Genomic DNA, 57,671 nt, shown 5'->3' on the forward strand with positions numbered 1-57,671 from the left:
CACTTGCAGGTTGGTCATGCCGACATTGCCGCGCTGCCTCGGCAGACACTGTTCGATGAGAGAAAATTGTGCGGGTGTGATTTCCATGCGCAATAGTTTAACCGCTCAGATCATTAGTGTTAACAGGCTATAGATCATCCTCCGACGCCGTTGATCAGACCATCCCTAGCTCACGCGTGCGTGATACGTGGAGCGATCAGTCGCCCTGCTGCATGTGCAGCAGGGTTCTTCTTGCTGCCCTGTCACTGACCAGCCGCGTCCGCGTCGACCACACCGGGGATGGCTTTTGCGTCGGTAAAATGGCCGTGCAACGCATCCACCCCGTGCTGGGGCTTCGCTAGCGGTGTAAGGTCCTGACGGTTGGCGCGGCGTTCGGCCGTGGAGACCGACACTGCTTGATCGCGCTGATCCATCAACGGCTGCTGCAACTCGCCATCGCGATTGAACGACCATGCCAGCATCGGCTCGCCTAGCGGCAAGGCATCGCCAGGCGCGGTGCCCTTGCGCGAATGCCAGGTGTGCCAGGTCTTGCCGTAACTATTGATCTTGCTGCGCATCAATTCCTTCTCTGCGACCTGCGGCAGATTGGGAGCCGACAGCTGGCCGGAGAGAATCTCGCCGTTGTGCGGGTGCCAGAAGCTGCGCTCCTGTTCCGGCAACTGCGCAAACAACGTCGCCGAAATGATGTACTCGATACCGGTGAGGTTGGCGCGCTCGGTGTTGCCATCGTAGAGCGCGCATTGCGCGAGATCTTCATTGACCTGCTGGCAATAGTGATGCGCTTCCATCTGTTGGTCGGGCGCGTCCTTCATTGGATGGAAGCCCACCAGATAGATGTCGAGCTTGCCGACCGGGCCGCTGGGCTGCAGCACTTTTGCCCCGGCTTCCAGCACATTGGTCTTGGCGCTTTCCGGTGCGCCAGGTGGGGTTACCGAGGGCGGGCTGCGCGAACAGCTGGCACACAGGGCAAGGCCGATGAAGAATGCAGAATGTCGCATGGTAATCCAGGTCACTGTCGGTGTGCTCAAGCTAAGAGCGTCGGTGGTGGGCAGGGCGTGAGCGCTGGCTGGGCAAGACGGCGCAGCTTCACCTCGCTTGAGCATCGGGTTAATGATGTGGCCGCCATGCTGCGCGTTTGAGGACGCGAGCATCCGCCGGCACGCCATGGCAACCACTACACGCAAGATCGCTGCGTACAACGTCAACGGGATCGCCAGCCGCTTGCCGCATCTGCTCGAATGGCTCAAACGCGAGCAACCGGACATCGTGGGCTTGCAGGAATTGAAAGCAGCACAAGACGCATTTCCGGAGCAGGCCATTCGTGACGTGGGTTACGGTGTGATCTGGCAAGGCCAGCGCGCCTGGAATGGCGTTGCCTTGCTCGCACGTGGCGCCGAGCCGGTGGAGATCCGCCGTGGCCTGCCATGGGACCCCAGCGATACGCAGAGCCGCTATCTGGAAGCTGCGATTCATGGCGTGGTGGTGGCGTGCCTGTACCTGCCCAACGGCAACCCGCAGCCTGGCCCGAAGTTCGACTACAAGCTGTCGTGGTTCGAACGCCTCATCCGACATGCGAAAACCCTGGTGGACCTGCCACATCCGGTCGCGCTGATTGGCGACTTCAATGTGGTGCCTACCGATGCGGATATCTACGACCCCAAGGGCTGGCGCAAGGATGCTTTGCTGCAGCCGGAGAGCCGTGAAGCCTATCAGCGGCTGCTGGCGCAGGGCTGGACCGACAGTTTGTTGGCAGTGCACGGCGATGCGCCGATCTACACCTTCTGGGATTACTTCCGCCAGCACTTCGCGCGCGACCGTGGGTTGCGCATCGACCATCTGCTGCTCAATCGCACCCTGGCAGCCGGCTTGCAGGATGCCGGCGTGGACAAGTGGGTGCGTGCGCTTGAGAAGGCGAGCGATCATGCGCCGACGTGGATCAGCGTGCGCGTGCCGGATGCATCGGTTGATGCCGTGGTGGACGCCGAGCCTGTTGAAAAGGTGCGCCAGCCTGCAGCGGCGAAGAAGCCATCGGTACGTAAGCCATCGGGCGGGGCGACTCCCACGCCAAAGAAGGCCGCCAGGAAGGCTGTTGCCAAGACGGCGACAACTGCATCGGCAACGCCGCGCGTGCCGGCGAACAAGAAACACTGATGATCTCACGCGTACAGCTGGTGCCATCCACGCCGCCCATTTACGCCGCGCGCTTTAGATCGGCTGGCAGAACGGCTGCACGTAGCGCCATGCGGGCGCGGCCGCCGCTCGGATAATGCTAGCGAACCAGCCCGCGTAGTCGACGAATCGCATGCGTTGCAGTTGCCGAAAATGGCCTGCAACCTTGCGGCGCGTCCTGTCTACAGGCTGTTCGAGCAGCTTCAAGCGGTGTGTGCGGGCGCGAGGCGGGCTTGACTCATGCAACGCCGCATGTCGCCTTGGCAGCGCCTGTACCTGCTACGCCAGAGGCCGGTATCCTAGCCAGGTCATCCTTTGATCGGCACTTTCCTGCACATGATCAGCTATGCCGAAGCACTCGCGCTGATACACACGCACGTCGCAACGCTCACCAGCGAGTGGGTGGCGAGCGCCGATGCCGAAGGCCGGGTGCTGGCCGCCCCGTGGTCGAGCCCGGCCGAACTGCCGCCCTTCGACAACAGCGCGATGGATGGATTTGCGCTGGCAACCGCCGGTGCTGGCGCGCCGGCAGACAGCGAGCATGTGGTGAGCGGCACGGTTGCAGCGGGTCAGGATGCCGGTGCGGCCGCGACAGGTGCGGCCTGGGAGATCATGACTGGTGCCGGAGTGCCAGTGGGCGCCGATGCGGTGGTGCCGATCGAGCAGGTGCAGGTTCTCGAACACGACGGCGAGCGCCCTAGCCGCATCCGCCTGCGTCATGCGGTGCGTGCAGGCCAGCACATCCGGCGCCGCGGCGAAGACGTGCGCCTGCACGACAGCGTGATCGACGCCGGCACCGTGCTGCGCGGCGCGCATTTGATGCTGCTGGCGGGGCTGGGCTGCGCGCGCGTGCAGGTGGTGCGGCAGCCGCGCGTGGCCTTGATCGCGACCGGGCGCGAGTTGATCGGCGACGCATCACTTCCCCTGCAGCCTGGCCAGATTCGCGATGGCAGCAGCAGTTATCTGCTCAGTCAGTTGCGCGCTGCCGGTGCCGACGTGGTGTGGCGGGGGCGGGTGGGCGATGACGATGCTGCATTCGATGCGGCGCTGGCGCAGGCGCGCGACGCCGGTGCCGATCTCATCCTGAGCACCGGCGCGGTCTCGCGTGGTCGTTACGACTTCATCCCTGATGCGCTGGCACGCCACGCTGCCGAGGTGGTGTTTCACAAGGTCGCGGTGCGGCCGGGCAAGCCGGTGTTGCTGGCACGCTTTGCCGATGGCGTGTTGTATGTCGGGCTTCCGGGCAACCCGATGGCCAGTGCGGCCGGGCTGCGTTTTTTCGTGGAGCCGGCACTGCGTGGTCTGTTGGGTATGCCTGCCGAGCGCGGGCTGCATGTGGCATTGGAAACGCCGCTGCATGCGCGGCCGATCTGGCGCCAGCATCTGCGCGCACGCCTGCTGTGCAGTGCAGCCGGCATGCTGTCGGTGCAGATCCTGCCGCAGCAGGAATCCTTTCGGGTGGCGCCGTTGCTGCAGGCCAATGTCTGGGCGGTACTGGACCCGCAGGACGAAGGCGCCGCGCCGGGCACACACGCGGAAGTGTTCGGCTTGGGCCATCTGCAACCGGCCGCGCCGGCCATCGCGCCATGAACATGCCGGTGCGTGACCTGCAATTTCGAGTTGCCGCATGACGCCGGTGCAGCCGTGGACGGGGGTGGTGCTGGCCGGCGGCCGTTCGTCGCGCATGGGGCAGGACAAGGCGCTGCTGCCATGGCATGGGCGCCCGTTGCTGGAACAGATGCAGGCGCTGCTGCGTAAGGCGGGGGCGCAGCAGGTCCTGGTCAGCGGCAACCGGCCTGATTACGCCGGGATTGCCGATGCCCAGCCCGACCTGGGCCCGCTCGGCGGCCTTGCGAGCGTGCTCGCGCGCGTGCCCGATGCGATCACGCTGGTGGTGGTTCCGGTGGATATGCCGCTATTGTCGGCCGCGTTGCTGAGCAAGCTCGTAGCGCCCTCGCAGCACCGTTGTGTGGCCTTCGAGGACCAGATGCTGCCGATGTGCCTGCGCATCGACGCGGGCGTGCGTGAGGCGCTGAGCATGCTGATGGCCGGTGCTGCATCGTCACGCTCGCTGCGCGCCTTGCAGCGTTCACTGCAGTGCCATCGCGTGGCTGTCACCGCCAGCGAACGTGCCGCGTTCGTCAATTGCAATACGCCCGAACAGTGGAGTGCGCTGATTCATGAGAATCCAGATTGAAGGCCAGCAGTTGCGGTTCCGTATCGATGAAGCCGAACTGGCCGAACTACTGGCCGGGCGCACGGTCGACAATGCGAGCCGGTTGCCGAGCGGGCAGGGCGCGCGGCTGGTGCGGCATAGCGTGAGCCTCACCGGTGGCCACGCGGCATGCAATTGCGCCACCGACCACTGGCAGTTGCTGGTGCCGCGCGGCGCGCTCGAAGAGCATGCGCGGCAACTGCCCAGCCGCGACGGCTTGCGCTTCACTTTCGATGCGGGTGCCGGGCACGCCGAAACCATGGCGCTGCACGTAACCTTCGATATCGATGTGCGCGACAGTGCGCGCAAGCGATTTCCGAAAGAGTGATGTTGCATCCGGATAGCAGAGCACGGCTGCTGATGTTGCGGTGATCCAGCTGCGCAATGTTGCCAGCGTCACTAAATCTTGCGAATCGGCTGCGGGAGTTTGCGACGTGGTCATTGGCTCGGCGCCGATGAACACGCAGCGGTCAACCGCGCTCGTTGGCAGCGGAAATACCAGGCACCCGGTCGCAAGCCAGTCCGCGTGCGCGCAGCGCTGCGTCGATCGCATCTGCAGCTGCGCTGTCGTAACCTGCGCCGCTGTGCAGGGCGACCACGTGCAGGCCGTCGCTGGCCAGTTCCACGATTAGCTGTTGTTGCGCGTCGGCTGCCTGTGGCAATGCACGGCGCAAGGCGTCGCGGCGCGCAAGCTCGAGGACTGCATCGGGAATGCCTTCGTCGATCAGCAGCACGTCGGCCAGATTCATCGCGCGCAGGGCTTTCAAGGTCAGCAGGCCCGGATCGCCGGGGCCGGTGCCCACCAGTTGCACGCTGCCACGCGCCGGGATGGCGCCGGCATCGTCGAGCGCGGCACTGAACGCGGCCTCGGCCGCTTGGTCATTGCCGGCCTGCAGCAACAACGGCACGTTGCCATCGATGACGCGGTCGAACCAGCGGCGGCGCCGGTTCATGTCCGGAAACTGGCTGCGGATACGCTCACGGTAGCGTGCGAACAGCCCGGCAAAGCGGCCAACCGAGGCATCCAGTTCGCGCTCAAGCCGCTCGCGCAGACGGCGCGCCAGCATCGGCGCGGCACCGGCCGAGGAGATGGCGATGATCAGCGGGTCGCGGTCCACGATGGCGGGCACCTGGTACGTCGACAACTCGGCATCGTCCACCACATTGACCAGCCGTTGCCGCGCACCTGCGGCGGCGGCCACGCGCTGATTCAAGTCGGTGTCGTCGGTGGCGGCCACCACCAGCCACACATCGTCGATCCATGCCGGGTCGAACGCGCCACCCAGTTGCTCGAAGCGGCCGGCCTGCATCAGCACCGCAAGTTCGGGCGAAAGCGCATGGGCATACAGGCGGATATGCGCCTGGGCCTTGAGCAGGGCCAGCACCTTGCGCGTGGCGACTTCGCCGCCACCGATGACCAGGACGGCACGCCCCTGCAGATTGGCGAACAACGGGAACAACGGCATCAGACACACTCCGAAAAGATGGCTCGCACCGAATGCATGTTGCATGGCACCATCAGGCCACGTCCACGCCTCGCTGCCGCCAATGCGTGTTTTGCTGGTCAACGATACCGAAAAGCCGATCGGCCAACTGCGCCAGGCGCTGACGCGCGCCGGCTACACGGTGCTTGACGATGTGGCATCGGTCGGCGCGCTGCTGCATGCGGTGCAGAGCCAGCAGCCGGATGTGGTGGTGATCGATGTGGATTCGCCTTCGCGCGACACCCTGGAGCAGTTGTCGATGCTGCATGCGCATGCACCGCGGCCGGTGGTGATGTTTTCCGGCGATGGCGACGATGCGTTGATCCACGCCGCGGTCGGCGCAGGCGTCACCGCGTATGTGGTGGATGGCCTGGCACCGGCGCGGCTGGCGCCGATCGTGCAGGTGGCACTGGCCCGTTTTGCCCAGGAAAGCAGCATGCGCAAGCGCCTGGACGATGTGCAGCAGGCGCTGCAGGACCGTAAGCAGATCGACCGCGCCAAGGGCTTGCTGATGGAAAAACGCGGCCTGAGCGAGGCCGATGCCTATGCGGCGTTACGCCAGCAGGCGATGAAACAGGGCGTCAAGCTGGTCGAAGTGGCGCGCCGCATCGTGGCCATGGCCGATTTGTTGGGGTGAATCTATGAGCCAAGCCGAACTACCCGTGTTGCGCGTTGCCTACATGCCGTTGATCGACTGCGCGCCGTTGGTCGCAGCGCAGCGCCTGGGCCTGGACCGTGCGCACGGCCTGCAGCTGGACTTGCAGCGGCAGGCCTCCTGGGCCGGTGTGCGCGACCGTCTGCTCGCGGGCGAAGTAGAGGCAGCGCATGCCCTGGCCAGCCTGGTGTATGCGATCGATCTGGGCATTGCCGGGCCGCAGTGCCCAATGGCCTTGCTGATGACGCTCAATCACAACGGCCAGGCGATCACGCTGGCACCTGCGCTGGCGCAGGTGTTGGCAGCCGGCCGCACGCTGCCGCAGGCACTGGCCGGGCTCGGGCGTCGCGCGGTGTTCGCGCAGACCTTTCCCACTGGCACGCATGCGCTGTGGCTGTATTACTGGTTGGCCGCAGGCGGGGTGGACCCGATGCGCGATGTGGATGTGCTCAGTATTCCGCCGCCGCAGATGCCGGAGGCGCTGACTAGCGGATTGGTCGACGGCTATTGTTCCGGCGAGCCGTGGGCAGCTGTGGCCGAAGCGCACGGCAGCGGCCGGCGGGTGATCCGCAGCGGTGAGTTGTGGCCCGGCCATCCGGAAAAAGTGCTGGCATGCCGACGCGAATTCGCTGCACTGCAGCCGGAGTTGAGCGAGCGCTTGACGGCCTGCGTGCTGGAGGCCTGCCGCTGGCTGGACGCCGCGCCGGCCAACCGCGCGCAGTGTGCGCAGTGGCTGGCCGAGCCGCAGCATATCGGGGTGTCGGCGGCGCATCTGGCGGCGTGTCTTGCCGCTGTTGCTGAGGGCGAGGCTAATGCGGGTGCCAATACCATTGCGGACGACGCGACTGCGCTGGCGTTCCATCGCGGCGGTACCGTGAACATGCCCTGGCTCTCGGACGGGGAGTGGTTCCTGAGCCAGTTCCAGCGCTGGGGCTGGCATACCATTGAAGACAACGACATCGCGCGGCTCCACGACATCCATCGGCTCGACAACTATCGCCGCGCTGCCGCACGTGTAGGTGTTGCGGTGCCGGATAGCGATCATCGCAGCCATCGGTTGTTCGATGCGCCTGAGGGCGATTGACCAACGGGGTGCTCTCTGCTGTCGTGGTCAGAGATTGAGACAAGTCAGACTTGGAGCGGCGCGTCTGCGCGTTTTCTGCAGGGCCCTTGCCCGCCCACCATCGCAGGACACGCTGCAGGTACGTCCCTGTAGCTCCGGCGCGGCATCCATGCTGCTCAAGGTCCCGCGACGGTGAGCGGGCAAGGACCATTCACGATGGTCGTTGCGCATAGCTTTCAATAAGACAGCCGGCAAACTGTCTGACCCGATGATTTCGTTCTTCAATGAGGGCACCGCGCCCTCGACGCTGCACCTTTGCTGCAGGGCCCTTGCCCGCCCACCATCGCAGGACACGCCGTGAATCCGTCCCTGGAGGCTCTGGCGCGGCATCCATGCCGCTCAAGGTCCCGCGACGGTGAGCGGGCAAGGACCAGTCACGATGGTCGTTGCGTAGAGTTTTCAACAAGCACCTAGTAATGGTCTGGCGCGGCGCCCTATTTTCTTTAATAAATCACCAGCCAACTGTCTGGTGCGGTGTCCTTACCGCTCGCGGGACCGTTGGCGGCATGGATGCCGCCACCGAGCCCCCATGGATGGGTTAACGGCGTGTCCCGCGAGCGGTGAGGGCACCGCGCACTCGACGCTGCGAGACTGATTCGGTGTTTCGATCAAGCCTTTGATCCTCACAGATAAGCGTGCGATTGAGCCACAAGAGCAATAACGGATGGATAGCTTGTTTTTGGAAGTGCCAAATGCCGCGCCGTTGACTCATGCACGTTGTTGGTGCGTCGCTGCACGAAAGCCGGGAATGCTAAGCCGCGCCAGCTGCTATAGACGACATTGCAAAATCTCAGGAACCAACTAATAATCAAATACAGATCAAACACTTGCGCGCGGTGAGGCGCTGGTGAAAAACTTGGCACGCTGATTGCGTAGACCTCTCGTGCAGGTGCAACGGCGTACCTGCAACAACATGCAGACGATGCAGCGGATCAACGGCGACCCGCAGGCATCCAGGACAACGGCGTCCTTCCGGTTTACCGGAGGGGCGCCGTTTTTTTTGGCCATCGCACTCGAAGAGGTCTCTATGCAGCGCTCGTTCTGGCGATCAGGGCACACGCCCACGTTGTTCGCATCTTTCCTGTATTTCGACCTGAGCTTCATGGTGTGGTACCTGCTTGGTCCGCTGCAGGTGCCGATCGCGCAATCGCTGGGGCTGGATACGCAACAGCGTGCCTTGATGGTGGCCGTGCCGATCTTGTGCGGCGCGTTGTTGCGCTTGGTGCTGGGTATGCTGGCCGACCGCATCGGCGCCAAGCGGGCAGGCGTAGCGGCACAGCTGGCGGTGATTGCCTCGTTGTTCGGTGCATGGCAACTCGGTGTGCACAGCATGGGGCAGGTGTTGCTGCTGGGTGTGTTGCTCGGCATTGCCGGTGCTTCGTTTGCAGTGGCGCTGCCACTGGCCTCGCGCTGGTATCCACCCGAGCATCAGGGCACTGCGATGGGCATTGCAGGTGCGGGAAATTCCGGCACGGTGTTGGCTGCCTTGTTCGCACCGATGCTGGCGTTGGCATTTGGCTACCAGAACGTGTTCGGGTTGGCGTGCATCCCGTTGGTGCTCACCTTGGTCGTGTTCGTGCTGATCGCCAGGGAAGCGCCCGCCGCAGTCGCACGCAAGCAGTGGTCGGATTACGGCCGTGTGCTGGTGGGCAACCGCGATGCCTGGCGTTTCATGTTTTTCTATTCGGTGACCTTCGGTGGCTTTTCCGGGTTTGCCAGCGCATTGCCTGGGTATTTCCATGACCAGTTCGGCTTCGATGCGCGTACGGCCGGTTGGGCCACTGCCGCTTGCGTATTGGCGGGCTCGGTGATGCGGCCATTGGGCGGCGTCATCGCAGACCGTGTTGGCGGTACCCGCGCCTTGCTCACGGTGTATCTGTTGGTTGCTGCGCTGGTAGGCATCGCCGGCTTCGGCGCTGGCGGCGCGATGGTGACGCTGGCGTTGTTCGTGCTGACCTTGCTGTGCCTGGGTGCCGGCAATGGCGCTGTGTTTCAGCTGGTGCCGCAGCGATTTGCACAGGACATCGGGGTGATGACCGGCCTGATCGGCATGGCTGGCGGTATCGGTGGTTTTGCGCTTGCCGCAGGGCTGGGCGTGCTCAAACAACACACCGGCAGCTACGCGATCGGCATGTGGGTTTTCGCTGCTTTCGCACTCGGTGGCTGGGCGCTGCTGGCCGGCGTCAAAACGCAGTGGCGTAGCGAATGGTCCACCGCCGGCGCGGCCCGCGTCTGACATGTCGACAGGAATCCAGGCAATGAAGCAACCCAGACTCGTCGTCATCGGCAACGGCATGGCCGGCATCCGCACCGTGGAGGAACTGCTCAAGCTGATGCCGGGCATGTACCGCATCACCGTGTTCGGCGCCGAGCCGCATCCCAATTACAACCGCATCCTGCTCTCGCCGGTGTTGGCCGGCGAGCAGGAGTTCGACGACATCGTGCTCAACCCGTTGCAGTGGTATCAGGACAACGGCATCCACCTGCATTTGAACAAGCAAGTCACGCGCATCGATCGCGTGCGCCGCCGCGTGATTGCCGCCGATGGCACCGAAGCCGAATACGACCGCCTGTTGATCGCCACCGGCTCGCTGCCGTTCGTGCTGCCGATTCCGGGCAACGACCTGAAAGGTGTGATCGGATATCGCGATATTCAGGACACGCGCACCATGATCGACACCGCGCGGATCAAGCAGCATGCGGTGGTGATCGGTGGCGGCCTGCTGGGTCTGGAAGCAGCCAATGGGCTGAAACTGCGCGGGATGGAGGTGACGGTGGTGCACCTGGCCGGCTGGCTGCTGGAACGCCAGCTCGACCCGGTGGCCGGCAACCTGCTGCAGCAGGCACTGCGTGCGCGTGGGCTGCACTTCAAGCTGAGTACCGCCACCAGCGCGCTGCTGGGCAATGCGCAGGGCGAAGTGATCGGGGTGAAGTTTGCCGATGGCAGCGAGATTCCAGCCGACCTGGTGGTGATGGCCGCCGGCATCCGCCCCAATACACGCCTGGCCGAAGAAGCCGGCATCCATTGCTCGCGCGGCATCGTGGTCAACGACAGCCTGCAGAGTTTCGACCCGCGGGTGTACGCGGTGGGCGAGTGCGCAAATCATCGCGGCATTGCCTACGGCCTGGTGGCGCCGTTGTTCGAACAGGCCAAGGTGTGCGCGAACCATCTGGCGCAGTTCGGCATCGGCATTTATCGCGGCTCGGTCGCCTCGACCAAGCTCAAGGTCACCGGGATCGACCTGTTTTCTGCCGGCGACTTCATGGGCGGCGATGGCTGCGAAGAGATTGTGCTGTCCGACCCGGCCGGCGGCGTCTACAAGAAACTGGTGATCCGCGACGACGTGCTGGTCGGTGCGTGCCTGTATGGCGACACCAGTGATGGGGGCTGGTACTTCAAGTTGCTCAAGGACGGCACGCCGATCCAGGCGCAGCGCGATCAACTGATCTTCGGCGAAAGCGCGCTGGGCGACTCCGGCACCGGCGGCCAGGACCGCGCCAGTGCGATGTCCGAGAGCGACGAAGTGTGCGGTTGCAATGGCGTGTGCAAGGGCACCATCGTCAAAGCGATCAGCGAGCAAGGCCTGTTCACCGTCGACGAGGTGAAGAAGCACACCAAGGCGGCCAGTTCGTGCGGCTCGTGCACCGGCTTGGTCGAACAGATCCTGATGAATTGCCTGGGCTCCAACTTTCAGGAAACCTCCAAAACCAAGGCAGTGTGCGCATGCACCGACCTGAGCCATGGCGAGGTGCGGCGCGCCATCCGCGAACACAAGCTGCTCACCCATGCGCAGGCCTACGCCTTTATGGAATGGCGTACCCCCAACGGCTGCGCCACCTGCCGGCCGGCGATCAACTACTACATGTTGTCGACCTGGCCGCATGAAGCCATCGACGACCCGCAATCGCGCTTCATCAACGAGCGCGCCCACGCCAATATCCAAAAAGACGGCACGTTTTCGGTGATTCCGCAGATGAAGGGCGGGGTGACCAATGCCGGCGAGTTGCGCCGTATTGCCGATGTTGCCGACAAGTATGCGGTGCCGATGGTCAAGGTGACCGGCGGCCAGCGCATCGATCTGCTCGGGGTCAAGAAAGAAGACCTGGTGGATGTGTGGCGCGATCTGGGCATGCCGTCGGGCCACGCCTACGGCAAGTCGATCCGCACGGTGAAGACCTGTGTGGGCAGCGAATTCTGCCGCTTCGGCACGCAGAACAGCACGCAGATGGGCATCGATCTGGAAACCATGCTGGCCAATATGTGGAGCCCGCACAAGGTGAAGCTGGCGGTCTCCGGCTGCCCGCGCAATTGCGCCGAATCCGGCATCAAGGACGTAGGCATCATCGCGGTGGATTCGGGCTGGGAGCTGCATGTCGGCGGCAACGGCGGCATCAAGACCGAGGTGGCGCGTTTCCTGGTCAAGGTGGCCACCGCCGACGAAGTGCGCGAATACACCGGCGCGTTTTTGCAGTTGTATCGCGAGCAGGCCTATTACCTGGATCGCACGGTGCACTACATCGCACGCGTGGGTCTGGATTACATCCGTGCGCAGGTGGTGGACGACGCCGCAAACCGGCGTGCGCTGTACGAGCGGCTGCTGTACTCGCTGGAAGGTCTGGTCGACCCATGGAAGGCGCGCATTGCCGGCGAGCGCCGGCAGGAATACCAACCGCTGCGCATCGCCGCGCCGGCCGCCACGGTGGAGGAATGAGCATGCACAAGCCAAACGCCTGGGTGCGTGTATGCGCCCTGCAGGAACTGCCGACGCTGGGCGCGCGCGTGCTGGAGATCGAGGGCATTGCCCCGATTGCGCTGTTCCGTACCGCCAGCGACCAGGTATTCGCGCTGCGCGACCGGTGCCCGCACAAGGGCGGGCCGTTGTCGCAAGGGATAGTGGCTGGCGACACCGTGACCTGCCCGTTGCATGGCTGGGCAATTGCGCTGCAGAGCGGGCAGGCGTATGCGCCGGATGTAGGCTGCGCGCCGCGCTACCCGGTGAAGGTGGAAGCCGATGCGGTGTGGATCGTACTGCAGCCGGTAGAGCAGGACGATGCCGTGACCGAGCCGGCAACATGAGCGAAGGCCTTCAGCCACCGACGGCAGGGCCGATGCATCGCATCACGCGCTCGACCTGCTGTTATTGCGGTGTGGGTTGCGGCGTGCTGATTCACAGCACGCACGATGTCGATGGCGAACGCATCGTCGGCATCGAAGGCGACCCGCTGCATCCTGCAAATTACGGCCGTCTGTGCAGCAAGGGTCTGGCGTTGCCGCAGACCGTCGCAAGCACGCAGGGGCGCGTTCTTGCGCCGGAGCTGCGCCGGCATCGGCAGGCGCAGCGTGCGGCGGTGAGCTGGGATCAGGCGCTCAGCCACGTGAGCCGCAAGCTGGCGGCGATCATCGAAGAACACGGCCCCGATGCGGTGGCGTTCTATCTCTCCGGCCAGTTGTTGACCGAAGACTATTACGTGTTCAACAAGCTCGCCAAAGGCCTGATCGGCACCAACAACATCGACACCAACTCGCGCCTGTGCATGTCCAGCGCGGTCACCGGCTACAAGCTCGCCTTGGGCGCCGACGGCCCACCCACCTGTTACGAAGATCTGGAGTTGGCGCACACCGTGCTGTTTGCCGGCAGCAACATGGCGTATGCGCATCCGGTGCTGTTCCGCCGGCTGGAAGAGGCGCGTGCACGCAACCCCGACATCCGTTGGATCGTGATCGATCCGCGGCGCACCGACACCGCGGCCATGGCCGATCTGCACCTAGCCATCGAACCCGGTACCGACGTCGCATTGTTCAACGGCATGCTGCATCACCTGATCTGGGAGGGTCTGGTGGATGCGCATTTTGTTGCGGCGCATACCGAAGCGTTCGATGCCCTCAAGCAGATGCTGCGCGAGTACACCCCGCGCATGAGCGCCGAGATCTGCGGCATCTCGCATGAGGACCTGGTGCAGGCGGCCGAGTGGTTCGGGCGCAGCCCTGCAGCCTTGTCGCTGTACTGCATGGGCTTGAATCAGTCCGCGCATGGCACCGACAAGAACCTGGCGTTGATCAACCTGCATCTGGCCACCGGCCAGATCGGCAAGCCGGGCGCGGGCCCGTTTTCGCTGACCGGCCAGCCCAATGCGATGGGTGGGCGCGAGGTGGGCGGCATGGCGACGATGCTGGCGGCGCATCGCGAGATCGGCAATGCCGACGACCGCGCCGAACTGGAACGGTTGTGGGGCGTGCCGGCGGGACGCATTTCGCCCATTGCCGGGACACCGGCCGTGCAATTGTTCGAGCGCCTGCGTGCAGGCACGCTCAAGGCAGTGTGGATCGTGTGCACCAACCCCGTGCATTCGATGCCGGAGGTTGCCGGCATCCGCGCCGCGCTGGAACAGGCCGAACTGGTGATCGTGCAGGATGCGTTTTCCGGCACCGACACCGTGCCGTATGCCGATGTGCTGTTGCCGGCCGCCAGCTGGGGCGAGAAGGACGGCACGGTGACCAACTCCGAGCGGCGCATCACCCGCGTGCGCAAGGCTGTCGAGCCGCCCGGGCAGGCACGTGCGGATTGGTGGATTGCCAACGAAGTGGCGCGTCGTCTGGAAGCGCGCCTGGCCCCAGCGAGCGGGCAGGGCTTGTTCGCCTTCGACACCACAGCGCAGATTTTCGACGAGCATCGCGCCCTTACGGTTGGGCGCGATCTGGATATCGGCGGCCTGGATTACGCACTGCTGGATCACGGGCCGCAGCAATGGCCGTTTCCGGCGGGTGGCACGCAAGGGCAGGCGCGGCGTTACACCGATGGTGTGTTCGCACATGGCAACGGACGTGCGCGCTTCCACGTCACGCCGTATCGCAAGGTGGCCGAAGCCACTTCCGCGCGATTTCCGATGCGGTTGCTGACTGGTCGCCTGCGCGATCAATGGCACGGCATGTCGCGCAGCGGTCGAGTGGCGGCCGCATTCGCGCACAGCCCCGAGCCGGCGCTGCGCATGCACCCGGACGATGCTGCGCGGCGTGGGCTGGTGGCCGGTGAATTGATGCAGATTGCGAGCAAACGCGGCGCGTTGGTGCTGCCGCTGGAACTGTCGGACGAATTGCGCTCAGGCACCGTATTTGCGGCGATGCATTGGAGCGGGCAGAGTCTGTCCAGCGGCGGTATCAACGAGGTCAGCACGCCGGCAGTGGATGCCCGCTCGCACCAGCCCGAGCTCAAGCACGCCGCCGTGCGGGTGGAAAAGGCCGTGTTCGGCTGGCATCTGTTGGCGGCGCGGCGCGGCGATGCAATCGCCTTGCAGCAGGCGTTGCAGCCGTTGCTGCGCGACTGCGGTTACGCCTCGCTGCGCCTGCATGCAGAGCCGCCGGACGCTACCAACCGCGATGCGGGCGGGCAGTGGGCGGTGCTGCATGCAGCCTGCGAACATGCGCCCGAGGCCGCATGGATCGATCGGCTGATTGCCGCGTTGCAACTGCCCGCCGGTACGGACGTGCTGGAATATCGCGATCTGCGTCGCGGGCTGATGCGCCGTGTCGGCTGGCGCACGCAACACGGCCATGACTACATCGACGGCGTTCTGCTCAGCGCCGCGCAGCCCAGCGAAGCCAACCGATCGCTGCTCACCACCGCACTTGCCGGCAGGCCCTGGCGCGGTGCGCGGCTGTCGGTGTTCGCGCAAACCCGCAGCACGCCCAGCGACCCGATCGTGTGCACCTGCATGCATGTGTCGGCCACCGCGATTCACGCCGCCATCGACGACGGCGCCGATGTCGCGCAGCTCAAGCAACGCCTGGGCTGCGGCACCGTGTGCGGCTCCTGCGTGCCGCAACTCGCCCGGCTGTGCCGGCAAACACGGCTTGCATGAGCGCAGCCTTTCCCTGAGCGCACTTTCCCTCCACACACTGCGAGATCCCTCATGTCAGTCACACTTTCCTGCGCGCGTGATGTGGTGTTGTTGTCCGCCGGCCCCGGCGATCTGGAATTGCTCACCATCAAGGCGGTGAAGGCGCTGGCGTCGGCACAGGTGCTGCTGCTGGACGATCTGGCCAACTCGCAGATCGTCGAACTAGCACCGCAGGCACGCGTGATCCGGGTCGGCAAGCGCGGTGGATGCCGTTCCACGCCGCAAGAGTTCATCTGCCGGTTGATGCGGCGCTACGCATTGCAGGGCCTGCGCGTGGTGCGCGTCAAAGGGGGCGATGCGCTGCTGTTTGGCCGCGCTGGCGAAGAGATCGGCTTCCTGCGCCGTGCAGGTGTCGGCGTGCAGGTGATCAACGGCGTGAGCGCGGCATTCGCGGCGGCGGCGGCGCTGGAAGTGTCGCTGACCCATCGCAGCCACTGCCATGGCATCACCTTCGTCACTGCGCACACGCGCGACCATGGCGAGCCGAACTGGGGCGCGCTGGCGGCCAGCGGAACCACGCTGGGCATCTACATGGGGCTGCGCCGCGCAGATGCCCTGGCCCGCGCATTGCTCGCGCATTTGCCGGCCAGCACGCCGGCCGCCATCGTACAGGCGGCAACGCGACCGGAGCAGCAACGTCGCCTCACCACCCTGGGCGAACTCGGGATGACAGCCAGTGCACTGTTGCCGGGTCTGCCGACCTTGTTGTTGGTGGGAGACGCCTTGTCCGAGGCCGCTGCTGCATGCGACGACCGCCATGCTGCGGTGGTAGAGCAGGCGGTGGGTTGAAAGTGGCAGAGCAACCTGTGCAGCAGTAAAACAGCTGAGGTACGGACGGCCAGCGATCCGCGACGGCGCTGTTTGACCGCGTCCACGGCGAGAGGCCGAGCGGTTTGCCGGGGTCAACGCCGCGCGCGTGGCGATGGGCCTGGCACGGCAGGCGCCCGGCAACGGTCTGGCGCCCGATGCCGGTGATCAGGGGCATGCCCAACTCCTCGACGGACTTGCGGCAGCCTTCAAGGCGAGCCTGGGGGTGTTTTCCGTAGGGCTAACCGATCGCCGCGGTGGTCGGCAACGGTGCGGATGGTCGGGAAAGGTCAGGTGCTGTGGCGACGATTCACGGCCATTGCGTCTGCAGGCTCACCTCGCCGCGCTTCGGTTGCTTACACGACCCGCACCACCGACGACGCTTGGTAGCGCTACCCATTCAAGAGGTGGTGCCGCGCATCCGGTGCAGTGAAGGTGTGCAAGATTTGCACAGCGAGCGCAGCCGTTTTTTCCTGCATCCAGTTGCACTGCACCACGGCGCACGCCTTTCCGGGTTGGCACGAATGTTGCGGTAAGCCTATTACCCAGGCGTAACCGAAGCATCGAGAGGAGGCACAGTGGAAGACGCACAGAACAGTACTCGTAGCCGGCGCGGCTTTGCCGCATTGGATCCGGAAAAGCGTCGTGTGCTGGCAAGCAGCGGCGGCAAAGCTGCACATGCCAGCGGCAATGCGCACGAATTTACCAGCGACGAAGCACGCGAAGCGGGTCGCAAGGGCGGCCAGGCCGTGAGCCGCGACCGCGATCACATGTCGCGGATCGGCAGCAAGGGTGGGCGTTCCAAGCAGGCCAAGCCGCAGGAAGAATCCGCGTAATCCAGTCGTCGGTACGCCTCAGGCGTGCCGATCCTGGCGACCGTGGCCAAGGGGCGCAACGCGATTGCAGCGTGGCGCCCCTGTTTTTTAGGCGTAAACGCACCCGAGACTGACACGCTGCGCGACGCAATCGATTGCAGGTCATTGCGGTCGGTCCTCCCGAACGGAGCAGGGTGAGTACTTGGACGATGAATGTGTGCTTGCTGTGCAACGCATCAAGCGCAAGCAGGAAATTTTTGCAGCCTGCTTGAAGACCGACATCGATTGCAGGGAAAAATTTCACTGTTCTCGCAAGACCGCTTCGCACGGCTGCAGAATTGCCGGCTGCCCGGATCCGTTGCACCGGGCCGCCGTTGCGTGACGCGTCCGCAATCGCTGCGGCGCCTCGATGCACCCCGACCTCTGACGTGAAGGCGAAAGATGCGACGCGCGCCATGCGCGTTGCGGATCACGAAAGATCACAGTAGCCGCTGCATCTTCATGTGGCCTGTGGATGACCGATCCATCACGCGCTGTCCGAGACTCCGCTACGCCGCATTGGCACACGCTGCCGGTGCCTGTTCACTCGTTTGCAGAACGTGCCGCTCACGCATTTGCCACCGGGTCGGAAGGCCGGAAGTGTCAATGTCGTGTAGACGACGCACGCCTCATTCACCTAAAACAGCCGCGTCTTTCATGCATGGCCTTGCAGGCTGGATGCATTGCAGACACACAGGAGAACCGGCATGGCAGAACCCCAAGAAAATTTGATGGACTGGTTGCGCGACGCACACGCGATGGAGCAGCAGGCAGAGCAGATGCTCAAGGCCCAGGCCGCGCGCATCGAGCATTACCCGCAGCTCAAGGCACGCATCGAGCAGCATCTGGAGGAGACTCTAGGTCAACAGCGTCTGGTCGAATCGTGTATCGAACGGCTGGGTGGCTCGCCGTCGGTCATCAAGGACACCATGGGCAAGATGGCTGCGTTCGGCCAGGCCATGGGGGGCATGACCACCTCCGACGAAATCGTCAAGGGTGCGATGGCCAGCTATGTGTTCGAGAACCTGGAGATCGCGACTTACACCGCCTTGCTGGGTGCCGCCAGGACGGTGGGCGATGTCGAGACGCAGCGCGTGTGCGAGCAGATATTGCCGCAGGAGCAGGCCATGGCCGACTGGCTGCTGGCCCATCTGCCGGAGCTGACCGAAGAGTTCCTGGTGCGCGACGCCACCCCGGGTGTCACTGCGAAGAAGTGACCACCACCGCCTTGGAGCGGCCAACAGAACGACTGCGCAGTCACCAGACACGCGCGGGCGGTGCTTGAATCGGCATGTACCATTCGTGCAATGCACGCTCCTGCACGCTGCCGCAATTGCTTGCCACGTTCTGTCGGCCGCTCTCAGGCACGTTATACCGGCCCCGCTTTGCGGGGCTTTTTGTTTCTGCGCGCAGTGCGCTTACCCTTGAGGCTTTCCTGGCACTGGGTTCCGCAATGACGACCAACGCAACCTATCCGATCGGCACGCCCGGGCAACCCTGGGGCGAGCCGGAGCGCAGCGCCTGGCGCGCGCGCCAGTTGCAGCAGCGCAGCTATGCCGACGATGTCGTGCAGCAAATCGAGGCCTTGGATGCGCGCTATCAGCGTGTGCACTACGGAGCCATCGACCACACACCAACCGATTACCCGCTGCTCGCGCTGCGTAGCGCGCCTTGGAATGAAAGCCTGCCGTGCGTGCTGGTGACCGGCGGCGTGCACGGTTACGAAACCAGCGGCGTACAAGGCGCGCTGCAGTTCCTGCAACAGCGTGCCGCCGACGATGCCGGCAGATGCAACCTGCTGGTCGCACCGTGCATCAACCCATGGGGCTACGAGCGCATTCAGCGCTGGAATGCCGCGGCAGTGGATCCAAACCGTGCGTTCCGCACCAACAGCCCTGCCGAAGAGTCGGCCGCGCTGATGCGGCTGGTGGCTGCAACCACGGGCCGGATGCTGCTGCACATCGATCTGCACGAAACCACCGATAGCGATGAGAGCGAGTTTCGCCCCGCCCTGGCGGCACGCGACGGTGCGGCGTTTGTTTCGGGCCGCATTCCCGATGGATTTTATCTGGTCGGCGATAGCGAAGACCCGCAACCGGCCTTCCAGCAGGCGGTGATCGCGGCGGTGGCGCAGGTGACGCATATCGCGCCCGCCGACGCGGACGGGCAGCTCATCGGCGCACCGGTGGTGGGCCATGGCGTCATCAACTACCCGGTGCGGCGCTTGGGCTTGTGCGCCGGTGTCACCGATGCGCGGTACCGCACCACCACCGAGGTCTACCCGGACAGTCCAAGTGCCACTCCGGAACAATGCAATGCCGCGCAGGTAGCGGCAATTTGCGCGGCAATCGACTATGCCTTGGCGCACGGTTGAGGGCAGGGCGCGTGGAAGTAGTGAACCAGTGCTGCGCAGTGTCCAGTGCACGTGGCACCTCGCCACGCGCCCGGCCTGAGTCTCTTGGCGCGCGCTTGATCGCTAGCGGTGCGCATGCCATCAAGCTCGGCAGTGAGTCAGTGCGTGAGCGGGCGGATGTCCATCAACGCATGCCGGCATGCATGCAAGCTTGCAGGTGCAACGCCTACACTACTGCAGCCATGAATCGCAGGAGCGCGGTCGATGCACGATGATGCAGTCAATGGCATACGCAGGCGGGTGATCGGTAGCATGGCCGGGATGGCGCTCAGTGGGCGCGCGTTCGCACAACACGCCAAACAGGAGAAAGCGATGACGCAGGACAGCGGCTGGCACGGCGGCACCTGGCTCAACCGGCCGAAGACGCTGCATGTCGAGGGCGATACGCTGGATGTGGTTACCGATCAGGCAACCGATTTCTGGCGCAAGACGCACTACGGCTTCATCCGCGACAGTGGGCATTTTCTCGGCATCAACGCTGGCCCACGCTTCACCGCGCAGCTGCGTGTGCGCGCCCAGTACGAAGCGCTGTACGACCAGGCCGGCATCATGGTGCGTGTGGACGAGCAACACTGGGTCAAGGCCGGGATCGAACTCAGCGACGGGCGGGCGATGCTCAGCAGTGTGCTGACCAACCCGGTCTCGGACTGGGCCACGGGCCCGTACGAAGCAGACCACAAGGATTTTTGGATCCGCGCAACGGTTGCCGATGGCGTGCTGCGCTTGCAGGTCTCTGCCGACGGCCGCAGCTGGCCGCTGGTCAGGCTGTGCCCGTTCCCGGTGGCACGCGAGTGTCTGGTCGGGCCGATGTGCTGTACGCCGGAACGCGCCGGGTTGAAAGTGCGTTTCTCGGACTGGGCGCTGACTGCGCCACTCGGCAAAGACCTGCACGATCTCAGTTGAGCGATCTGGCCGGCGCCGTGCGCGCTCGCTGTCGAGTGACAGATAGCCAGGACATCCCAGCGGTGGGCCGCGCCAGCATGCCGACACGCTGGCGCGGTGCAGCGTGTTCAACGACCGGCACCGCCGCTCTCGCTCAGAACAGACGCTGCAGCGCTGAGGTCGCCTGGACATAAGCGGCCACCAGCTGCGCCTCCATCGGTTTGCAGAGCAAGTAGCCCTGCGCTTCGTCGCATCCCCAGCTACGCAACAAGGCGATTTCGTCGGCATGCTCGATGCCTTCGGCGACGGTGCGGTACCCAAGTGCGTTGGCCAGGCGTACCACCGCTTCGGCACGCACCTGCATGCCGGCCTTGGTGGCGATGCCGGTCACCAGCGAGCGGTCCAGCTTGAGCACATTGACCGGCAACTCGGTGAGGTAACCGAAATTGCTGTAGCCGGTGCCGAAATCGTCGATGGCCACGCTCACGCCCGCGTCGCGCAATGCGCGCAGCCGCGGTACTGCCTCGACATTGCTGCGCAGCCAGCGGCCTTCGGTGATTTCCAGCTCGATACGTGTGGTGGGAATCGCCAGATCCCTGCAGCGGTTGATCACATCCGCAGCAAGATTGATGTTGCCGAAATCGCGCGACGACAGGTTGATGGAGATGGAAAAATCCAGCCCCTGCGCGCGCCACTGCGCCAGCTGCAGCAGCGCGTTTTCGATCACCCAGTTGGTGACCGTGCACATCAGGGCGGTCTTTTCGAACAGCGGGATGAACTCGTCCGGGCCGATCGGGCCGAGACTTGCGTGATGCCAACGCAACAGCGCCTCGAAGCCGATGACCGAGAGGTCCTGAAGGTCGATGCGTGGCTGGTAGACCAGGCGAAAATCGCCAGCCTCCAATGCTTGCTCGGCATCCAGTGCCAGCCGGTAAGAGCGCTGGATCGCATCGTCATGCGAGGCGTTGTACCAGCACACGATGGCGTGATTGTTGATGGCATCGCCCAGCGCCACCAGGCCCTTGCGCATCACATCGTTGGTGTCCGGCTGCTGCGGCGCAAAGCGCACCACACCGGCATGAAATGTCAGCGACATCGGCACGCCGGCGGCGTCCACCGGCTTGTGCAGCATGTCGCGCAGATCCAGTAGCAGGTCTTCCATTTCATCCGGTGCGGAATTGAGCAGAAAAAACGCAAAGCGCATCGAGGCCACGTGGTACACGGTGGCCTTGCCGCGCAATGCACGCGTCAGCACGTAGCTGGCATGGCGAATCAATTCTTCCAGCGGCTGCATGCCCAGCGCCTGCCGCGCTTCGTTGGCGGCCTGGGTGTCGTAGACCTCAATAAACGCGGCAATGGTGGGCACGCAATGGCTGCCGAAGGCGAGGGCGTCCAGATCCGATTGCAGCTGCCGCGCGTTCAGCAGCCCGCTATGCGGTTCGCGCCTGCCTGCACCGAACTGCAGTTCAAGCTGCGCCGCCGCCACATTGGCGAACATCAGCAGTTGCTGGTGCTCCTGGCTTGCCAACCGGCGCTCGCGGGTGTCGATCACGCACAACATGCCGCCAATACCGGTTTGCGGCGCACCCACCGGCACGCAAGCGATGAAGCGCGCCGGTAGGCCGGGAAAGGCGGCGTCGCCGAGTTGGATCGGCGCCAGCGCAGCATGTTCGATCAATTCAGCCACGCCGTTGAGCGCAGCCGGCACTTGTTGGCACAACGCAATTGCCTGCTCGACATGACTGCTGCTGATGCCGCGCGCGGCCAGTACACGCAGGCGGCCGCCTTCGGTGATCGTCAACGCAGCAGCCGGCGCCACCAGCGCGTGGCAGAGCAGCCGCGCAATCTGCTCCAGCGGCTCCATACCACCAAGATCGATCGGCACGCCCGACCAGTCGAAGTGGCGATCTTGCGGTTTGTGGTCCAGGGCAAGCGTCATGTCATCAGGGTCCGGGTCGAAGATCACACACTGCACCGCTACTAGAAACAAACCGAAGTCATCGATAGGTGACGAGACCTGCACCGCGTGCGCGCTGCTTGGTAGCCGCGACGTTTATCTAGAGCGGCTAACAAAACTATTGCGCTCACCACGATGCGGGTGCACCCGGCACTCGGAATCTTTATGTCACTCCTTCTCCAGTCCGGTTCTCCAAGCCGGTTCCCCCGGTGCTGTCCGCACCCGCCTGAAGACTGCTCGCGATGTTTTGCTAGTCGCCCTTACAACACGTGCGCGGCACTAGCGGTCCCGACAATAAATCGCGCTGTTGCGCTTGCGACATACAAATACCGCACCCTGCCGGCCGGTGTCGATGTGGGTAGTGGTTTTAATGCTGAAAGCGAGCTCATACAGAGGTGAAAGCATTGGGAGAACTATTTACTTCCCGCGGCGCAACAAATTTTATTGAAAACGTTTGTGATAACTCAGTTCGCGGACAGACGCCAGATAGCGCATCAGCCTGCTTTGAATATTCCAGCCTCATCCAGTGGAATTTCTTGAAAATACGCGATAAATCCCGCTTTTTTTTGTGATGCATGCCGTGCAAGACGTGTGCGCAACTGCGGATGAGCCGGCAAGCATACATTAGCGAGCGCGAGCAAATCAGTCGACAGATTTCGCTTGTGTCACGGATGACTCTGTGAGGTTAGTGATATCCGGCACAGTTTCAGATGTAGCGCATCGCCTATTAATCTCGCAACGACTCGATATGCGATTGGTATTAACCAAGCCATTCCTTGTCCAGGTCGTCTCTGTGTCTTGGTCGATATTCGTTGAAGCGGCGCTGCTGCTTTAAACAGGCTCTACCGTTATTCCAATCCCGTCTTTGGAGGCGCGTGCATGGGTACGCGTCGGTCTCTGCACGGCAATCAGGGGGAATTAAAATGAATCGTGCATTTGCGCTGGTCTGGAACGCAGCCATTGGCAATTGGGTGGTGACGCATGAGTTGGTACGTCGGCGCCGCAAACCCGGCTCCACCCGTCGTGTGTTGCCGGCCCTGGTCGTCCTGGCGGTGGGGGCCGCCGCGCCGGGGCTGGCCTGGGGCGCGTGTACCCCGGCCATCCCTGCAGCAGGCGCAACAGTCACCTGTTCGGGCGTGCCGATCATCGGCAATAGCTTTGCCAGCAGCGCCAACGACCTGACCGTGAATGTTGCAGCCGGCAGCCAGATGACTGCTGGCCTGCTGGGTGGTACCGCCATCGCCTTGAGCGGCACCAATGCCACGCTCAACAATGCAGGCGCCATCGATCCTTCCGTGCTCGGGCTGCTCTCGGTGCTGAGCACCGGCGTGAGCATTGGCAATGCCAGCTCCACCGCGGTCGCCGTGAACAATCTTGCCACCGGCACGCTCTACGGCACCGGCAACCTGCTGGGTGCAAACCTGCTCAATCTCGACGGCATGGCCCTTGGAATCACCTCGGCCAGCAATGGCACGGTGCAGATCGACAATGCCGGCGTGATCGATAGCCGTGCGTTGTTGGGGCTGTCGATTCTGGGTTCGGATACCCCCGTCATTGCGGTCACGGGTGGCGGCACGGTCAACGCCGTCAATACCGGCACCATCAACGGGCGGGTGGGCTTTCAGAGTTCGGCCACCGGCAACAGCTTCATCAACGCGGGCACCATCAATGGCAGCGTGTCGATGGGCGCGGGCAGCACCAACAGCTTCACTGCGGTGACGACCGGCAGCGTCAACAACGGCGGCGGACTTGCGCTCGAACTGCTCGGCCCGGGCGGTTTGCTGAGCTTCGCGCAGACTGGCGTGGTGGATGGCGGCCTGGGTGGCAACAACACGTTGATCCTGCAGAATTCTGCAGTGGGGACCGGCAGCGGTACGACGGGTGTCGGTACGTTGAGCACGGCGCAATACATCAACTTCGGCAATTTGCGTGTCAACAGCGGCACCTGGTCGCTGGGCGGTGGCAGCAACTTCGGTAACAGCGCACTCGATGGCGGCGTGTTGCAGTTCGCCAATCCTGCGCAGTTGGGCAACACCATCACCGCCAACGGCGGCATCCTGCAAGCGACAGCTGCGGGCCTGACGCTGGCCCCGACCAATGGGATCACACTGGGCGCAGGTGGGCTGACCGTGCAAGGCACCAATGCGCTGACCATCGGCAGCCCGATCACCGGCACCGGCGGGTTGACCAAAACCGGCACGGGCGGACTGGCGTTGACCGGTGCCAGCACCTTCACCGGCGGCGTCAACCTGCTCGATGGCGCGTTGACGGTAGGGACCAATAACGCATTAGGCACCGGCACCGTCACCGCGTCCGGTGGCAGCGTGTTGGCCGGTGCTGCGGTGAATCTGGCCAATGCATTTTCGCTGAGCAACACGGTGGGCATTGGCGGTGCCAACGCGCTGCGGATTGGCGGTGCGGTCAGTGGCAGCGGGGTGCTCAACAAGGTCGGCACCGGCACGCTGACCTTGGGCGGCAGCAATACCTATAGCGGCGGAACCACGTTGGCTGCGGGCAGCGTATTGCTGGAAACCTCCGGTGCGCTCGGTACCGGCACGGTCACTGCAGCAGGTGGTTTGCTGGACAACACGGCACCGCTGACGTTGACCAATAATTTCGCGCTGAACAACACGCTGGGCCTGGGCGCAAGCGGCAACGCGCTGACCCTGAGCGGTACGCTGGCCGGCGTTGGTGGCGTCAGCAAGACCGGCACCGGCACGCTCGCGCTCAACGGCATCAGTACCTACAGCGGTGGCACCACGCTGGCAGCGGGCACGCTGCAACTGGGTAGCGCCTCGGCGCTGGGCTCGGGCGCACTGAATGTCACCGGTGCATCCAGCCTCAGCACCGCTGCGCCGTCGACGGTGACCAATGGCATCAGCCTTGCCGCGCCGTTGACCTGGGCCGGCACGCAGGCACTGACGCTCAGCGGTGCCATCAACGGTGCCGGCAGCTTGATCAAGAGCGGCACCGGCGATCTCACCCTGACCAACACCAATGCCTATACCGGAGGCACCACGCTCAACACCGGGCGGTTGGTGGTCGGTTCGAATGCAGCACTGGGAACCGGTACGCTCACCGCCAGCGAAGGCGAGCTCGATGCCACGACCGCAGTAACGCTGGGCAACGCGGTTGCGCTGACCGGTACGGTGGGTGTGGGCAGCAGCGGCACTGCGTTGAATCTCACTGGCACCATCAGTGGCGCCGGCGGTTTGAACAAACTGGGTGGCGGTACGCTGACCCTGGGCGGCCTGAACACCTATACCGGCGGCACCATCCTCAATGCCGGCACGCTGGCGGTGGCCAGCGGCACTGCACTGGGCACAGGTGCGTTGAACGTCGCCGGTAATGCGGCCCTGCAAAACACCGCCGCCGCCACGCTGAACAATGCGCTGACGCTGAGCACCGGCGCGCTGACGCTCGACGGCACGCAAGCGTTGACGTTGGGCGGAGACATCAGCGGTGCCGGCAGCCTGATCAAATCCGGCGGCGATCTCACGCTAAGCGGCAACAATACCTATGCCGGCGGCACCACGCTCGCCACCGGCAAGCTCACGGTGGGCAGCAATACCGCGCTCGGTAACGGGACACTGGCCGCAGCGGCGGGCACCACCCTGGATACCGCAGCGGTGAGCACGCTCGCCAATGCAATTGCACTCGCCGGGCAGCTCACTGTGGGCGGCAGCACTGCGCTCACGCTCACTGGCGCCATCGGTGGCGCCGGCAGCCTGGACAAGCTCGGCCCGGCCAGCCTGACCCTGGCCGGCAACAACACCTATCTGGGCGGCACCCGCCTGACGGCAGGCAGCCTGATTCTGGGCAGCGATACAGCACTGGGAACGGGCAGCCTGAGCGTGAGTGGCGGCTTGCTGGATAGCACCGCGGCACGCGTGCTTGCCAACAGCGTAGTGCTGGATGCGGATCTGCAACTCGGTGGCAGCCAGGATCTCACCCTTACCGGTGGCATCAGCGGCGTCGGTGGCTTGAACAAGGACGGCGCTGCGGCGCTGACGTTGACCGGCGCGAATACCTTCAACGGCGGCGTGGATCTCAACGCGGGCAGTCTGTTGATCGGCAGCGGCGCGGCACTGGGCAACGGCGTGTTGACTGCGGCCGGCGGCACGCAATTGCAAGCGACCACGGCGGCCACGGTTGGTAACGATGTGGTCGTGAATGGTGCGCTGTCGTTGACCGGAAACAACGACCTGGGCCTGACCGGCACGGTGAGCGGCGCCGGCAGTCTGGTCAAGCAGGGCGCCGCTGCGCTTTCGCTCACCGGCAACAACCTCTATACCGGCGGCACCCTGTTGAACAGCGGTGCTCTGGTGGTGGGCAGCAATGCCGCGCTTGGCAGCGGCGCACTCACGGCCGCCGATGGCACGCTGCTCACTGCCGCGACCGCCGTGACCTTGCAAAACGCAGTCACCGCGGATGGCGCGCTCGCGATCGACGGGCAGAACCTCACGCTCGATGGCGCGATCGACGGCGCCGGCAGCCTGATCAAGACCGGTACGCAAACGCTCACCCTCAACGGCAATAACACCTGGGGCGGTGGGCTGCAATTGCAGAGCGGGGCGTTGCTGGTCGGCAGCGATACGGCATTGGGCGTCGGCACCTTGACCGCTGCAGGCGGCACCAGTCTGGATGCAAGCACCGCCGTTGTACTGGCCAATGCCGTCGCGTTGAATGGCACGCTGACATTGCCAGGCGCGCAGGATATCGCGCTCGATGGCGTCATCAGCGGCATCGGCGGCCTTGCCAAACAGGGCAATACCACATTGACGTTGAGCAACGCCAACACCTTCAGCGGCGGCGTTGCAGTGGGTGCCGGGCGGTTGGTACTGGGCAGCAACGACGCGCTCGGCGTGGGCGGGCTGGTGGTCGGCGGCGCTGCCGAACTCGATACCACCGCCGCCTTCACATTGGGCAACGACGTCTTGTTGAACGCTCCACTGACACTGGTCGGCAGCAACGATCTGGCCTTGAACGGCAGCATCGGCGGCACCGGCAGCTTGATCAAGAACGGCACCACCACGCTGTCGCTCAATGCCAACAACAGCTACGGCGGCGGCACCAGCTTGAGCGCAGGCACCATTGCCGTGGGAGCGAACGATGCACTCGGCACCGGCGCGCTGTCGGTGCTGGGCAATTCGGTATTGAGCAACGCGGTCGCCGTGGCGCTGGGCAACGACATTGCGCTGGGCGCCGCGCTCACCGTGGATAACGCCGCAGACATGCTGGCCAGCGGCGCCATCAGCGGAAGCGGCGATCTGATCAAAACTGGCCTCGGTACGCTGACCTTGAGCGGCAACAACAGCTACACCGGCCCGCTCGCGATCCAGGCTGGCACCGTGGTGGCCAGCACTGCTGCCTCGTTGGGCAATGCCAGCAATGTCGATGTCGCGGCAGGCGCAGTGTTGAATCTGACCAACGGTGGCTTGATCAACGCGCTCAGTGGCGCAGGCGGGGTAGACACCGATGCCGGTGCCACACTGCAACTGGGTGGCGGCGATTTTGCCGGTAGCCTGGGCGGTGGCGGCAACCTGGACAAGGTGGGCACCGGCACCGTGCGCTTGCTTGGCACGAGCGCAATCGGCGGCACTACGCAGGTCAGTGGCGGTACGCTCGATGTGGTTGGCAGCCTCGGCACCAGCGCCTTGAACGTGGCATCAGGTGGCACGCTGACCGGCACCGGCCCGGCCGGTAACGTGGGCGCGGCCGTGACCGTCAGCGACGGCGGCCGGCTTGCGTTGACCAGCGGCTCGTCGTTGAGCGTGGGCGCGTTGACGCTGGCGCCAGGCGCGTTTGTCGATGTGGCATTGGCTGCGCCGAGCACTACCCGCCTGCTTGCGGTCAACGGCAATCTCACCCTGGACGGCACGCTCAACATTACCGACATCGGTGGCTTCGGCACCGGCGTCTATCGCTTGATCGACTACACCGGCGCGCTCACCAACAACGGTATGGTCATCGGCCTGTTTCCCGGTAGCGTGGACATCAGCCAGCTCGCCTTGCAGACCGCCATCGGCCAGCAGCTCAATCTGGTGGTGACCGCGCCGGGCAGCATCGTGCAGTTTTGGGATGGCGTGCAGACCACGGCCAATGGCACCGTCGATGGCGGCGCCGGCACCTGGGGCGCGGCCACCAACTGGACCGGCCAGGACGGCAGCGTCAACAGCACCTGGCAGGGCGATTTCGCGGTGTTTTCCGGCACTGCCGGCACGGTGGGCGTGCAGGGCACGCAGAGCATCGGCGGCCTGCAGTTCGTCACCGATGGCTATCAGTTGACCGATGCGGGCGCAGGCGCACTGGCGGTGGTGGACCCGTTGACCGCGATCCGCGTCGACCCGGGTGCAACCGCCAGCATCGGTGTCGCCATCACCGGCACTGGCGGTGTGCAAAAGCTCGACACCGGCACGCTGGTACTGACTGGTCCCAACACCTACACCGGCGGCACCGCGCTCGGCGGCGGCAGCCTGGTGCTGGGTAATACGCAAGCACTCGGCACCGGCACGCTGACTGCCGGCGCGGGCACCACGCTCGATGCCACCCAGGCCTTGGCCGTCGGCAATGCGGTGGTGCTCGACGGTGCGTTGACGCTGCCTGGCAGTAACGACCTGGCCTTGACCGGTGCGATCAGCGGAGCCGGCAGCCTCGTCAAGAACGGCACCTCCACGCTCACGCTGGATGGCAGCAACAGCTACCTCGGCGGCAGCGTGTTGAATGCAGGCACGCTGGCAGTTGGCAGCAACACCGCGTTGGGTGTCGGCAGTCTCTCGGTGCTGGGCGATGCAACCTTGAGCAACACGATTGCCCTGGCGCTAGGCAACAACATCAATCTCGGTGCCAACCTGACCATCGCCAGTGCCGACGATCTGGCCTTGACCGGCGTGCTCAGCGGCGCAGGTGCGCTGACCAAGACCGGTCTGGGCACGTTGACCTTGTCTGGCAGCAATGTGTTCAGTGGCCCGGTGTCGGTGCAGAGCGGTGTGCTTGCCACTTCGGCCACTGGCAGCTTGGGAAGCAGTGCAAGCGTGGACGTCGCGGCGGGGGCAGGGCTCTCGCTGGGCAGTAATACCGCGCTGGGCAGCGTTACCGGCCTGGGCAATGTGGCGATCCTGGGCGGCAATACCTTGCAGCTGGGCGTCACCAACGTCAGCAGCACGTTTGCAGGCGCGTTGAGCGATGCCGGTAATCTCGAAAAAGTCGGCACCGGAAGCGTGCAGCTCACCGGCACCAGCGCCATCGGCGGTACCACGCAGATCAGCGCCGGCACGCTGGATGTGGATGGCACGCTGGGCAGCGTCGGTGGCCTTACGGTGGGCAGCGGCGGCACGCTGAGCGGTAGCGGGCTGGTCGACGCCGCAGTGACGGTGAACGACGGTGGCCGCCTGGTGGTGAGCAGCGGCTCGCTGTTGACCACCGGCAGCCTGAGCCTGGCGCCCAACGCCACGCTCGATGCGTTCCTGGGTGTGCCCAGCCAGACAGGGGTATTGGCAGTCAACGGCGATCTGACGCTGGACGGCACGCTCAACATCACCGACATCGGCGGCTTCGGCACCGGCGTGTATCGCCTGATCGATTACACCGGCGCGTTGACCAACAATGGCCTGGGCTTTGGCACCTTGCCGGGCACGATCGACCCCACCCAGCTCACGTTGCAGACCGCGCTGGCGCAGCAGATCAACCTGGTGCTGCTGGCGCCGGGCAGCAACGTGCAGTTCTGGGATGGTGCGCAAGCCGTCGCCAATGGCAGCGCCGACGGCGGCACCGGCGTGTGGACCGCTGGCGCCACCAACTGGACCTCGCTCGATGGGCTGACCAACAGCGATTGGCAGAACAGCTTTGCGGTTTTTGCCGGCACCGCCGGTAACGTAGGCGTGCAGGGCACCCAAGGCATCACCGGCATGCAGTTCATCACCGATGGCTACGTGCTGAGCGATGCCGGCGCCGGCGCATTGAGCGCCAACGCTGCCAACACCATCATCCGCGTCGACCCCGGCGTCACCGGCACCATCGATGTCGCCATCGGTGGCACTGGCACGCTGCAAAAACTCGACACCGGCACGCTGGTACTGACTGGTCCCAACACCTACACCGGCGGCACCGCGCTCGGCGGCGGCAGCCTGGTGCTGGGCAATGCGCAAGCACTCGGCACCGGCACGCTGACTGCCGGCGCGGGCACCACGCTCGATGCCACCCAGGCCTTGGCCGTGGGCAATGCCGTTGTGCTCGACGGTGCGTTGACGCTGCCTGGCAGTAACGACCTGGCCTTGACCGGTGCGATCAGCGGTGCCGGCAGCCTGATCAAGAATGGCACCTCCACGCTCACGCTGAGCGGTACCAACAGCTATGCCGGCGGCACGGTGCTCAGCGATGGTGGCCTGGCGATCGGCAGCAACACCGCGTTGGGCAGCGGAGCGTTGTCGGTCACCGGCGATTCGGTGCTGAGCAATGCGGTTGCTGCGGCACTGGGCAATGCGGTCACGTTGGGTGCAGCGCTCACCGTCGACAACCCGGCCGACCTCACGCTTGCCGGCGACATCAGCGGCAGCGGCGCGTTGATCAAGACCAACACCGGCACGCTGACCCTGGACGGTAGCAACAGCTACAGCGGTGGCACCACGCTCAGCGCCGGCACGCTGGTGGGCGATAGCGCCAGCCTGCAAGGCACCATCGTCGACAACGCGACGCTGGCGTTTAATCAAGTGGGCGATGGCGTGTTCAATGGCTCGGTCACCGGCACCGGCAACCTGATCAAGGATGGCGCTGGCGCACTGCTGCTCAACGGCGCCAATGGCTACACCGGCGGCACGACCATCGCAGCGGGTACCTTGATCGGCGACACCGCCAGCCTGCAGGGCGATATTGCCAACAACGCGGCATTGGTGTTCAACCAGACCACCGGCGGCGTGTATGCCGGCGTGGTCAGCGGCAGCGGTTCGCTGGAAAAGACCGGCAGCGGCGTGCTGCAGTTGATCGGCCCCAACAGCTACACCGGCGGCACGGTGATCAGCGCCGGCAGCTTGGTCGGCAACACCACCAGCCTGCAAGGCAACGTGGTCGACAACGCCACGCTGATCTTCGACCAGGCCAGCGACGGTGCGTTTGCCGGCGTGGTCAGCGGCACCGGTGGCGTGATCAAGCAAGGAGCCGGCGCGTTGACGCTGCTCGCGCCCAACACCTACAGCGGCGGCACCACCATCGCCAGCGGCAGCCTGATCGGCACCAGTGCCAGCCTGCAGGGCAATATCGTCGACAACGCGTTGCTGGTGTTCGACCAGGCCGGTGACGGGACCTATGCCGGCAATGTCACCGGGAGCGGTGCGTTGATCAAGAACGGTGCCGGTGCGCTGACCCTGGATGGCGTCAACGGCTATCTGGGCGGCACCACCATCAATGCGGGCACGTTGATCGGCGATACCGACAGCCTGCAGGGCAACATCGCCAACAACAGCGCACTGGTGTTCCAGCAGACCGGCAACGGCGCCTACACCGGAACGCTGTCCGGCGCGGGCAGCCTGCTCAAGGATGGCGCCGGCACGCTGCTGATCACTGCAAACAGCACTGGCTTCGCCGGCCCCACCACCATCGCCGCCGGCACCCTGAGCGTGGGCAACCCGGCCAACCCGGGCGCAGCGCTGGGCGGGCCGGTCACGGTGGGCCCGGGCGGCACGCTCACCGGCAGCGGCAGCATCGGCAGCCTGGTGGCGTCGGGCACGGTGGTCACCGGCGGCACCAATGGCACCGTCAGCGTGGGCGGCAATGCCGCCTTTACACCAGGATCGACCTTGGCGGTGACGCCCGGCGATGGCGGTGCGGTGACGCCGGTGACGGTGGGTGGCGCAGCGACGGTGGCGACCGGCACCACCTTGCAGTTGATCCGCGCCACCGACCTGCCGTTGTTCGTGGAGATTCCAGTGATCAGCGCCAGCGGCGGCCTCACCGGGCAGTTCACCAACGTGGTTTCCGATTACGCGTTTATCGAGCCGAATGTGAGCACCACCGCCACCGCGTTGTCGGTGACCTTCGGGCGCAACACCGTGGGCATGGTGGACGCGGTGACCACGCCGAACCAACAGTCCACCGCGGCGGCCGTGGACGGCTTGCCGAACACCAGCCCGATCTACCAGGCGGTGGTGCGCCTGCCCGACGACCCGGAAGCGGTGCGCACCGCGTTTGCCTCGCTGTCGGGCGAAAGCCACGCCAGTACCGCAACCGCGCTGCTGGACAGCCGCTTCCTCAACAGCGGCATCGGCAACCATCTGCGTGGCGACAGCCAGGACGCGCTGGTCGGCGACACCCTGGTGTGGATCACCGGGCGCAGCCTGCCTAACCGTGTCGATGGCGATGCCAATGCGGTGTCGGTGCGCCGCGAGGACAATGGGGTGATGGCCGGTGCCGAACGCCGCTTCGGCGAACGTAGCGTGCTGGGCATTGCGGTGGGCAACCAGGACATCGAGAGCTGGTCGCGCGCGTGGGGCGACCGTGCCGATGTGGATGGCACCCATGCCGGCGTGTACGGCCGGGCCGACTGGGCTGCGTTTTCGCTGCAAGGCGCGGTGGATTACGCCAGCTACGACGTGGACAGCACGCGTCGGGTGATGTTGCCCGGGGTGCTGGAAGAACGCCTGAACAGCAACTACGACGCCACCGCGGTGACGGTCTCGCTGGAAGCGGCCTGGAATCTGCGCACCGAGGGTGCGGTGTACAGCCCGTTCATTGCGGCCGATTACACCCGTCTGAAGACCGATGGCTTCACCGAACGCGGCGGCATTTCCGGGCTGTCGGTCGACAGTGCCAGCGACACATTCACCACCAGCACGCTGGGTGTGCGTGGGAACTGGGACCTGGGCCAGAAGGCGGCGCTGTATGCGTCGGCAGGCTGGCGGCATGCCTTCGGCGACCGCTCCGTGCAGCGCTCGGCCGGCTTCATCGGCACCGGCTCGCAGTTCTCGGTGCAAAGCGTCACCCTGGCCAAGAACGCTGCCGTCGGCGAGTTGGGCGTCAGCCTGATCACCTCGCCGCGTAGCCGCCTGGCACTGTCGCTGCAAGGACTCAGCGGCGACGGGCAAACCGCGTATGGCGGCCAGGTGACCTGGGGAGTGAGCTTCTAACGTTTCGGCTTGTCGAGTGCCTGAAACTGCAAAAACGCCCCGGCATGCCGGGGCGTTTTCTTTGCCGATGCCTGTGCCGTCACAACCCATCCGGCACTGCCGCACGCTCACCGCGCATCGCCTGTGCAGCGGCTGCGCTCAGAACTGCCAGCGCAGACCGACGTTGGCGTTGATGCTGTTGGCATCCGAACGACCGCGCTCGGTGCCCACGTTGCCGTAGATGGAGAACGCATCGTTGAGCTGGTAGCGCACGCCAACCGAGGCACGCAGCGATTGCTTGGACACCGGCTCGCCGGCCACGTTGAAGCGCGCTTCCGGCAGCCCGGTGAACCAGGCGGAGAAGTCGGAATTCGGATTGCCCAGCAGCGAGCGATACGCCACCAGACCGTCGAAGCCCCATTTGCCGCGTGCCAGATGACCCCGCACGCCCACCTCGCCGTAACCTGCGCGCAGCGTGTCGCTGTTGGCGCTCATACCCAGGCCGGTCACCGAGGCTTCGCTGAAGGCATCCTGGGTCTGGCTCACCACACCGGCAGCCACGAACGGCGACAACCCGGCATGCGTCATCAAGCCGAGTTCCGCACGCGCCGACCAGTTGGTGTCGTGGCGACGGTCCTGCAAGCGCTCGCCGATATTGCCGGCCTGCACGTTGCGTTCGGTTTCGACGTTGCTCATGCCGTACGAGCCGATCGCCGACAGATACACCTGGCCGATTGGCTGGTACAGGTAAGCGGTCATCGCATAACGGTCCGAGCGCAAACGGCTCGAAGACGCCGCGATGTGCGCACGGTCCTGACCGGACGTCACGGCCGCACCGACGATGGTGCCGGCGTTGCCCATCGGCAGATCCACGCCGAAGGTGGTCGCCTGCTGGGTGTAATCGGCCGAATCGAAACCGCTGCGGCTCAAATCGCCGTCCAGGTAGCTGCCCTGCATCCAGGTGGTCAGCGACGTGGTATCGGCCAGGTAGGGCAGGCGGTCGGCAGCCACACGCGCATCGTTGAGCGCGGACTGGAAGCCCAGCGTGCGCTCGATGCCGTGCACCTGGCCGGCCAGGGTCGGCAGCGACGCAGCCACCTGCGCATCGGACGCTGCGATCAGCGAACCGGTGGCGCTGATCAGGCCGCCCAGATTGTCGGTGTCGCCCGCGGCCACCCGCGTATCCAGCACCTTGACCAGCGTGTCGACCTGGTTCGCACCGTTGACCACCGACTGCGGCGCACCGGCGGCCTGTGCGCTGGCGGCGGAGGCGTTGCGGGTCAGCGTGGCGGTGACAGTGGTCGGGTCATAGGCGAGCGAGGCGGTCCAGAAGAAATTGTTGGCGTACTGCACGCGGTCGAAGGTGCCCTGCAGGTTGCCGGCCCTGACGATCTTTTCGCTGCTGCCGACGGTGTAGCCAGCCGCTTCCGGCAGCAACAGCAGATTGCCCTTCAAACTGGCCTGGCCGGTGACGGTGAGGCCCTTGCCCAATTCAAGCGCGGTGGTGCCGGTGTTGTTGACCAGGCCGTAGTTGCCGTTGATCACACCGCCGCGCGATTCGAACGTGGCCGAGTTGAGCACGATCACATCCGAACGCAGGCTGCCGGACAGTGCGAGCACGCCATCGCTGATGCTGGTGCCGCCGGTGTAGCTGTTGTTGCCGCTCAGCGTCAGCTTGCCGGCGCCGGTCTTGGTCAGGTTGCCCGCGCCGGAGATGGCGTTGCTGAAAGTGCTGTCGTAGCCGGACGTGACGTTGGCCGACCAGTTGTTGATGAACTGCGCCGGGCCCTTGATCGCCTTGGCCGCGTTGACCAGGCCAAATCCGTACAGCGCATCCACGCCCGGGTCGCCCAGGTCGGTGGCGGTGGTCAGCAGGGTCTGCTGCAGGTTGGAAGCGCTCATCCACGGATACACGCCCAGCACTTGCGCTGCGATGCCGCTGACGGCAGCGGTGGAGAACGAGGTACCGGCGATCTGGCCCTGCAGTTCGGTGCCGGCCAGGGCCGGGGCGGCGTAGCTGCCCGGCGCGACCAGGCACCACTGCGCCGCGGCGCCGCAGTGATTGGAATAGCTGGTCAGGCCGGCGGCATTGCCGGCACTGTCGATATTGATTGCGCCCACGGCCAGCCAGTTGTTGCGCAGGCTGGCTTCCTGCACCGGCGTGGCGGCCGGGTAGGAGGCTTCCGCCGCGCCTTCGTTGCCGGTGGAGGCCACGATCAACGCGTCGGCCTGCACCAGCGGGGTCAGCGCGTACTTCCAGGCCAACGCGGCGTTGGCGCTGGCGGCGGCATCCGGATACGAGGCACCGATGGACAGGTTGGCGATCCGCACGCCAGCGGCGGCCAGATCCACCGCAGCGCGGCGGGTCTGCTGCGTGCCGCAGGAATTTTCGGCGCAGATGCGCGCGTAGAACAGGTCGGCATCCGGCGCGACGCCGCCGGCAAAGCCGTCCTGCGCCGAGCCCAGCACCAGCGCGGAGACCACCGTGCCATGACCGCGCAGGGAATTGGCGGACGACTCCGGCGTGCCCGGGCTGGCGGTGTAGTCGTTGAAGCTGTCGACCTTGCCGCTGATCGGCGTATAGCTCGGCACCAGGTTGTCGTCCAGCACGGCCAGCTTCACGCCCTGGCCCTTGGCACCGGCCTGCTGCGCCAGATCCGCATTGGTCGGCACCAGCAGGTTGCTGCCCACACCCTGGTAGCGGGGCGGCGGGGTCGGAGCCGGCGCGGTCTTGGGCAGCGGGTCGGCTGCAGGCGGCGGGGTGGTCGGTGCCGGTGCCGGCGTCGGAGCCGGCGTCGGAGCCGGTGCGATCACGGTGCTCTGCGGCGGGTCGCTGCGGACGTTGCCGCCACCGCCACCACCGCCACCACAGGCAGTCAGGACAAGGCAGGAGGCGATGGTGGTTGCAAGTAGCGAGCGATTCATAGGTTTTGTCGGTTCCGATAATGGGCGCGCCGCTACAGCGGATATTCAAAATTTGGCGCAGAGGTTCCCAGCGCTGGCGATCGCCAACGCAGGCATTTTTTTCACAATTTATTCACCTTGACCGCTGCGCCTCCGTCCCCTCGGAGAAACGCTTGCGGAAAATTCGGCAATGCAGCTGTGCATTAACCGTGTGCTTGCGAGATTGTTTAACGGCGCTATCCAAAAACTCTAAAACATGAATGGACAGTTGCTATTCAGAGAAAATCAGCCGGAATAGGCACGGTCGATTTAATCCATAGCAAAAATGGGTTGGAAGCGCCCTAGCAGGCTCTGCCGCAGAATAATGTCATAGCGGACTCAACAATATGCCGTCACAAATCTCGAAGGGCAGTAATCCTAAATGCGATGGCAGTAGCGTGAAATAAGGGAAACCTATCGCGGATGTCGGTGAATCCCCTACCTACTGTAGCGAATTCAAGCGCAAGTTAGCGCATCTAACGAACTCTAGCGTGTACTGCCGTGTTTTCGGTGGATGCGTTCAGAAATATACTAATTTGCGCTGATTGGTACTGATCTTTAAAGCAGTATATTGCGAAATATATACTGTGCGTACTCAAGCGTGGCCAGCCATTGTGCCTAATCCGTCGCCCCAGGCAGTCCAAATTCATCAGGTACGGACAGCTTGCTTTTTAGATGCACCTTCCTTTTAAAATAAAATTTCTTTCGCTGCAGCAATCACAGCGCGGCAAAGCCGCCGAAAAATATCTGGTGATTTGGCAGTGTGTGGGTTTAATTCCGACACCCGCGGCTGCGTTCCACGAGCGTGCCTCCGCGAAGCGCCTGGGCTCATGCGTGACGGTTGCCAACGAGCTGGCGCGTAGCCCGCTAAGACTCGGCCACTGCGGTTGTGCCTGTTCGAATCGTGCTGGTGCAGCCGGCACGGCTACTGCCCGGCGCCCCGACGTCAGGCGATGCGGCTGGCGGTGAAGCTGCGCCCCATCGGGCCACTCGCCGGGAATCGCCAAGGCCCGTTGCGCTGCGCATAAACCATTCAAGGTGTGTCGCGGGCGTCTTTCCTCATCGCCGCTATGCTTGCTGCCAATGAACACCGCATCGCCTGAGAATCTGATGACGAGGCAAGGCACACAGCACGGCATCCCCTATACCGTGGTTGCCCGGCAGCTCGAACGCCACCGGGTGGTGTTGGAGATCTTGCAGGTGGATGGGCAGTCCGTGCCGTTGACCGGCTCGCCCACTTTCGGTTCGCTACAGGCCGCGCTGGATATCGGCAGCAAGCTGGCCGAGCAATCCATCGGCGAACTGGTCAGAACGCAGGCGCTCGCGCACGCGACGCCGCCCGGCGGCGCTTCGGGTTAACCCGTGGCTGGTGGCGTCGTGCGATTGCTTGGTCGGTCAGGGCTGCGTTGTCGTGAACGGGGTGCCGCAGTCATCGGGCCATTGACCTTGCCGCAACCGGCGTCTTTGCAGGGCGCAGCGTTTCAGCTGGTCACTGCAGCTTCGCCAGCGCTGCCTTGGCGCGCGTGCCCGCGGCCGCACCCACCCGCTGATCCAGTACCTGCGCCAGCGCATTGAGCTGCGCCACGCTGATGCCGATGTGCATGCTGATCTTCCGCATTGAGGCTGCGCGGGAAACATGAGCGGGTACCACGCCGCAGCTGTGCCCAGACGGAGAGGATGCTGCGTGAGAGAGGCAAGGAAAGACCCAACATGCGCGGGGTAGGTGTTTGATCCCAGGCTTTGATGGTGCGACGTCCCCCCGATTTTGAGTAGCGCCGCAGTTTGGAGTCCAATTCCCTACCCGAAGAAGATTGGACGTGAAGAAGCGTTTTACTGACGAGCAGGTCATCGGCTTTCCGCGTGAGGCCGAAAGCGGCGTGGCGATCAAGGACCTGTGCCGGCGCCATGGCTTCAGCGAGGCCTCCTATTACCTGTGGCGCAGCAAGTTTGGCGGGATGAGCGTGCCCGATGCCAAGCGACTCAAGGACCTGTAGGCAGAGAACACACGCCTGAAGAAGCTGCTCGCCGAGCAGGTGTTCCAGAACGATCTGATCAAGGAGGCGCTGCAAAAAAAATGGTGAGCGCACCGGCGCGTCGTGCGCTGGTGCGCGAGTGGATCGGGCGAGGGGCCAGCGAGCGTGGCGCATTGGCCGCGATCGGCATGAGCGCCAGTGCGCTGCGCTATTGCCCGCGCGAGGACCGCAACGTTGCGCTACGCGAGCGCATCGTGGAACTGGCGCATCGCCACAAGCGCTACGGCGTGGGGATAATCTATCTCAAACTCCGACAGGAAGGCCGCATCGTGAATTACAAACGTGTGGACGTCGGCCAGGATTCCACCGAGAAAGCGAGCGATTCTCGCCAGACCGCGACACGGGAAGATCGCTGCCGAGGAAGACTATTCGCTCTTAGCGATTTAATTACATCGGGAATGCCCAATAATATCAATCCCCACCGGACTTTTCATTTTAAATAATGGACGCACTATTTAATTTTGACTATAAAAAATATCGCGGAATGACGGAGGCGGCGGATAATCATCGCAATTCTCCGCCCCCTGAAGAACACAGGGAAAACCACGGCACGGGTTATAACATGCATCCGCTGCTTGAATCCCTCCCGCGAAGAAATCCCACGCAAGTGCATGCCGATGGCTCGGTCCATCGGATGCGGGCAGCCGCGCCGACCTCCGAAACCCATATAGATTACTCAAAAATGTTAGAACTCATCGGCGCCTATGGCGATGACAAAAACATGCGCGAGCTACAAAAAAGATTTCATGGTTTTTCTCGCTTTTTGACGGTCAGCGGCCTGTCACATATAAGTGGCAAGCAGATGCTTCAGGAACTGAATGAAGATCAACGCGACCAAGTCATACATCAAATAATAAGACGAATTGAGCATTCTGCGGATCCTGAATATCGAGAAATTGCGCTGAGCCGACTGGAGACGCAGTGCAGTCGAAACATTGTGCTGAGCCCATGGGCCTTGGATCGCATTGCCCAAGCCAAAGCCAAAGCTGAAACCGAAACCAATGCCAAAGCCAAAACCACGGCCAAAGCCAAAGCCAAAACCGAAACCACAGCCAAAGCCAAAGCCAAAGCCATGGCCAAAGCCAAAGCTGAAGCCATAGACGTAGCCCAACGCAAGGTCAAAGAAATTATAGAATATCTGCCAATATATGAAGCATTAGGGAAAGTGCCACCGGCTCTGGTATTCTCTAATTACATGCATGTTGATGGCTCATTTGGCAAGACGCTACGTAACATCCTTCCATACATCACCCCAGATCAGAAGAAAAGATTTGATCTAGCAAGCGAGAGGCGCAAACTGGCCTTGGCCGCTCAGAGCAAGCCTCTAAAAGGCGTATTCCGGACCCTCCATCAAAACCCAGATTTGCTTCTTGAAATTTCAATCAAATTCAGAAATAGATCGTACAGAATCGAAAATGCAAGAAGCGGATATTTATCACAAGCAAGGCTGGAAGAAATGGTCGACCAGGAAACCGGCGAACTGACTCGTCTGGGTGAAGCAGTGATCTCAGGAGCATCCCAGGGCATCCAGACAGCAATTCGCGCCAACTTCAGAATGCGTTATCAACAACCGGATCTGCCTCCAAACAGCCACCTTCAGGCCTTCCATCGGCCAGAAGAAACGTGGCATCCCGACACTCCGGCGGGTTCTTCCTATTCGTCCTATTCGTCCCTGTTGCCGCCCACCCCCTATGGCGGTTGGCCGCAGAACGCATCAGGTGAGTGGCATCCCGACACTCCGGCGGGTTCTTCCTATTCTTCCTATTCGTCCCTGTTGCCGCCCACCCCCTATGGCGGATGGCCGCAGAACGCATCAGGTGAGTGGCATCCCGATACTCCAGCGGGTTCTTCCTATTCTTCCTATTCGTCCCTGTTGCCGCCCACACCCTATGGCGGATGGCCGCAGAACGCATCAGGTGAGTGGCATCCCGATACTCCAGCGGGTTCTTCCTATCCTGCATGGCCAGCCCAGCCCGAAGCATTGAGTTCCACCTTCGATGATCTCGAGTCCTTGGACAATAGGCAGAACTATTATTATCGCGAATTCGACATCAACACCCCCCATGAAGAAGATGAGCCGTGGGACTACGGCACGCAGACTCCCGTGGGGCACTCGGCCATGAGTCCCGAGAGGATCGATGTGGACAATCTGCCGTCGCCCCAGGACGTCCCAGACTCCGAGCTTCCTCCAGTGACCGCCACTTCGTGGCTGCAAGATGGACATTTGCGCGCCTACACCGACGACCTCGCTCGCCGATTGCAAGGGCAGCCCAATGCCCATTTACTCCACTTTGCCGACTCGCAGGTGGTGACCATGCTGAGCTCCACAGATCCAGACCAACAGGCCCGCGCACGGCGCCTTCTTGTCGGAGACGAAGCCCCGCCTATCGTGTTCCTGCCGATCAATCAGCCCAACTTTCATTGGTCACTCCTCGTCGTCGACCGTCGCGACAAGGGCGCTGTCGCAGCCTACTACTACGATTCCATGGCACAGACGCAGCCACAGCAACGCTACCTTGCCGACATGGCGGCCTACCACCTTGGCCTTGATCATGAGCAAACTCAGGAAATGCCCACCGCGATACAGCAGGACGGTTATTCCTGCGGCGATCATGTGCTGACCGGAATGGAGACGCTGGCTCACAGGGTGATCGACGGCACGTTCGACTCTGCGGACGGCAGAAACTTGAGCGAAATCGAACCCGACTGCAGGATGATCAGGGATCGTCTTGTCCAAGCGGACCAAGCTCCAGCAGAAAGCAGCGTCAGGCAAGTTTCCGAACGATCCAACGAACAGAAAAAAAAGAAAAGCAAGTGGTGGAAAAAGTTCTAGCAATTTGACCATCGGCGATAGAGGGTCGGCAGGAATCCGTGAAAAAGTTCTTGCCAGACAGAAAGTTAGCTCACTTTGGGGTAGCTTTTTACGCGAATCCTGCCGACCCTCAAGGTCGCCATCGGCGACGCGCTGCAGGATCTGGTCAGCCGCCTAGCCGAGCGATTGCACGCCGGGGCCGACACGGTCGTGGCGCAGGCGCAGGCGCGCTTCCAGGCGCAGCTCCAAGAGCGTACCCAAGCGCTGGAGCAGGCCCGACACGAGGCTGGCTCGCTCACGACGCAGTTGCAGCGCTGCGAAACCGCACTGCAGGCCGAACGCGAGGCGAGCGACGCCGCCAGGAGCGAGTTGGCCAGCCGCACCACCGAACTGACCCAACTGCAGGAGCGGATCGCGGGCCTCGCGGCGCGATTGGCCGAGCACGAACGTCATGCCCATTCGCTGGAGCACAAGCACGAGCATGCCAGGGAAGCCCTGGAGCACTACCGGACTTCCGTGAGAGACCAGCGCGAGCAGGAGCAGCGTCGGCACGCGCACCAGGTGCAGGAGTTGCAGGTCGCCCTGCGGCAGGCCAACGAGGCCTTGACCGCCAAGAACCACGACCTGATGCAGCTCAACCGCGACAATGGCCAGTGGCTGGAACGCCAGACCCGGCTGGAGCGGGAACTGGCGCAGGCACGCCAGCGGGCCGACGCCCAGCAACGCGAGCGCGACGCGCTGCGCCTGACGGCTGCCGAGCACCAAGCCCTGCAGGCGCGCTGGACCCAAGATGCCCACGCGCTGGAAGGCGTGCGCGCCGAACTGGCTGCGGCACGGACCGAGCTGGTCGAAGAGCGCCAGCGCCGGGAACACGCCGAGGCGGATACCTTGCGGGCCACAGTACGTCTGAGCACGCTGGAACGACTCCTGGCGCAGCTGCGGCCAGCGCGCCCGGTTGGCCAACAAGTAACGTCTGGGAAGGACGAAACCTCCCCAGACGCAAATAGTCAGTTGCTTTGAGGAAAGCTAATGCCGGGCGAAGCGCCACCAAAGGTGGTGCAACTACCGCGCGTCAGGTTGTTCTGCTCGAATGTCCGGCCGGCATTGCCCAGGCAAGTCGGGGCATTTGTCGTACCATCGTTTACGGCTACGTTTACCGTGACGTGCGAGCCGCGATTAAACGACACCGTCTGAGTTGTGGCTCCGTTGCCGAAGATGTTGAATTCGGTCAGGCGCCAGATCTTATTGATATCCACCGTGGAGGCGCGCTGACTCACGCTGTAGGCCCTTCCGTTCACCGAGAACGACACGGTATCCACGCCCCCCGAGGTCGCAGAACCGGTCAGCTTGACCCCAGCGATGCCCGAAACTGGTACCAGAGGCACTCGCACCGATTCGCTGTTAATCAGGCAAGCGTTGCCTTCGTAGGCATCCCAGCCGGACGGGCAACCCGCCGCATCGTATTCCGATGTACTGTCCGCATATACCCAGCTTTCAATGAAGATAATCGGGTCAAAGCCATTACTTGAGTCTTCGTCGGCGTCGCTGGAGTAGACGTACTGTTGCCAGGTCTTGCATGAAGAAAAACCGAACTGCGCGCAAGCGGCGGGGTTGCTGTCGCTGTCGGTATTGATTTGCAGCGAGTATTGAACCACCCCAGTGGTCACGCCGCTTACGCTCGGGAACGAACCGACGGCTGAGTGGGTGAGCCTGCCCGTGCGTGCAGCGTAGTCATCGCCATTGCCGGTGATGAGCGCGCGGTTGCCGGTGGTGGTGGTACGAACGTTGCCGCTGGCAATGCGTCGTGGCTTCATAACCAACTTCGGCGGTGCGCCACAGCGTACCGCCTGCCACCCCATGTCCGGAAACGTCGAGCTAAAGCAGCCCTCCATTGCCGGAGCCTCGTGCTTGAGCGTAGTTTCCCATGCAGACATAGCCTCGGCACGGCCAGTATTGTTTATTGTAGCGACCTGCGCCGCTGCACCCGCGCTAACAATGCTTCCAACGTTGCATGTGCCAAGCATGGATTTCGCTTTAAATTTTCTCACGTTGTTTCTTCTGGCTTGATAGTTAAATCACTGTAAATTTTTAGTGATTTTTGCGACGCACCGAACCGGAAGTAATAGCCGTATTGGAGAAGATTTGCTTCTAGGCAAACGCATTACTGCGTCCTCGATCACAATCATAAGATGACGCGAGACCAGTGCTAAACCGCCAAGCGGGCAGGTCGCGGTTAAGCATGCACGCGTGCCAGCTCGGTCAGGCGTGGCAGCGCGGGCGCTGGAGCTGGGGCATCGGACCAGACGGCATGCGGAGTGCCGGAAGCCGGGGCGGCTCACCGGCTTACATCCCCAAAAAGTGAGCTAACTCGCTGTCAGTAAAGGTCTTTTACACGAATCCCTGCTGTCCCTTAATCCTGCCGGACACGATGGCGCCAGCCGCCGACCAGGCGGCTGGCGCCATCGTCCGGATCAACGCGCCTCGAATGCCCCCAGGTCCGGTGCACGCCCGTTGAAGGCCTCACCGGTATCGGCACCGGCGTCGATCAACGCGCTGCCCGGTGCCAGGGTGGCGAAGGTGATGATGGGTAGGTCGCCGTTGGCCTGGCGCGGACGCATGAGCTGGCGCTCGTCCAGGCTGACGAACTCGCCTGCACTGACGACAAGGGGAAGATTGAACGAATTGCGGCCGATATCGTTCTCGCTCGCAGACCCCAGGTTGATCATTTCGATGCGCGTTCCGAATCCCAGGTTATTGGCCAGATGGTGGTCGTATCCAGGCACGTCGGTGAGGTTGTCGCTCAAGGTGGATTGCATGTCGTAGTTGGCGCGGCCGTTCTTGATCGATGTGTTGCTGATCCACTCCTGCCCACCGATGTGGTGATTGGCGTAGAGGCCGTTGGATCGATTGCCCACTGCCAGATTCAACCGCACGATATGGCGCGGCACCGGCTTGGGATAATCGCTTCCGTTGCGGCCGTAGCCGCCTGCCTTGAAGCCTGCGCCATTGCCCAGCGGGGGTGAATGCGCTGTCGTACCCGTTGTAGAACGACCAGTTGCGTTGCAGGGTCACTGCGGCAGCGGCATTGATCAGGTCGAAGCCATCGTCGCTGTTGAACCATGCGCGGCTGCCTTCGATGAGGTTTCCGGTGCTTCCCGCAAGCGTCGGGCGCACGCCGAAACCACCACCTCGAATCCGCGAAAGACGCAGTTGTTGCTGGCCACCCGGAATGCGGCCACGCGCAGGCCGGTGGGCGTCACCGCAGAGAAGTCGAACACCGGCCGCTCGTTGGCGACGTTGACATAGGCGATGCCGGGCTTGGTGATCTCGTTGACCACGGCGTAGGGCTGCCGCACCATGCTGATGTTGGCGCTGGTCAGGCGATAGGTGCCGCCGCGCAGGTAGACGGTATCGCCACTGGACGCGGCGGCCTGCGCAGCCATCACGCTGGCAAAGGGGGCGGCGCGGGTGCCGGGATTGCCGTCGTTGCCGGTGGGCGCGACGTACCAGTCGGCGGCCACGGCCGTGCACGGCGGCACGCAGGCGGCAACGGCGATCACCACGATGGTGCAAAGAGAGATGTTCATCGGATGTCCCTGGTGTACTGCATGAACGTGGCTGCTTGCCGCCCTTGACCCGGCGTGGCGCAAGCCGCGAGTCGCGCAGCCTGCGGGAACCGGTTTGCGCTCGCCAGTGGTCGTGCTCGGTTCTGCTACGGCGGTTGACGTTTCGATGTGCCGCGACGCAGAAGTGTGCAAACGAGACATAGGTATCTGGATCATGGACTACCTGCTCACACCGATCGCACCGCAGCGGCTGGCCCAGGCGATCCAGAAGCGGGGCGACGCAGCCGCCGTCATCGCATGCTGCATCGGCGTGCGTGCGAGATGCAGCTGCGTTGCACAGGCTGACGCGGCCCGCGGTCGTGCCGACACGCTTCCACGGAATCGGGCCCGACAGCGCGCACATGTGTTGCGATCACTCGACCCACACCAGATGCACACGGCCGCGCAGGCTGAAGGCATGAATCGTTGCATTATCACGCTCCTCATCACATGCAAGCTGGCAGCATCGGGGCACGTTTCGCCATTGCCCCCACTGAGTCTGCTATGAATTCAACTACCGCCCCGACCCGTTCATGGGCCATCCACCCGTTCCACGCAGCCGTACTCGGCGGTGTGTGGCCATTGTTTCTCGGCGCACTGCTGAGCGACTACGCCTACTGGAGCAGCTATCAGATCCAGTGGAGCAATTTTGCGTCCTGGCTGCTGGTGGGCGCGATGGTGCTGACCACCATTGCCCTGGTGTGCGCCATCGTCGGGATGGTGCGCGGAAGCCGTAACCTGATCTATGTCATCGCGCTTGGCGCTGCATGGATCGTCGGCTTCTTCGACGCCCTGCATCACGCCCGCGATGCATGGGCCATCATGCCTGCAGCGCTGGCGCTGTCTGCGATTACGACATTGTTTGCGTTGGTTGCGACCTGGGCGGGATTGTCCGGTCTGCGCGTAGGAGGTGCACGATGAAGCGTCAGACCACCAGCATCATCACGGTTTCCATTCTCGCTGCAGCACTGGCCGCATGCGGCAAGGCACCCGAGCTCAATCAGCGCGGCGCAAGCCCCGAATTGCCCGCGCCCGATCGCGGCCTGCTGCCCGACATGACCATTGCCGACCCGGCCGCCTGGAACGAGCGCAAGCCGACCGTACCTGCGGGCTATCGCATCGTTGCAATCGCCACGGATCTGGGCATTCCGCGCCAGACCCTGGTGCTGCCCAATGGCGACATCCTGGTGGCGGAAGGCCGTGGCGGCGGCGCCCCCAACCTCAAACCCAAGGACGTGATTGCCGGCGCGATCAAGGCCAAGGGCACCTCCAAGGCCAAGAGCGGCAACCGCCTCACCTTGCTGCGCGATGCCAATGGCGATGGCACCTATGAGTTGAAGACGGTGTTCGCCGACAAGCTCAACGCGCCGTACGGGCTCGCGCTGATCGGCAACGCGCTGTATGTGGCCAATCAGGATGCGTTGGTGCGCTTTGACTATCGCGATGGCCAGACCCAGGCGAGCGGGGCGCCGAGCAAGGTCACCGACCTGCCGTCGGCCATCAATCACCACTGGACCAAGGCGCTTACTGCCAGCGCAGACGGCCGGTATCTGTATGTGGCCATCGGCTCCAACAGCAACATCACCGAACGCGGCATGGCCGTCGAGCTCGACCGCGCGCAGATCTGGCAGGTGGATGCCGCAACCGGCGCGCACAAGCCGTATGCCACCGGCATCCGTAATCCCACCGCGTTGGCCATCCAGCCGGGCAGCGGCGCGTTGTGGGCAGTGGTGAACGAGCGCGATGAAATCGGGCCCAATCTGGTGCCCGATTATCTGACCTCGGTCCGCGAGGGTGGTTTCTACGGTTGGCCGTATAGCTACTGGGGCAAGAACGTGGACGCGCGCGTCATGCCGCAAGACCCGCAGAAGGTGGCATCGGCGATCGTGCCGGACTATGCCCTGGGCTCGCATGTGGCAGCACTTGGCGTTGCGTTTTCGTCCACCGCGATGGGCGCCAAGTTCGCCGATGGCGTGTTCGTTGGCGAGCATGGCAGCTGGAACCGCGATCCGCCGGTTGGCTACAAGGTGGTCTTCGTGCCGTTCCGCGACGGCCGCCCGGCAGGCGACCCGATCGACTTCGTTTCCGGCTTCCACGGCGACGATGGAAAGACCCGCGGCCGCCCGGTTGGCGTCACCGTCGACCCGCGCGGTGCGCTGATCGTTGCCGACGATCTGGCGAACATCATCTGGCGTATCACGCCGGAGACTGCGGATGCTGCGCCGCAGTAACCAGAAGCGAGCTGTGCCGAATCCGATCCTGGGCCCGCGAGGTCTGGGATCGGAACTGCCGTTAGCTGCGCCCACGTTGAGGTCGTTCGTTGCGATGGTGCCTGCGGGTTTCATCGTCTGAAGATGCAAGTGCGCGTGTCACACGAACGCTTGTGTGCCAGGCACGTGGGCCCGGTGCAAGATACAACCTATGTCATGCGTCCACCGCAGAATCGTGTAGCGTTTTGCTAGCATCACCACATCAAGGATGCAGAGCACACCTCCATGCTGCCGACGAAATTCCCTGAGCCGGATCTGTTCCTGCCAGGCCAGGGCGAGCCCGCCTTGCGGTGGGGCGTATTGGGGCCAGGAAAGATCGCATCTGCATTTGTCGGTGCGTTGCGTAGCAATACCCACCAACGTCCCTTTGCGGTGGCCTCGCGTCACCGCGAACGGGCCCAGGCCTTCGCCGATACCTGGGCGATGGAACACGCCTACGACAGCTACGAGGCGCTTGTGCACAACCCGGACGTCGACATCGTCTACGTCGCGACGCCGCACAGCGAACACCTGGAGCATGGCCTGCTGGCGTTGCGCGCGGGCAAGCATGTCTTGATTGAAAAACCCATCACTACCTGCGCGGAGGATGCGCGGGTGCTGGTGCAGGAGGCACGTGCGCGCGGGCTGTTCCTGATGGAAGCGATGTGGAGCCGCTATTTGCCCCACACCTCGGTGCTGCGCAAGCTGCTGGCCGATGGAGCGCTGGGCGATGTGCGGCATGTGTTTGCAGACCTGAGCCAGTCGGGCCCCCGCGACCCATTGCACCGGCAACGCAATGCCGCACTCGGTGGCGGCGCGCTGCTCGACCTGGGCGTGTATGCCGTGCAGTTCTCTTCGATGATTCTTGGCGCCCCCAGCGCAATCAACACGATCGGTGCGCGTACGCAAACCGGTGTCGATGCGTATTCAACCGTGGTGCTGTCGCATGGCGGGCGTGCGCAATCCACCCTTATCAGTTCCATCGTGGCGCGTAGTAGTTCCACCGCCTACGTCACGGGAAGCGCCGGTCGCATCGACCTGGCAGGCGATTTTCATAACCCGACCACGCTGCGCCTTGCCGGCAATGGCGACGCCATAGAACCGTTGATTTGGACGGATCCCACCGGCGTCGCTGGCTATCGCGGGCTCTCCTGGCAAGCGACTGCGGCCGCACGCTATATCGGGCAAGGCTTGAAGGAATCACCGCTGCATCCGCTCGATGAAGTCATCCAGATCATGACGACACTGGACGTGGCGCGCTCGCAACTGGGTGTGGTGGTAGGCCAATAACCGTCGGTGGCAGAGCGTGGGCACGGCACCCATCAGTCCTGCACGCAAGAGCAGCCAATAGAACGGCTGCACTCACCGCCATGCGTTCGCGGCCGGGCCCGGAATCGGCGTGGCGTGGCGGCGATCAGGGCCATCTCGCATGGAGGGCATCTCGCGCGTTTCATACGTATCGCGGGCATCAAAAAGGCGCCCCCACCAGCGCGGGGGCACCCATCTACTCGCGGTTCAAAGACGTCAGCGCGACGCGCTGCTCTTAAATCGAACCCAACGTCACGGCAGGTCGCACTTGAGTTTACCGTCCACGTAATACGGCTTGGGAACATCCGGATTCTTGCTGGTCTTCTCGAACACCACTTCAAACGAGCCAAGATCCGGCGTGCCGTTTCGCGATGTGCAGGCTTCCTGCAGTTTCTTCTTCACCGCCGCGATGCCCGCATTGCGATTGGCGCCGTCGGCGCTATTGGTCAGATTGGCAACTTCGGCGTAGGCCATCGGGCTCAATGCCGCCAGGCAACCAGCGAGGATGGTCGTGTCTAATGTCTTCATACATGCTCCTTTGTCGTGTCGCTCACCCGCTGCAGCCACCCTGCAGCGCCGACAGCATAAGTGCGCCGCGTCAAGCGCCCGTGCGCGATTGCAGCGGGCAGGACCTCATCCTGGTGACGCGTGCAATCACGAGGCGACAGCCAGCGTCGCCCATGCGACAACGACATAGCGTGTGGTCTTTGCGACCACCAGCAATGGCACAACAGCACGCAGTGGCTCGCGCATGACGCCGGCGGCAAGCGTGAGCGGGTCGCCAATGACCGGCATCCAGCTCAGTAAAAGCGACCATTTGCCGTATTTGCGATACTGTTTGATCCAGCCTTTGAATATGCCTTTAGTGAGCACAGCGTCGCTGCAATGTGTTCGGCGCATGCATGCTGGCTCACCCTGAGTTGACGATACGGCATCTACGTTAACGAATGCCTCAACCATTCACTGCCCGTGACCACCTGCCGGGCACGCTTCCACGATCATCCAGCGGCGCGCTCGCGCAGCGCATCCGTCAGCACCTGCGCACGACGCCCCAGCTTCCCACTCCCGGCTCGGGCCACACGCGTGCGCGTTGGCAGGCGTTGAGCAGATTGGGTGCGGAAAGCCTGCCACTCGCCAAGGTGCTGGAGGCGCACTACGATGCCTTGTCCATTTTCTCCGAGGCCGGCCAGGCGCCCCCACCGGCCGAGACAGTGTGGGCAGTGTGGGCTGCCGGTGGCCCAAGCGATACCGCAACATATGATGCGAACGCATGCAGCGTGTCCGGCATCAAGCCGTGGTGCAGTGCAGAGCTGGAAGTGGTGACGCATGCGCTGGTGACGGTAAAACGTGGCGCGCAGAATCCGCTTGCTGCGGTGGCGCTGACGCAGGGTCGGTTCGAGCTCGATGCAAGCCAATGGCACGGCCCCGGCATGGTCGGCATTCCTACCGGAAGCGGGCAGTTCAAGAACGCGCCGGCGGCGTTGTTGGGTGAGCCGGAATTCTATCTACAGCGGCCGGGCTTCTGGCACGGCGGCGCAGGAATCGCGGCTTGCTGGTACGGCGCTGCTACGGCCATTGCCGAGCACCTGCGCCGCTCGCCCCGCGTAATGCACAACCCGTTTTCCGCAGCGCATCTGGGAGCCATCGATGCACAGCTGTCGGCTGCGCGGCTGATGCTGCACGACCTGGCAACGACGATCGACAGCGCCCCAACCGAAAGCCACCAGTTCGACGTCATCCAGCTGCGCAGCCTGATGGACCGCATCTGCCGCGACGTGATCGAACGCGCCGCGCTCGCATTGGGGCCCGTCTCATTGTGCTGCGATGCCGAGCATGCGCAGCGCTGCGCCGACCTGGCCGCATTCATCCGCCAATCCCACGCCGAAAAAGACGAGCAATGGCTCGGTGAGCAGCTCTCTGCACGCGAGGCCACCCCATGGCAGCTTTGAGAGGCGAGCAGATCGCAGGGCAGGGCACCACCGAAGCGCGCTGGAAGGCCTCGCGCCAGTTGAATGCGCTCCCCACGACCACGCTCGAGCAGCTGCTCGGTAGCGCGCGCCGGGTGGTCGTGGTCTCCCCGCATCCTGACGACGAAGTCCTGGGATGCGGTGGGCTGCTTGCGATGACAATCGAATCGGGAAGAGAGGTGTTGATCGTCTCGGTCACCGATGGCGAAGCGGCCTATCCGCACGAAGACGCCTGGCCGCCACCCCGGCTTGCTGCCGCGCGTCGGGAAGAGCTGCGGCATGCGTTATCGTGCCTGGGGGTTGATCCGGACAACCTGGTCAGACTGGATGCGGGAGATGGGCAAGTGCGTGCCGGTGCGACCGCACTTGGCGACCGGCTGGCCGCTCTGCTGGAACCAACCGACGCGGTGCTGGTGACCTATGCACGCGACGGACATCCCGATCACGAAGCATGCGCCGATGCAGCGGTAACCGCGGCTGCATCCTGCGCAGCACAGCTGATCCAGTTCCCGGTCTGGGCGTGGCATTGGGATGACCCGGACAACAGCCAGATGCTGGCATCGGCAACACGTCTTGCGCTTGCGCCCGCCGCGCACGCTGCAAAGATGCAGGCGATATCAGCGTTCAAGACGCAGACCGGTCACGTCACTCCCGCGCTGCGCGCTCCCATCCTTCCCGACTGGGCGCTGGCCAGATTTCGGCGCGACTTTGAGGTCTATCTGCCATGAATGCTCAAGCCAACGCCGACTACTTCGACAGCATCTACCAACAGCCCGACCCCTTCGGTTATGCAACGCGTTGGTACGAAGCGCGCAAGCGCGACATCCTGTTGGCGACCTTGCCTAAGAACCAGTTTGCACGCGGATGGGAACTGGGATGTTCCAATGGCGAGGTGACACGTGGCCTTGCTGCCCGCTGCGAGTACCTGCTGGCAACCGACCTGTCGGCAGCAGCAGTGGAGCAGGCCAAACAGCGAGTAGGCGAACGTAGCAATGTCGAGATCCTGCAAGCCTGCCATCCGCAGCAATGGCCAGTGGGCAGCTTTGACCTGATCGTGCTGAGCGAGATCGGTTACTACCTTGGCGCAGCCGAACTCGACGACCTGATCGTACGCATCCAGGACGCGCTCACGCCGGACGGACTTCTGCTGGCGTGCCACTGGAAGCATCCTTTCGAGCAGGCGCAACAGGATGGCGTCGCGGTCCATGCCTGCATCGCACGGCTGCTGACGCGCCCGCTGGCGTATCGCTACGAAGACAGCGACTTTCTGCTCGAAGCGTGGACGGCGCAGCCGCTGTCGGTCGCACAGCAAGAAGGGCTGAGGTGATCGCCGTCATCATTCCGGCGCACAACGAAGCCGAGTGCGTGGCCGCGTGTCTCAGCTCGGTCTTCCGCGCTGCCTCACACCCCGAGTTAAACGAACCGGTGGAAGTCATCGTCGCCGTGGACCGCTGCACGGATGCCACGGCTGAGCTGGCGCTGGCATTGGGCGCATACGTGATCGATGTCCCCATGCCCGGCGGGGTAGGCATCGCCCGCGCCTCGGCTGCGTCCAAGGCCATTGCATTGGGCGCGGACTGGTTGGCTGTCACCGATGCCGACTCGCGCGTTCCGGCAGATTGGTTGATCGAACAACGCAGGGCAGGTGCCGGTGTATTTTGCGGCGTGGTGGAAGTAGATGATTGGCTGGACTACTCCGACGAGGTGCGGCGTAGCTTCGAACAGACCCAGCCAACCGGAGAAGGCCACGGCCGTATTCACGGCGCCAACCTTGGAGTTCGCGCCGACCTGTATCAACAGTGCGGCGGATTTTCTGCGTTGACCTGCAGCGAAGATGTTGCCCTGGTCCACGCACTGCAGGCGATCCAGGCCCCGATCGCCTGGTCACCGCGATCGGTCGTCTTGACCAGCGCCCGCCGGCACGCGCGCGCACTCGGCGGCTTCTCAAGTTTTTTCAAGCAACTGGAAGCCTTGCCGTTGGCGCCGGCATAAGCCGGCGGCGACACGCGGCCAAGTGCATCAATGGGTGGTGTTGATAGTTGCGCAACGTGTCTGCAGCGTGCTGCATCAGCCCTCAAGCGCGAGCTGCCTACTGATCACCTTCGAACCCCGGCGCGGCTACGCGCTCCCCATGCGTCGGGTGTGAACTGGTAACTTTTCGAACGCCAGGAGGATGCGATACCCAGGTCATGTTCAATCCCGGCATTAGATGGATCGGGACTACCTTGAACAAATCGGGTTCGGATCTCCACTGTTTGCAGATGAATTCATACGGTGTCAGACCCTTCAGGGCTTAACGAAGAGCGCGTCACATGTAGCCACCGCCCAGCACGTTTCCGGTGGAGGCCGACGCACCAACCATAATGCTCATCGCATTGTCGCGGGGCGGGTTTTTCGATACCACCAGGGTAATGCCCGCACTGGCAGTTATCTGGTCGTCGCTGACCTTACTGCTTGCCTGACGTCTCGGTGTAGCTGCCGTCGTTGTTGAGCGTGAGTTTGCCATGGGATCGTGCGCAGATGAAAAGGGCGCGGAGACGGTACCGTGTTTGTTGCAAGAAAAGTCCTTCCAAAATCAATTGGGGGCATGATTAGAACGGGACACGAACTGAAAACCTGGCAGAAGACGGCCAGCACGACTACACGACATTTCGCATAATGTATATTATGTTATATCAGCGCGTGTCGTGATCCAACTTTGCCTTACGCCCTGGTTACGCCGCCTGCAACTGCTGCTCAAGTACGTCCATCCGCCGCTCGCACGCTGCGCTTAGCCATCATCAGACGTCGGCTTCGCACGTCATGCGGATGCGTAAAACATTCCCGTGAGAACCATCAAATGACCGACGTAGTAGACATAAAACGCCCTGCGCGTGCGTGCGATGGGAATGTTCATGCGTGCAATCATCAGCAGAGGCAACGCCAGCAGCGCCCAAACATTGGCGTTGATGATACAAAGCGACAGCACTGGCAACCCAAGCAACAAAGGTGCTGAGAGTCTTTTCGATAGTCGCCATTGCCACGGGTTGCGCCAGAACACCCAACCGCCAAGCACAATTGCCAGGCCGGCCCAACGGTAATCGACGGCAGCAGGCACCAGCAATGCGCACAACGCCAGAAAAGCCCAGCGGCGACGCTCGATTGCAAGAATGCACACAGCTGCCAACGCAAACGACAGCAGAACATTTAGCGGAAATACGCGCTGAAACGCAATTGCCACTACCGGCGTTGCGATAAGGCCCCATAGAAACAAACGCTTTACCGACTTTTCGATATCGGCATTGGGCTGGGCAAGGTTGTAGGCCAGAACCAGCGCAAACAGCGGAAATGCCACGCGCCCTAGTTCGGCAACGACCGGCACGTACCCCAACCCCAGAATCTTCAAAGCGTGATCCCCCGTCATGAAGACGGCGGCCAGCCATTTCAACAACTCACGACCGCCGCTGGTCACTGAGGCGCTTCAGGTTGGTCGCTGCAAAGGACTTCGCACTCGTGCGAAGGCCTGCGGTGCATTGGCGTACGTCTCCAATACCAGCGCATGCGCCACTCACTTGCGTCGCGCCGTGGTCGACGCTTCTCAGGAGAGTGGTCACTGGCCGTCACGGCGCATCGCCCCCGTATCCTCCTGCAACTCCCGCTTGAACGGCACATCCGGTGGCGGTCTTGCGGAGGCTGGTTGGTCGTTGAGATTCGGGTCGCTCAGGCCGCAGCCGCCGCCAAATTGCAGCAACGAAACCACGCAACTGATCTTGGTGGTGGTTCCCGGGATCGGGATCTCGATCTTCTTCAGGCCGCGGCGCACCCATTCCTGCAGCAAGGTCTGGTTCGGCATCCAGTACTTGTCCAGCGAGGTCGGCGTGTAGCCGTACGGCGGACGTTTGAGCCAGGTGCCGCCCTGGGCAATCTCGTCGCGGGTCCAGGTGTCGGTCTCGCTGCCCGGCGGCCCGCGGTCGCCCGCGCCGTGACCGGCATCGCCGGTGCCGGTGGCCACGTGGACGCTGCCATCGGCGTTGAACATGCCGTTGCGTTGGCCGTTGGCGCCGGTCGTTTCGCCTTGCCGGTTGCGGTCGGATTTGCTCCAGTCGTCGGCATTGGCGGCCACATCCCATCCGCCGCTGCGGTCGGCAGGCTTCGGGCCGGCATTGCCATTGGCTGCTGACCTGGTGGCTGACGCCGCCGCTGCTGTCGCCGCTGCCGAGCTACTGGAACGCTCGGACTGAGAAGGATTGGCCTGCGGCTGCGTTCCCGTTTGCGACGATTCGGCGGCGGCTGTCTGCCTCTGGGAAGCATCCGCAGGCGCCGTTTGCGCCATAGGGGCCACCGCCACCGGCACAGGCGCCGGATCCGGCACACTCGGCAACTCTGCGGCGCGCACCGCGACGTCGGGCATGCGCACCGCCGGTGCGATCTCGGGCACGCGTGCGGCCGGCGCGGGCACTTGTGGGCGCTCGGATATGACGATGTCGCGCTCGCGCACGGTTGGCGCATCAGCTGCGCGCACCGCCACTGCAGTGGCAGGACGTTGCAGTTCGCGAACCTGCGGGCGCTCGGTCACCGTCTGGATGTCGCGTTGACGGACCTCGACCTGCGGCGCCGCACGTTCGATCGCACGCGGCGTCAGCGTGATCGTTGGCGGCGGTGGCACGACAAACTCATTGGTGGCCACCGGTGTTTCAGTCACCTGCAGCGGCGATTCGATCGTCACCGGCGGCACCTGCACCGTCACTTGCGGAACGTCCGCAGTCACCGGTTCGCTGACCGCTTCCGTCGGCTTCGTCGCATCGTTTTGCATCTGTGCCGTACTTGGGCTTTCGACTGGATCGGCAGCTGACTGCGTCTGCGTCGGCGATACAGGTGGTTCGCCTGCCGCCACCGCTGCAGCTGTTTGCGCTGCAGCAGACGCTGCAGCCGCCGCTGCCGACTCCGCAGCCCCAGGTTGCCCCGCACCCCCCCCCTGCTCCACCGCACCGTCGCCAATGAAGGTCATGCGTACCCGCGATTCATCGCCAGGCTTGGCGTCATCCGGCGCCCAACGCACGGTGACCACCCAGATGAGCAGCGCAACGAAACCGAGGTGGATCAGAAAACTGCCCAGCAGTGCCAGCCAATGCTGCCGACGCTGATCCTTCGGGCGCGGGTCCCAGTGTTGCCACCACAGGCTGCGAAACGCCTGAAATGGCGACAGCATGGCTGCGCTGACCACGTTGCGCTGCGACGGGCGTGCCCGTGCCAGCAGCACGCCCGTCACCTGGTCATCGTTGAATGGTGCAGCCGCATGTTTGCGGTTGCCCATCCAGATACCCCAGCCATACGGCAGGCCGGTGCGCCGATCCAGAATGAGCTTGCTGGGCATGCGCGCGCGCAGCGCCAGCAGCAGATCGGCAGCGGTTGTCACCGGTGAGGCGGAATCAGGCCGCGCTGTCGCGCGGAATGTACGGGGCGTCGCCGGTGGCGTGGTCGGTCGCGTCGCGTACCGCAATCACGCCGGGCACGCGCCCCATCAGGGTTTTTTCGATGCCCTGCTTCAAGGTCACGTCGGCCATGCCGCAGCCGTGGCAGCCGCCGCCGAAGCGCAGCAACACCACGCCATCGGCGGACACTTCCTGCACCGCCACGCGTCCGCCATGCGATGCCAGCTGCGGGTTGATTTCGTTCTCCACCACCCAGCGCACGCGCTCCACCATGGAGGCCGAATCTGCCGGCGCTTCGCCCTTGATCTTGGGCGCCTTGATGGTCAGTTGCTGGTTGCCGGTGGACTGGGTGACGTAGTCGATCTCGGCACCGTCCATCCATGGCACGCTGGCGGCGACAACATATAAGGTGAAGCCATCGCAGTCGATCGCCCACTCGTCGCCGCTCAGCTCGGCCGGCTCGGCGAATTCGAGCCGGGCATCGGCGCGCGGGGTGCCCGCATCCACCGCGCTCAGGCGCACGCCCATGCCGGGCACGCCCTCGCGTTCGATGAGCTTGCGGAAATAGGTCTGGGCTTTGTCGGATATCTGGATCATGCGGGTTATTCTACCGCTCAAAGCGCCCTCGCTCATGGAACACCGTGATCCTGGTGGGTGCGCCGTCCGCCACCCCTGCGAGACCGTCATGACCGATCTGATTCCCCTGGAGCAGGCCCATTGCCTCCCGCGCAAGGGCAGCGACCACAAGCTGGGCGAAGCGCGCCTGGCCGAATTGCTGCCGCAGGTGCCCGGCTGGGAGCTGGCCGAGGCCGGGATGGCGCTCACGCGCACGTTCCGCTTCGCCGACTATTACCGCACCCTCGCCTTCGTGAATGCGTTGGCCTGGATCGCCCACCGTGAAGACCACCACCCCGACCTGGGCGTCCACTACGACCGCGTCGTGGTGCGTTATTCCACCCATGACGTGGGCGGGCTAAGCGAAAACGACTTCATCTGCGCGGCCAAGACCGCACAGCTCTACGATCAGGGAATTACTGCATGAGCATGTATCGCGCTGCCCTCGCCGGCCTCATCGTCGCCACCGGCCTTAGCGGCTGCGGCAAGTCGCCACAGCAGGCTTCCGCGCCCACGGTCGCGCCCACCGAGCTGGCAGCAGTGAAGACGCCGCCGCCGGAGTATTCGCCGCAGCTGGCGTGCGCCGGCGTGGGCGGGACCACGGTGCTACGGGTCGTGGTCGGCACCGGAGGCACCCCGACCGATGTGTCGGTGACACAGAGCAGCGGCCAGCCCGTACTCGACGAAGCCGCGCAGAAGCGCGTGCGCGAATGGCAGTTCAAGGCTGCTACCCGCAACGGCCAGGCGGTGCCGCAAACCATCCAGGTGCCGGTTGCGTTCAAACCGCCGGTGCCGCGTCCGGACGAATGCTTCGCCATCGAAGAACGCGCCCATCGTCGCGGCTGAGGACAGGACAGTTCGGTACCGCGGTATGTCGCTCGGCAATGCGTAAGCGCTACCGGCAGCGCCGCAGCCACATCCTCGCCCTGTTCGTGCACGCATGATGTTCGCGTCCGCTTGAGGCTGGCGCAAACGCACCGTTTTTTCTCATCACTACCACGCGTTCGTCATCCAGGCGTGGCCATCCTGCATCCGCGGATGGTCGTGCGCATAGTGCGCAGCTGCAGTCGCCACGCTCCCCGCAGGATAGTTCTCCGTTCCCACGAGGTCGTCGGGTCACATGCTTGAAGTGTCATCACACAATGTCTGGATCGCGCTAGCGGTTACGTTGGCCGCC

Annotated in this window: 40 protein-coding genes and 6 pseudogenes (1 of these 46 running past the window's edge); 30 read left to right on the forward strand and 16 right to left on the reverse strand. The window is 63.8% G+C overall.

What is annotated here, in order from left to right:
• Positions 1-242: 242 nt before the first annotated feature.
• A complete protein-coding gene (locus A7D16_RS03790; RefSeq protein ID WP_064629991.1) occupies positions 243-1,013 on the reverse strand; it encodes an OBAP family protein in 771 nt (256 codons plus the stop codon).
• Between the two features lie 151 nt (positions 1,014-1,164).
• Between A7D16_RS03790 and xth the strand changes: the two genes are divergently transcribed.
• Positions 1,165-2,151 carry an exodeoxyribonuclease III gene (gene xth / locus A7D16_RS03795; protein ID WP_064629992.1) on the forward strand — a complete coding sequence of 329 codons (987 nt, stop codon included), beginning with the start codon at positions 1,165-1,167 and terminating at the stop codon, positions 2,149-2,151.
• A 54-nt stretch (positions 2,152-2,205) separates the two neighbouring features.
• Here xth and A7D16_RS23450 read toward each other — a convergent pair whose 3' ends face one another.
• Positions 2,206-2,376, reverse strand: a complete 171-nt coding sequence (locus A7D16_RS23450) for a hypothetical protein (protein ID WP_161945016.1) — start codon at positions 2,374-2,376, stop codon at positions 2,206-2,208.
• Positions 2,377-2,484: 108 nt separating this feature from the next.
• Between A7D16_RS23450 and A7D16_RS03800 the strand changes: the two genes are divergently transcribed.
• From A7D16_RS03800 to A7D16_RS03810, 3 genes are read left to right on the forward strand one after another with little or no spacing between them, the layout of a single operon-like run.
• The gene (locus A7D16_RS03800) at positions 2,485-3,759 is read left to right on the forward strand and encodes a molybdopterin molybdotransferase MoeA (RefSeq protein WP_193395433.1); all 1,275 of its coding nucleotides are present in this window, start codon (positions 2,485-2,487) and stop codon (positions 3,757-3,759) included.
• Positions 3,760-3,796: 37 nt separating this feature from the next.
• Positions 3,797-4,366, forward strand: a complete 570-nt coding sequence (mobA, locus tag A7D16_RS03805; protein WP_064629994.1) for a molybdenum cofactor guanylyltransferase — start codon at positions 3,797-3,799, stop codon at positions 4,364-4,366.
• On the forward strand, positions 4,350-4,712 hold the full coding sequence (locus tag A7D16_RS03810; RefSeq protein WP_064629996.1) for a hypothetical protein: 363 nt from the start codon (positions 4,350-4,352) through the stop codon (positions 4,710-4,712). The genes mobA and A7D16_RS03810 overlap by 17 nt, the downstream gene beginning before the upstream one ends.
• Positions 4,713-4,854: 142 nt before the next feature.
• Here A7D16_RS03810 and A7D16_RS03815 read toward each other — a convergent pair whose 3' ends face one another.
• Entirely contained in the window at positions 4,855-5,850 is a 996-nt protein-coding gene (locus A7D16_RS03815; protein ID WP_064629998.1) for an NAD(P)-dependent oxidoreductase, read from the reverse strand.
• A gap of 82 nt (positions 5,851-5,932) precedes the next feature.
• Between A7D16_RS03815 and A7D16_RS03820 the strand changes: the two genes are divergently transcribed.
• The 11 genes from A7D16_RS03820 to A7D16_RS03870 all read left to right on the forward strand — a co-directional run bounded on the left by A7D16_RS03820 (position 5,933) and on the right by A7D16_RS03870 (position 20,519).
• On the forward strand, positions 5,933-6,505 hold the full coding sequence (locus A7D16_RS03820) for an ANTAR domain-containing response regulator (RefSeq protein ID WP_064629999.1): 573 nt from the start codon (positions 5,933-5,935) through the stop codon (positions 6,503-6,505).
• A 4-nt stretch (positions 6,506-6,509) separates the two neighbouring features.
• Positions 6,510-7,607 (forward strand): CmpA/NrtA family ABC transporter substrate-binding protein, encoded by a 1,098-nt coding sequence (locus A7D16_RS03825; RefSeq protein ID WP_064630001.1) that lies wholly within the window; start codon positions 6,510-6,512, stop codon positions 7,605-7,607.
• Positions 7,608-8,712: 1,105 nt separating this feature from the next.
• On the forward strand, positions 8,713-9,882 hold the full coding sequence (locus A7D16_RS03830; RefSeq protein ID WP_193395434.1) for a nitrate/nitrite transporter: 1,170 nt from the start codon (positions 8,713-8,715) through the stop codon (positions 9,880-9,882).
• Positions 9,883-9,940: 58 nt separating this feature from the next.
• Positions 9,941-12,358, forward strand: coding sequence for a nitrite reductase large subunit NirB (gene nirB / locus A7D16_RS03835; protein ID WP_239686943.1), 2,418 nt, complete (start codon positions 9,941-9,943; stop codon positions 12,356-12,358).
• Positions 12,355-12,723: a nitrite reductase small subunit NirD gene (gene nirD, locus A7D16_RS03840; protein ID WP_082925718.1), complete on the forward strand. Its 369-nt coding sequence runs from the start codon at positions 12,355-12,357 to the stop codon at positions 12,721-12,723. The genes nirB and nirD overlap by 4 nt, the downstream gene beginning before the upstream one ends.
• Positions 12,720-15,503 (forward strand): nitrate reductase, encoded by a 2,784-nt coding sequence (locus A7D16_RS03845; RefSeq protein ID WP_064630005.1) that lies wholly within the window; start codon positions 12,720-12,722, stop codon positions 15,501-15,503. The genes nirD and A7D16_RS03845 overlap by 4 nt, the downstream gene beginning before the upstream one ends.
• 81 nt (positions 15,504-15,584) lie before the next feature.
• Positions 15,585-16,331 (forward strand): uroporphyrinogen-III C-methyltransferase, encoded by a 747-nt coding sequence (gene cobA / locus A7D16_RS03850; protein ID WP_193395435.1) that lies wholly within the window; start codon positions 15,585-15,587, stop codon positions 16,329-16,331.
• Between the two features lie 596 nt (positions 16,332-16,927).
• Positions 16,928-17,185 (forward strand): KGG domain-containing protein, encoded by a 258-nt coding sequence (locus tag A7D16_RS03855; protein WP_064630009.1) that lies wholly within the window; start codon positions 16,928-16,930, stop codon positions 17,183-17,185.
• Between the two features lie 725 nt (positions 17,186-17,910).
• Positions 17,911-18,420: a ferritin-like domain-containing protein gene (locus A7D16_RS03860; protein ID WP_064630011.1), complete on the forward strand. Its 510-nt coding sequence runs from the start codon at positions 17,911-17,913 to the stop codon at positions 18,418-18,420.
• A 236-nt stretch (positions 18,421-18,656) separates the two neighbouring features.
• Positions 18,657-19,577, forward strand: a complete 921-nt coding sequence (locus tag A7D16_RS03865; protein WP_064630013.1) for a M14 family metallopeptidase — start codon at positions 18,657-18,659, stop codon at positions 19,575-19,577.
• Positions 19,578-19,820: 243 nt separating this feature from the next.
• Positions 19,821-20,519, forward strand: coding sequence for a DUF1349 domain-containing protein (locus tag A7D16_RS03870; RefSeq protein WP_064630015.1), 699 nt, complete (start codon positions 19,821-19,823; stop codon positions 20,517-20,519).
• Positions 20,520-20,652: 133 nt separating this feature from the next.
• On the opposite strand, the gene A7D16_RS03875 is transcribed toward A7D16_RS03870, so the two are convergent.
• Positions 20,653-22,464, reverse strand: a complete 1,812-nt coding sequence (locus A7D16_RS03875) for an EAL domain-containing protein (RefSeq protein ID WP_064630017.1) — start codon at positions 22,462-22,464, stop codon at positions 20,653-20,655.
• Positions 22,465-23,378: 914 nt separating this feature from the next.
• Between A7D16_RS03875 and A7D16_RS03880 the strand changes: the two genes are divergently transcribed.
• Entirely contained in the window at positions 23,379-33,572 is a 10,194-nt protein-coding gene (locus A7D16_RS03880) for an autotransporter-associated beta strand repeat-containing protein (RefSeq protein WP_064630019.1), read from the forward strand.
• 138 nt (positions 33,573-33,710) lie between these two features.
• Here A7D16_RS03880 and A7D16_RS03885 read toward each other — a convergent pair whose 3' ends face one another.
• Positions 33,711-36,476 (reverse strand): S8 family serine peptidase, encoded by a 2,766-nt coding sequence (locus tag A7D16_RS03885; protein ID WP_064630021.1) that lies wholly within the window; start codon positions 36,474-36,476, stop codon positions 33,711-33,713.
• A gap of 1,101 nt (positions 36,477-37,577) precedes the next feature.
• On the opposite strand from A7D16_RS03885, the gene A7D16_RS03890 reads away from it, so the two are divergent.
• From A7D16_RS03890 to A7D16_RS03920, 4 genes and pseudogenes are all read left to right on the forward strand, one after another.
• Entirely contained in the window at positions 37,578-37,853 is a 276-nt protein-coding gene (locus tag A7D16_RS03890; protein ID WP_064630023.1) for a hypothetical protein, read from the forward strand.
• Between the two features lie 458 nt (positions 37,854-38,311).
• A pseudogene (locus tag A7D16_RS03900) lies at positions 38,312-38,817 on the forward strand (transposase); the annotation flags it as partial.
• A 272-nt stretch (positions 38,818-39,089) separates the two neighbouring features.
• Positions 39,090-41,360, forward strand: a complete 2,271-nt coding sequence (xopD, locus tag A7D16_RS23850) for a Ulp1 family type III secretion system effector isopeptidase XopD (protein WP_193395436.1) — start codon at positions 39,090-39,092, stop codon at positions 41,358-41,360.
• Between the two features lie 102 nt (positions 41,361-41,462).
• Positions 41,463-42,359: pseudogene (locus A7D16_RS03920) on the forward strand (DNA-binding protein); the annotation flags it as partial.
• On the opposite strand, the gene A7D16_RS03925 reads toward A7D16_RS03920, so the two are convergent.
• The 4 genes and pseudogenes from A7D16_RS03925 to A7D16_RS24400 form a co-directional block, all read right to left on the reverse strand.
• On the reverse strand, positions 42,347-43,387 hold the full coding sequence (locus A7D16_RS03925) for a hypothetical protein (protein ID WP_082925719.1): 1,041 nt from the start codon (positions 43,385-43,387) through the stop codon (positions 42,347-42,349). The pseudogene A7D16_RS03920 and the gene A7D16_RS03925 sit on opposite strands and share 13 nt — an antisense overlap.
• Positions 43,388-43,810: 423 nt before the next feature.
• A complete protein-coding gene (locus tag A7D16_RS24390) occupies positions 43,811-44,353 on the reverse strand; it encodes a right-handed parallel beta-helix repeat-containing protein (protein WP_409350101.1) in 543 nt (180 codons plus the stop codon).
• 73 nt (positions 44,354-44,426) lie between these two features.
• Positions 44,427-44,513, reverse strand: a pseudogene (locus A7D16_RS24395) (right-handed parallel beta-helix repeat-containing protein); the annotation flags it as partial.
• 14 nt (positions 44,514-44,527) lie between these two features.
• Positions 44,528-45,121 (reverse strand): annotated as a pseudogene (locus A7D16_RS24400) (right-handed parallel beta-helix repeat-containing protein); the annotation flags it as partial.
• Between the two features lie 327 nt (positions 45,122-45,448).
• Between A7D16_RS24400 and A7D16_RS03940 the strand changes: the two are divergent.
• The 3 genes from A7D16_RS03940 (at position 45,449) to A7D16_RS03950 (ending at position 48,483) form a co-directional block, all read left to right on the forward strand.
• The gene (locus A7D16_RS03940; RefSeq protein ID WP_064630033.1) at positions 45,449-45,865 is read left to right on the forward strand and encodes a hypothetical protein; all 417 of its coding nucleotides are present in this window, start codon (positions 45,449-45,451) and stop codon (positions 45,863-45,865) included.
• Complete coding sequence (locus tag A7D16_RS03945) at positions 45,862-47,175, forward strand: PQQ-dependent sugar dehydrogenase (protein ID WP_064630035.1); 1,314 nt, start codon at positions 45,862-45,864, stop codon at positions 47,173-47,175. The genes A7D16_RS03940 and A7D16_RS03945 overlap by 4 nt, the downstream gene beginning before the upstream one ends.
• A gap of 264 nt (positions 47,176-47,439) precedes the next feature.
• Entirely contained in the window at positions 47,440-48,483 is a 1,044-nt protein-coding gene (locus tag A7D16_RS03950) for a Gfo/Idh/MocA family protein (RefSeq protein ID WP_064630036.1), read from the forward strand.
• 270 nt (positions 48,484-48,753) lie between these two features.
• On the opposite strand, the gene A7D16_RS03955 is transcribed toward A7D16_RS03950, so the two are convergent.
• Both A7D16_RS03955 and A7D16_RS03960 read right to left on the reverse strand, forming a co-directional pair.
• On the reverse strand, positions 48,754-49,029 hold the full coding sequence (locus tag A7D16_RS03955; protein ID WP_064630039.1) for a hypothetical protein: 276 nt from the start codon (positions 49,027-49,029) through the stop codon (positions 48,754-48,756).
• 126 nt (positions 49,030-49,155) lie between these two features.
• Positions 49,156-49,335 (reverse strand): annotated as a pseudogene (locus A7D16_RS03960) (DedA family protein); the annotation flags it as partial.
• A gap of 596 nt (positions 49,336-49,931) precedes the next feature.
• On the opposite strand from A7D16_RS03960, the gene A7D16_RS03965 reads away from it, so the two are divergent.
• From A7D16_RS03965 to A7D16_RS03980, 4 genes are read left to right on the forward strand one after another with little or no spacing between them, the layout of a single operon-like run.
• Positions 49,932-50,450: a dehydrogenase gene (locus A7D16_RS03965; protein ID WP_064630134.1), complete on the forward strand. Its 519-nt coding sequence runs from the start codon at positions 49,932-49,934 to the stop codon at positions 50,448-50,450.
• On the forward strand, positions 50,438-51,196 hold the full coding sequence (locus tag A7D16_RS03970) for a PIG-L deacetylase family protein (protein WP_064630041.1): 759 nt from the start codon (positions 50,438-50,440) through the stop codon (positions 51,194-51,196). The genes A7D16_RS03965 and A7D16_RS03970 overlap by 13 nt, the downstream gene beginning before the upstream one ends.
• Complete coding sequence (locus A7D16_RS03975) at positions 51,193-51,795, forward strand: class I SAM-dependent DNA methyltransferase (protein ID WP_064630043.1); 603 nt, start codon at positions 51,193-51,195, stop codon at positions 51,793-51,795. Before A7D16_RS03970 ends, A7D16_RS03975 begins: the two co-directional genes overlap by 4 nt.
• Positions 51,792-52,460 (forward strand): glycosyltransferase family 2 protein, encoded by a 669-nt coding sequence (locus A7D16_RS03980; protein ID WP_064630045.1) that lies wholly within the window; start codon positions 51,792-51,794, stop codon positions 52,458-52,460. Before A7D16_RS03975 ends, A7D16_RS03980 begins: the two co-directional genes overlap by 4 nt.
• Before the next feature lie 199 nt (positions 52,461-52,659).
• Here A7D16_RS03980 and A7D16_RS24405 read toward each other — a convergent pair.
• From A7D16_RS24405 to A7D16_RS03995, 5 genes and pseudogenes are all read right to left on the reverse strand, one after another.
• Positions 52,660-52,758 (reverse strand): annotated as a pseudogene (locus A7D16_RS24405) (IS481 family transposase); the annotation flags it as partial.
• 18 nt (positions 52,759-52,776) lie between these two features.
• A complete protein-coding gene (locus A7D16_RS22895; RefSeq protein WP_153043121.1) occupies positions 52,777-52,974 on the reverse strand; it encodes a hypothetical protein in 198 nt (65 codons plus the stop codon).
• A 294-nt stretch (positions 52,975-53,268) separates the two neighbouring features.
• Complete coding sequence (locus tag A7D16_RS03985) at positions 53,269-53,919, reverse strand: TraX family protein (RefSeq protein ID WP_064630047.1); 651 nt, start codon at positions 53,917-53,919, stop codon at positions 53,269-53,271.
• A 138-nt stretch (positions 53,920-54,057) separates the two neighbouring features.
• Positions 54,058-55,863: a hypothetical protein gene (locus tag A7D16_RS03990; RefSeq protein WP_064630050.1), complete on the reverse strand. Its 1,806-nt coding sequence runs from the start codon at positions 55,861-55,863 to the stop codon at positions 54,058-54,060.
• A 13-nt stretch (positions 55,864-55,876) separates the two neighbouring features.
• Positions 55,877-56,476, reverse strand: coding sequence for an NfuA family Fe-S biogenesis protein (locus A7D16_RS03995; protein WP_064630052.1), 600 nt, complete (start codon positions 56,474-56,476; stop codon positions 55,877-55,879).
• An 88-nt stretch (positions 56,477-56,564) separates the two neighbouring features.
• Between A7D16_RS03995 and A7D16_RS04000 the strand changes: the two genes are divergently transcribed.
• The 3 genes from A7D16_RS04000 to zupT all read left to right on the forward strand — a co-directional run.
• Positions 56,565-56,921, forward strand: coding sequence for a 4a-hydroxytetrahydrobiopterin dehydratase (locus A7D16_RS04000; RefSeq protein ID WP_003489213.1), 357 nt, complete (start codon positions 56,565-56,567; stop codon positions 56,919-56,921).
• The gene (locus A7D16_RS04005; protein WP_064630053.1) at positions 56,918-57,340 is read left to right on the forward strand and encodes an energy transducer TonB; all 423 of its coding nucleotides are present in this window, start codon (positions 56,918-56,920) and stop codon (positions 57,338-57,340) included. Before A7D16_RS04000 ends, A7D16_RS04005 begins: the two co-directional genes overlap by 4 nt.
• 274 nt (positions 57,341-57,614) lie before the next feature.
• Positions 57,615-57,671 carry the beginning of a zinc transporter ZupT gene (gene zupT, locus A7D16_RS04010; protein WP_064630055.1) on the forward strand. It continues 762 nt past the right edge of the window, so only the first 57 of its 819 coding nucleotides appear in the window; its start codon is at positions 57,615-57,617; its stop codon lies beyond the right edge, outside the window.

Origin of the sequence: Xanthomonas nasturtii (assembly GCF_001660815.1) — a bacterium.
In the GTDB taxonomy this organism is placed as follows: domain Bacteria; phylum Pseudomonadota; class Gammaproteobacteria; order Xanthomonadales; family Xanthomonadaceae; genus Xanthomonas; species Xanthomonas nasturtii.

Bases quoted from the DNA above. Each gene is read 5' to 3' on its own strand.
- xth (WP_064629992.1), top strand. From the start codon at position 1,165: ATGGCAACCACTACACGCAAGATCGCTGCGTACAACGTCAACGGGATC.
- mobA (WP_064629994.1), top strand. From the start codon at position 3,797: ATGACGCCGGTGCAGCCGTGGACGGGGGTGGTGCTGGCCGGCGGCCGT.
- A7D16_RS03810 (WP_064629996.1), top strand. From the start codon at position 4,350: ATGAGAATCCAGATTGAAGGCCAGCAGTTGCGGTTCCGTATCGATGAA.
- A7D16_RS03815 (WP_064629998.1), bottom strand. From the start codon at position 5,850: ATGCCGTTGTTCCCGTTGTTCGCCAATCTGCAGGGGCGTGCCGTCCTG.
- A7D16_RS03820 (WP_064629999.1), top strand. From the start codon at position 5,933: ATGCGTGTTTTGCTGGTCAACGATACCGAAAAGCCGATCGGCCAACTG.
- A7D16_RS03825 (WP_064630001.1), top strand. From the start codon at position 6,510: ATGAGCCAAGCCGAACTACCCGTGTTGCGCGTTGCCTACATGCCGTTG.
- nirB (WP_239686943.1), top strand. From the start codon at position 9,941: ATGGCCGGCATCCGCACCGTGGAGGAACTGCTCAAGCTGATGCCGGGC.
- nirD (WP_082925718.1), top strand. From the start codon at position 12,355: ATGAGCATGCACAAGCCAAACGCCTGGGTGCGTGTATGCGCCCTGCAG.
- A7D16_RS03845 (WP_064630005.1), top strand. From the start codon at position 12,720: ATGAGCGAAGGCCTTCAGCCACCGACGGCAGGGCCGATGCATCGCATC.
- A7D16_RS03860 (WP_064630011.1), top strand. From the start codon at position 17,911: ATGGCAGAACCCCAAGAAAATTTGATGGACTGGTTGCGCGACGCACAC.
- A7D16_RS03865 (WP_064630013.1), top strand. From the start codon at position 18,657: ATGACGACCAACGCAACCTATCCGATCGGCACGCCCGGGCAACCCTGG.
- A7D16_RS03870 (WP_064630015.1), top strand. From the start codon at position 19,821: ATGCACGATGATGCAGTCAATGGCATACGCAGGCGGGTGATCGGTAGC.
- A7D16_RS03880 (WP_064630019.1), top strand. From the start codon at position 23,379: ATGAATCGTGCATTTGCGCTGGTCTGGAACGCAGCCATTGGCAATTGG.
- A7D16_RS03885 (WP_064630021.1), bottom strand. From the start codon at position 36,476: ATGAATCGCTCGCTACTTGCAACCACCATCGCCTCCTGCCTTGTCCTG.
- A7D16_RS03890 (WP_064630023.1), top strand. From the start codon at position 37,578: ATGAACACCGCATCGCCTGAGAATCTGATGACGAGGCAAGGCACACAG.
- xopD (WP_193395436.1), top strand. From the start codon at position 39,090: ATGCATCCGCTGCTTGAATCCCTCCCGCGAAGAAATCCCACGCAAGTG.
- A7D16_RS03940 (WP_064630033.1), top strand. From the start codon at position 45,449: ATGAATTCAACTACCGCCCCGACCCGTTCATGGGCCATCCACCCGTTC.
- A7D16_RS03945 (WP_064630035.1), top strand. From the start codon at position 45,862: ATGAAGCGTCAGACCACCAGCATCATCACGGTTTCCATTCTCGCTGCA.
- A7D16_RS03950 (WP_064630036.1), top strand. From the start codon at position 47,440: ATGCTGCCGACGAAATTCCCTGAGCCGGATCTGTTCCTGCCAGGCCAG.
- A7D16_RS03955 (WP_064630039.1), bottom strand. From the start codon at position 49,029: ATGAAGACATTAGACACGACCATCCTCGCTGGTTGCCTGGCGGCATTG.
- A7D16_RS03965 (WP_064630134.1), top strand. From the start codon at position 49,932: ATGGTCGGCATTCCTACCGGAAGCGGGCAGTTCAAGAACGCGCCGGCG.
- A7D16_RS03970 (WP_064630041.1), top strand. From the start codon at position 50,438: ATGGCAGCTTTGAGAGGCGAGCAGATCGCAGGGCAGGGCACCACCGAA.
- A7D16_RS03975 (WP_064630043.1), top strand. From the start codon at position 51,193: ATGAATGCTCAAGCCAACGCCGACTACTTCGACAGCATCTACCAACAG.
- A7D16_RS22895 (WP_153043121.1), bottom strand. From the start codon at position 52,974: ATGGCAAACTCACGCTCAACAACGACGGCAGCTACACCGAGACGTCAG.
- A7D16_RS03995 (WP_064630052.1), bottom strand. From the start codon at position 56,476: ATGATCCAGATATCCGACAAAGCCCAGACCTATTTCCGCAAGCTCATC.
- A7D16_RS04000 (WP_003489213.1), top strand. From the start codon at position 56,565: ATGACCGATCTGATTCCCCTGGAGCAGGCCCATTGCCTCCCGCGCAAG.
- A7D16_RS04005 (WP_064630053.1), top strand. From the start codon at position 56,918: ATGAGCATGTATCGCGCTGCCCTCGCCGGCCTCATCGTCGCCACCGGC.